47 protein-coding genes (1 of these 47 running past the window's edge) are annotated in these 57,671 nt (G+C 48.1%); 18 read left to right on the top strand and 29 right to left on the bottom strand.

Annotated elements, in window-relative coordinates; translation table 11 throughout:
- The 11 genes from N7386_RS09515 to N7386_RS09465 all read right to left on the bottom strand — a co-directional run.
- Nucleotides 1-3,799, bottom strand: the 5' portion of a protein-coding gene (locus N7386_RS09515) for an NAD-glutamate dehydrogenase (RefSeq protein WP_086904709.1). It extends 1,046 nt beyond the left edge of the window; only the first 3,799 of its 4,845 coding nucleotides appear in the window; it begins with the start codon at nucleotides 3,797-3,799; its stop codon lies off the left edge, out of view.
- Between the two features lie 265 nt (nucleotides 3,800-4,064).
- A complete protein-coding gene (locus tag N7386_RS09510) occupies nucleotides 4,065-6,380 on the bottom strand; it encodes an MMPL family transporter (protein ID WP_086904710.1) in 2,316 nt (771 codons plus the stop codon).
- Nucleotides 6,381-6,411: 31 nt separating this feature from the next.
- Nucleotides 6,412-7,422 (bottom strand): YCF48-related protein, encoded by a 1,011-nt coding sequence (locus N7386_RS09505; protein WP_086904711.1) that lies wholly within the window; start codon nucleotides 7,420-7,422, stop codon nucleotides 6,412-6,414.
- Nucleotides 7,423-7,476: 54 nt separating this feature from the next.
- Nucleotides 7,477-8,841, bottom strand: coding sequence for a DUF1329 domain-containing protein (locus N7386_RS09500; RefSeq protein ID WP_086904712.1), 1,365 nt, complete (start codon nucleotides 8,839-8,841; stop codon nucleotides 7,477-7,479).
- A gap of 12 nt (nucleotides 8,842-8,853) precedes the next feature.
- Entirely contained in the window at nucleotides 8,854-10,899 is a 2,046-nt protein-coding gene (locus N7386_RS09495) for a DUF1302 domain-containing protein (protein WP_086904713.1), read from the bottom strand.
- 335 nt (nucleotides 10,900-11,234) lie between these two features.
- Nucleotides 11,235-11,453, bottom strand: a complete 219-nt coding sequence (locus N7386_RS09490) for a DUF2835 domain-containing protein (RefSeq protein ID WP_011622451.1) — start codon at nucleotides 11,451-11,453, stop codon at nucleotides 11,235-11,237.
- A gap of 307 nt (nucleotides 11,454-11,760) precedes the next feature.
- On the bottom strand, nucleotides 11,761-14,310 hold the full coding sequence (gene pepN, locus N7386_RS09485; protein WP_086903599.1) for an aminopeptidase N: 2,550 nt from the start codon (nucleotides 14,308-14,310) through the stop codon (nucleotides 11,761-11,763).
- Between the two features lie 83 nt (nucleotides 14,311-14,393).
- Nucleotides 14,394-16,445 (bottom strand): carboxy terminal-processing peptidase, encoded by a 2,052-nt coding sequence (prc, locus tag N7386_RS09480; RefSeq protein WP_011622449.1) that lies wholly within the window; start codon nucleotides 16,443-16,445, stop codon nucleotides 14,394-14,396.
- Nucleotides 16,446-16,473: 28 nt separating this feature from the next.
- Nucleotides 16,474-17,115 carry an RNA chaperone ProQ gene (gene proQ, locus N7386_RS09475; RefSeq protein WP_086903598.1) on the bottom strand — a complete coding sequence of 214 codons (642 nt, stop codon included), beginning with the start codon at nucleotides 17,113-17,115 and terminating at the stop codon, nucleotides 16,474-16,476.
- 278 nt (nucleotides 17,116-17,393) lie between these two features.
- The gene (locus tag N7386_RS09470) at nucleotides 17,394-17,852 is read right to left on the bottom strand and encodes a GAF domain-containing protein (RefSeq protein ID WP_011625985.1); all 459 of its coding nucleotides are present in this window, start codon (nucleotides 17,850-17,852) and stop codon (nucleotides 17,394-17,396) included.
- Between the two features lie 15 nt (nucleotides 17,853-17,867).
- Nucleotides 17,868-18,167, bottom strand: coding sequence for a YebG family protein (locus tag N7386_RS09465; RefSeq protein WP_086903597.1), 300 nt, complete (start codon nucleotides 18,165-18,167; stop codon nucleotides 17,868-17,870).
- 205 nt (nucleotides 18,168-18,372) lie between these two features.
- On the opposite strand from N7386_RS09465, the gene N7386_RS09460 reads away from it, so the two are divergent.
- The 3 genes from N7386_RS09460 to N7386_RS09450 are packed head-to-tail and all read left to right on the top strand — an operon-like array spanning nucleotide 18,373 to nucleotide 22,250.
- The gene (locus N7386_RS09460; protein ID WP_086903596.1) at nucleotides 18,373-19,008 is read left to right on the top strand and encodes a paraquat-inducible protein A; all 636 of its coding nucleotides are present in this window, start codon (nucleotides 18,373-18,375) and stop codon (nucleotides 19,006-19,008) included.
- A 1-nt stretch (nucleotide 19,009) separates the two neighbouring features.
- Nucleotides 19,010-19,627 (top strand): paraquat-inducible protein A, encoded by a 618-nt coding sequence (locus tag N7386_RS09455; protein WP_011622444.1) that lies wholly within the window; start codon nucleotides 19,010-19,012, stop codon nucleotides 19,625-19,627.
- Entirely contained in the window at nucleotides 19,614-22,250 is a 2,637-nt protein-coding gene (locus N7386_RS09450; RefSeq protein WP_086903595.1) for an MlaD family protein, read from the top strand. The genes N7386_RS09455 and N7386_RS09450 overlap by 14 nt, the downstream gene beginning before the upstream one ends.
- Before the next feature lie 178 nt (nucleotides 22,251-22,428).
- Here the strand turns inward: N7386_RS09450 and N7386_RS09445 are convergent, their stop codons facing one another.
- Nucleotides 22,429-23,655 (bottom strand): spore maturation protein, encoded by a 1,227-nt coding sequence (locus N7386_RS09445; protein ID WP_086903594.1) that lies wholly within the window; start codon nucleotides 23,653-23,655, stop codon nucleotides 22,429-22,431.
- Between the two features lie 146 nt (nucleotides 23,656-23,801).
- Between N7386_RS09445 and rsmF the strand changes: the two genes are divergently transcribed.
- Nucleotides 23,802-25,247, top strand: a complete 1,446-nt coding sequence (gene rsmF / locus N7386_RS09440) for a 16S rRNA (cytosine(1407)-C(5))-methyltransferase RsmF (protein ID WP_126513294.1) — start codon at nucleotides 23,802-23,804, stop codon at nucleotides 25,245-25,247.
- Nucleotides 25,248-25,563: 316 nt separating this feature from the next.
- On the opposite strand, the gene N7386_RS09435 is transcribed toward rsmF, so the two are convergent.
- The 9 genes from N7386_RS09435 to apbC all read right to left on the bottom strand — a co-directional run bounded on the left by N7386_RS09435 (nucleotide 25,564) and on the right by apbC (nucleotide 32,658).
- Nucleotides 25,564-26,352, bottom strand: a complete 789-nt coding sequence (locus N7386_RS09435) for a YchF/TatD family DNA exonuclease (RefSeq protein WP_086903593.1) — start codon at nucleotides 26,350-26,352, stop codon at nucleotides 25,564-25,566.
- A gap of 198 nt (nucleotides 26,353-26,550) precedes the next feature.
- Nucleotides 26,551-26,877, bottom strand: coding sequence for a PilZ domain-containing protein (locus tag N7386_RS09430; protein WP_011622439.1), 327 nt, complete (start codon nucleotides 26,875-26,877; stop codon nucleotides 26,551-26,553).
- A 6-nt stretch (nucleotides 26,878-26,883) separates the two neighbouring features.
- The gene (gene holB, locus N7386_RS09425; RefSeq protein ID WP_126513014.1) at nucleotides 26,884-27,840 is read right to left on the bottom strand and encodes a DNA polymerase III subunit delta'; all 957 of its coding nucleotides are present in this window, start codon (nucleotides 27,838-27,840) and stop codon (nucleotides 26,884-26,886) included.
- Nucleotides 27,834-28,463, bottom strand: a complete 630-nt coding sequence (gene tmk / locus N7386_RS09420) for a dTMP kinase (protein ID WP_011622437.1) — start codon at nucleotides 28,461-28,463, stop codon at nucleotides 27,834-27,836. The genes holB and tmk overlap by 7 nt, the downstream gene beginning before the upstream one ends.
- Entirely contained in the window at nucleotides 28,460-29,470 is a 1,011-nt protein-coding gene (mltG, locus tag N7386_RS09415) for an endolytic transglycosylase MltG (protein WP_011622436.1), read from the bottom strand. The genes tmk and mltG overlap by 4 nt, the downstream gene beginning before the upstream one ends.
- The gene (pabC, locus tag N7386_RS09410) at nucleotides 29,467-30,276 is read right to left on the bottom strand and encodes an aminodeoxychorismate lyase (RefSeq protein ID WP_279768135.1); all 810 of its coding nucleotides are present in this window, start codon (nucleotides 30,274-30,276) and stop codon (nucleotides 29,467-29,469) included. The genes mltG and pabC overlap by 4 nt, the downstream gene beginning before the upstream one ends.
- A gap of 5 nt (nucleotides 30,277-30,281) precedes the next feature.
- The gene (dcd, locus tag N7386_RS09405; RefSeq protein ID WP_055648412.1) at nucleotides 30,282-30,863 is read right to left on the bottom strand and encodes a dCTP deaminase; all 582 of its coding nucleotides are present in this window, start codon (nucleotides 30,861-30,863) and stop codon (nucleotides 30,282-30,284) included.
- 29 nt (nucleotides 30,864-30,892) lie between these two features.
- Nucleotides 30,893-31,531 (bottom strand): uridine kinase, encoded by a 639-nt coding sequence (udk, locus tag N7386_RS09400; RefSeq protein WP_011072566.1) that lies wholly within the window; start codon nucleotides 31,529-31,531, stop codon nucleotides 30,893-30,895.
- Between the two features lie 11 nt (nucleotides 31,532-31,542).
- A complete protein-coding gene (gene apbC / locus N7386_RS09395; protein WP_126513012.1) occupies nucleotides 31,543-32,658 on the bottom strand; it encodes an iron-sulfur cluster carrier protein ApbC in 1,116 nt (371 codons plus the stop codon).
- A gap of 160 nt (nucleotides 32,659-32,818) precedes the next feature.
- Between apbC and metG the strand changes: the two genes are divergently transcribed.
- Nucleotides 32,819-34,849, top strand: coding sequence for a methionine--tRNA ligase (gene metG / locus N7386_RS09390; RefSeq protein WP_126513011.1), 2,031 nt, complete (start codon nucleotides 32,819-32,821; stop codon nucleotides 34,847-34,849).
- Between the two features lie 302 nt (nucleotides 34,850-35,151).
- Nucleotides 35,152-36,108, top strand: a complete 957-nt coding sequence (locus N7386_RS09385) for an AEC family transporter (RefSeq protein ID WP_126513010.1) — start codon at nucleotides 35,152-35,154, stop codon at nucleotides 36,106-36,108.
- 94 nt (nucleotides 36,109-36,202) lie between these two features.
- On the opposite strand, the gene N7386_RS09380 is transcribed toward N7386_RS09385, so the two are convergent.
- Together N7386_RS09380 and N7386_RS09375 are read right to left on the bottom strand one after the other, a co-directional pair.
- Nucleotides 36,203-36,955, bottom strand: a complete 753-nt coding sequence (locus tag N7386_RS09380; RefSeq protein ID WP_126513009.1) for a Nif3-like dinuclear metal center hexameric protein — start codon at nucleotides 36,953-36,955, stop codon at nucleotides 36,203-36,205.
- Between the two features lie 60 nt (nucleotides 36,956-37,015).
- On the bottom strand, nucleotides 37,016-37,486 hold the full coding sequence (locus N7386_RS09375; RefSeq protein WP_037419247.1) for a glycine zipper 2TM domain-containing protein: 471 nt from the start codon (nucleotides 37,484-37,486) through the stop codon (nucleotides 37,016-37,018).
- Nucleotides 37,487-37,540: 54 nt separating this feature from the next.
- Between N7386_RS09375 and aat the strand changes: the two genes are divergently transcribed.
- The 3 genes from aat (at nucleotide 37,541) to infA (ending at nucleotide 39,258) form a co-directional block, all read left to right on the top strand.
- Nucleotides 37,541-38,251 carry a leucyl/phenylalanyl-tRNA--protein transferase gene (gene aat / locus N7386_RS09370; protein WP_126513008.1) on the top strand — a complete coding sequence of 237 codons (711 nt, stop codon included), beginning with the start codon at nucleotides 37,541-37,543 and terminating at the stop codon, nucleotides 38,249-38,251.
- The gene (locus N7386_RS09365) at nucleotides 38,241-38,957 is read left to right on the top strand and encodes an arginyltransferase (RefSeq protein ID WP_126513007.1); all 717 of its coding nucleotides are present in this window, start codon (nucleotides 38,241-38,243) and stop codon (nucleotides 38,955-38,957) included. Before aat ends, N7386_RS09365 begins: the two co-directional genes overlap by 11 nt.
- Before the next feature lie 82 nt (nucleotides 38,958-39,039).
- Nucleotides 39,040-39,258: a translation initiation factor IF-1 gene (infA, locus tag N7386_RS09360; protein WP_006081934.1), complete on the top strand. Its 219-nt coding sequence runs from the start codon at nucleotides 39,040-39,042 to the stop codon at nucleotides 39,256-39,258.
- Between the two features lie 106 nt (nucleotides 39,259-39,364).
- Here infA and clpA read toward each other — a convergent pair whose 3' ends face one another.
- On the bottom strand, nucleotides 39,365-41,632 hold the full coding sequence (gene clpA, locus N7386_RS09355; protein ID WP_126513006.1) for an ATP-dependent Clp protease ATP-binding subunit ClpA: 2,268 nt from the start codon (nucleotides 41,630-41,632) through the stop codon (nucleotides 39,365-39,367).
- A 42-nt stretch (nucleotides 41,633-41,674) separates the two neighbouring features.
- Nucleotides 41,675-41,983, bottom strand: a complete 309-nt coding sequence (gene clpS, locus N7386_RS09350; protein WP_011622425.1) for an ATP-dependent Clp protease adapter ClpS — start codon at nucleotides 41,981-41,983, stop codon at nucleotides 41,675-41,677.
- Between the two features lie 193 nt (nucleotides 41,984-42,176).
- Here clpS and cspD point away from each other — a divergent pair, with 193 nt between their 5' ends.
- Nucleotides 42,177-42,383, top strand: coding sequence for a cold shock domain-containing protein CspD (gene cspD, locus N7386_RS09345; protein ID WP_011072576.1), 207 nt, complete (start codon nucleotides 42,177-42,179; stop codon nucleotides 42,381-42,383).
- A gap of 237 nt (nucleotides 42,384-42,620) precedes the next feature.
- On the opposite strand, the gene N7386_RS09340 is transcribed toward cspD, so the two are convergent.
- Together N7386_RS09340 and N7386_RS09335 are read right to left on the bottom strand one after the other, a co-directional pair.
- Nucleotides 42,621-44,846 (bottom strand): NADP-dependent isocitrate dehydrogenase, encoded by a 2,226-nt coding sequence (locus N7386_RS09340; RefSeq protein ID WP_126513005.1) that lies wholly within the window; start codon nucleotides 44,844-44,846, stop codon nucleotides 42,621-42,623.
- Nucleotides 44,847-44,880: 34 nt separating this feature from the next.
- The gene (locus N7386_RS09335) at nucleotides 44,881-45,018 is read right to left on the bottom strand and encodes a hypothetical protein (RefSeq protein ID WP_164717942.1); all 138 of its coding nucleotides are present in this window, start codon (nucleotides 45,016-45,018) and stop codon (nucleotides 44,881-44,883) included.
- A 178-nt stretch (nucleotides 45,019-45,196) separates the two neighbouring features.
- Between N7386_RS09335 and N7386_RS09330 the strand changes: the two genes are divergently transcribed.
- The 6 genes from N7386_RS09330 (at nucleotide 45,197) to N7386_RS09305 (ending at nucleotide 51,179) form a co-directional block, all read left to right on the top strand.
- Complete coding sequence (locus tag N7386_RS09330; protein WP_164717941.1) at nucleotides 45,197-45,994, top strand: rRNA large subunit pseudouridine synthase E; 798 nt, start codon at nucleotides 45,197-45,199, stop codon at nucleotides 45,992-45,994.
- A 70-nt stretch (nucleotides 45,995-46,064) separates the two neighbouring features.
- Nucleotides 46,065-46,556, top strand: a complete 492-nt coding sequence (locus N7386_RS09325; protein WP_086903583.1) for an NUDIX hydrolase — start codon at nucleotides 46,065-46,067, stop codon at nucleotides 46,554-46,556.
- A 221-nt stretch (nucleotides 46,557-46,777) separates the two neighbouring features.
- The gene (mnmA, locus tag N7386_RS09320) at nucleotides 46,778-47,896 is read left to right on the top strand and encodes a tRNA 2-thiouridine(34) synthase MnmA (protein WP_055648406.1); all 1,119 of its coding nucleotides are present in this window, start codon (nucleotides 46,778-46,780) and stop codon (nucleotides 47,894-47,896) included.
- A gap of 3 nt (nucleotides 47,897-47,899) precedes the next feature.
- Nucleotides 47,900-48,517 (top strand): high frequency lysogenization protein HflD, encoded by a 618-nt coding sequence (gene hflD / locus N7386_RS09315; protein ID WP_055648405.1) that lies wholly within the window; start codon nucleotides 47,900-47,902, stop codon nucleotides 48,515-48,517.
- A gap of 29 nt (nucleotides 48,518-48,546) precedes the next feature.
- Nucleotides 48,547-49,917 carry an adenylosuccinate lyase gene (purB, locus tag N7386_RS09310; protein ID WP_055648404.1) on the top strand — a complete coding sequence of 457 codons (1,371 nt, stop codon included), beginning with the start codon at nucleotides 48,547-48,549 and terminating at the stop codon, nucleotides 49,915-49,917.
- Between the two features lie 122 nt (nucleotides 49,918-50,039).
- Nucleotides 50,040-51,179 (top strand): cupin domain-containing protein, encoded by a 1,140-nt coding sequence (locus N7386_RS09305; RefSeq protein ID WP_086903582.1) that lies wholly within the window; start codon nucleotides 50,040-50,042, stop codon nucleotides 51,177-51,179.
- 98 nt (nucleotides 51,180-51,277) lie between these two features.
- Here the strand turns inward: N7386_RS09305 and N7386_RS09300 are convergent, their stop codons facing one another.
- Nucleotides 51,278-51,736, bottom strand: coding sequence for a DUF4826 family protein (locus tag N7386_RS09300; protein WP_023265484.1), 459 nt, complete (start codon nucleotides 51,734-51,736; stop codon nucleotides 51,278-51,280).
- Nucleotides 51,737-52,015: 279 nt separating this feature from the next.
- On the opposite strand from N7386_RS09300, the gene N7386_RS09295 reads away from it, so the two are divergent.
- Both N7386_RS09295 and N7386_RS09290 read left to right on the top strand, forming a co-directional pair.
- Complete coding sequence (locus N7386_RS09295) at nucleotides 52,016-53,050, top strand: Glu/Leu/Phe/Val dehydrogenase dimerization domain-containing protein (RefSeq protein WP_011716761.1); 1,035 nt, start codon at nucleotides 52,016-52,018, stop codon at nucleotides 53,048-53,050.
- 194 nt (nucleotides 53,051-53,244) lie between these two features.
- Nucleotides 53,245-53,592, top strand: a complete 348-nt coding sequence (locus N7386_RS09290; RefSeq protein WP_011622377.1) for a hypothetical protein — start codon at nucleotides 53,245-53,247, stop codon at nucleotides 53,590-53,592.
- A 62-nt stretch (nucleotides 53,593-53,654) separates the two neighbouring features.
- Here the strand turns inward: N7386_RS09290 and N7386_RS09285 are convergent, their stop codons facing one another.
- Complete coding sequence (locus N7386_RS09285; RefSeq protein WP_126513004.1) at nucleotides 53,655-57,443, bottom strand: S8 family serine peptidase; 3,789 nt, start codon at nucleotides 57,441-57,443, stop codon at nucleotides 53,655-53,657.
- Between the last annotated feature and the right edge of the window lie 228 nt (nucleotides 57,444-57,671).

Raw genomic sequence — 57,671 nt, 5'->3', positions numbered from 1 at the left:
CATTGGCTAAACGTTCTGCCAGCTCTTCTTCCGATGGTAAGAATTCTAAGGCGCGGTCTAACTTGCCTTCTTTTTCCAGATACTGGATAAAGCGAATTTGCTCTTTTAACTGCTCAGCACCGCGGACTTGGGTGACCGAAATCGTACGGGTTTGATCTTTACAATCCTGCAGTACGATTTGGCCAACTTCTTCAGTCATCTCTTCCAGTAAACGGTTACGTTGCTTGAGTGTCAGTTCACCCTCAGCGACTAACGCGTTTAATAGAATTTTGATGTTAACTTCGTTGTCAGAACAGTCCACACCACCTACGTTATCCACGAAGTCAGTGTTGATACGACCGCCGTTTGCCGCGTATTCAATACGACCTAACTGAGTACAACCTAAGTTACCACCCTCGCCCACGATCTTGGCGCGCAGTTCGCGACCATTGACACGCAGCGCATCGTTAGCGCGGTCGCCTACTTCTGCATGGGTTTCGCGTGATGACTTAACATAAGTACCGATACCACCGTTCCAAATCAGATCCACTGGCATTTTCAGCAGTTCTTTCATCAGCTCAGTCGGAGTCATCGACGTCTTTTCCGTTTCCAGCATTTGCTTCATTTCAGCAGACAATGGAATGGACTTAGATGAACGCAGGAAGATACCGCCGCCCTTAGAAATCAGCTTGCTGTTGTAGTCTTCCCAGGTTGAACGTGGCAGCGCGAATAAACGGGCACGTTCTTCATAGCTGGCAGCTGTATCTGGATTCGGGTCGATAAAGATATGCATGTGGTTGAATGCAGCCACAAGTTTTGTGTGCTTAGACAACAACATACCGTTACCAAATACGTCACCCGCCATGTCACCAATACCTAAACAGGTAAAGTCTGTGGTTTGACAATCGATACCCACTTCGCGGAAGTGACGTTTAACCGATTCCCAACCACCTCTGGCCGTGATACCCATTTTCTTATGGTCGTAACCGTTACTACCACCCGATGCGAACGCATCGCCTAACCAGAAGTTATATTCTTGAGAAATGGCGTTAGCGATGTCAGAGAAGGTGGCAGTCCCTTTGTCTGCCGCGACCACTAAATATGGATCATCTTCATCGTGACGGACCACATCTACCGGGTGAACGATTTCACCGTTAACGATGTTATCTGTGATATCGAGCAGCGCACGGATAAAGATGCGGTAACATTCTTGACCTTCGGTGAAGAAGGCTTCGCGGCCACCTTCAGTAGGCAGTTGTTTACAAACGAAACCACCTTTCGCGCCCACAGGCACAATTACGGTGTTCTTCACTTGTTGTGCTTTTACTAAGCCAAGCACTTCAGTACGGAAGTCTTCACGGCGGTCAGACCAACGCAGACCACCACGAGCCACTTTACCGTAGCGTAAATGCACACCTTCAACCCGTGGCGAATAAACGAAAATTTCGAATTTCGGCAACGGACGCGGCATTTCAGGAATTAACGAAGGCATGAATTTAAACGAGATATAACTCTTAGATTCGCCTTTGGCATCCAGTTGGTAGAAGTTAGTACGCAGCGTGGCGTTAATCAAATCGAGGTAACGACGGATAATACGGTCATCGTCTAGGCTCGATACTTCGTCTAAACGTAGGTTGATCTGCTCCATAAACTTGCCCAGAGTACGGGTCTTCAGTTTTGGATTGAACTTACGAATAAACATTTTCACCAACAAATCAGCGATTTGTGGGTAACGGCCGAAGGTTTCTTCGATGTAAGCTTGGCTGAATGTCGCATCGATTTGACGCATGTACTTAGCGTAAGCACGCAGTACTGACACTTCACGGCCTGTTAAACCTGACGCCAGAATGATGCGGTTAAAACCGTCATCTTCTAGTTTCTTTTGCCACACTTGAGAGAGTGCAGTTTGGAATCTGTCTTGGCTGTCGGCAATATTGTCGGTATTAGTGACTTTAACCGTCATTAAGAAGTCTAAGATCCAGAAGGTAGAACCGTCTGAGGTCGTCACTTCATAGGGACGCTCGTTGATCACGCGCAGACCAAAGTTTTCCAGCATCGGCAGCACGTCAGAAAGATGGATTGGCTCATCTTTATGGAATAGTTTTAAACGCACTTTGTTGTCGTTCAACGCTGCTTCCTGCGGTTGATAGAACAACATGCCTAACTTGTGTTCGTCATCCAGTGCTTCAAGCTGTTGCATATCCACAACGGCAGAGCTTGGTAATACGTCTTCTTTATAGCTTTGTTCGAAGGCGTTAGCGTAACGCTTCATCAGATGAGTACCGGCTTCTTCACCTAAGGCGGTGTTTAGCGCGGTATTTAACTTATCTTCCCACGAGCGTGCCGCTTCAATTAAATTGTTTTCAATGGCAGCCACATCTACATCCATATTATTGTTATCAACTTTGACAATGTAGTGAGTACGGGCCAGGGTTGACTCGGAGAAATACGTCGTAAACTCTACATCTTCTTTGCTGTTGAAATGCTGAGCCAGAATACGTTGAGTATCTTGGCGAAGTTTAGTGTTGTAACGATCTTTTGAAACGTACACTAAACAGGATAAGAAACGACCGAAACCATCTTTGCGAACAAAGAGTTTCAGTTTGTCCCTGTCTTGCATCTCGAGCACACCGTGCGCCGTGTGTGCTAAATCATCAACATTGGCTTGGATTAGCTCATCGCGCGGCAGGTTTTCGAGAATGTTCAGCAGGGCTTTATAGTCGTGAGAACGTGGCGTTAAACCTGAACGGTCTAATACGCGCTGGACTTTTTCGTTCAGCAGCGGGATCTCACGTGGGCTGCGGTTATACACATTTGAGGCGTACAAACCGATGAATCTATCTTCACCGACCACATTGCCTTTCTTGTCAAAGCGTTTGATACCGATATAGTCCACATAAGCAGGACGGTGCACGCGGCTCTTGGCGCTGCTCTTGGTCAGGATCAGTAAACTGTGGTCTAAGGCTTCTTTACGGGCACTGTCAGAGAAGCTTGATAATAATAAACCTTGCTCTGGCTGAGTCTTATGGTGCTTATTCATTAAGCCTAAACTAGAGGCCATATTTGGCACTAGTTCGACGTCGCCTTCAACGCGTTTTAAATCGTATTGACGGTAACCCAGTAAGGTAAAGTGATGATTATTAAGATAAGTTAAGAAGTTAATCGCTTCTTCTAACTCTTGCTTCTCACCGGGGAATGGACGCTTAGGTAAATCTTTAATGGTCTCACTCAGCTTAGCTGACATCGCGCTCCAGTCGTTGACTGATGCAGCCACATCACCCAGCACAGATTGGATTTCGCGCTCAAGGGCTTTGATATCCACACTGCTGCTTTGACGGTCGATTTCAATCAGGAAAACGGCAACGTGTTCAGTGCTGTCAGGGCTTTGATTCAGGTAAGTGACTTTAGTTACATCCTGGGCTGAACGCTCAATCGCCAGCGGAGTGTGTAACATCATGTGAGCCGTAATACCCATACGATTCAATGCCATACCAACTGAATCTACCAGGAATGGCATGTCAGGTTGGATAACTTCAATGATCGAATGAGTTGATTGCCAGCCGTGTTTTGACTGACTTGGATTGAATACTCTGAGGTGAGTCTCCCCTTTCGGGGTTTTGTTTAGTGCATTCCATAAACTGAGAACCGCACCATACAGGTCGCTGTCGTTACGCGCATTGAGGTCGTCTTTCGACATGTGGGCATAAAGGCAGGTCGCGAACTGTTCAACTTGCTTGGCTTGTGAATTAGGGACTTTAGCGTGAATTAAACTGACTACATTTTCAAGTAGTACTGAAGGCATTGCATCTTTCAAGGCCATGTTGCTGTTTCCTTAAGCGTCTATGGCAGCGCTTTTTTTCATTATTTGGATGCTTCGGCTTAACGATCTCAGAAAATTAGTGTGATCCAGATCGTCGCGCGAAGTTTATTACTAAATCCTCTGTATTTCGAGGAAAATTTTAGTGGTACATCCTCTGTAAATCCAGCCAGAGCGTAAAGATGTGATAACAGGTGAGCAAAAAATCAAAAAAACAGCGTTTATATTCAAAGACAATGGGGAGTCAAAAACTCCCCATTGTTTGTAACTACTTAGCCTGCCGCCAGAATACCGCTGCCAGTGCTGGCAGGATAATTATGGCGCCCAACATATTTACCACAAACATGAAGGTGAGCAGGATCCCCATGTCCATTTGGAACTTAAGCGCCGAGAAAAACCAAGTGCTCACCCCAATCGCCAACGTCAGTCCTGTGAAAATCACCGCACTGCCCCGCTCGACTAACGCTTCATAGTAGGCTTGTTGTACTGGCATCCCATTCGACAACTTAGATGACATGGTCGACAGGATATAAATACCGTAGTCAACACCGATACCCACACCGAGGGCGATAACGGGTAAAGTACTGACTGCTAAGCCAATATTGAGTTGAGTCATCAGCGCCTGTGCCAGCGTGGAGACCACGTAAAGCGGAATAATCACCGCGACTGTCGCTTTTAATGACTTAAAGCTGATAAGACAAAGCACAAATACCGCGCCATACACATAAATCATCATAGGTAATTGGGCTTCCGCCACCGCTTCGTTGGTCGCCGCCATCACCCCAACAGGACCAGATGCTAGCTTAAATTGCAGCTTGTCATTGTCCATTTTGGCCGCGACCGCTTTCACCTTAGCGACAACAGTTTCAATGGTTTCAGCCTTATGATCCTGCATAAATAGATACACAGGCATCACTGAGCAATCACCATTTAACAAGCCCGATGTCGTAGGGATCTGGCCAATCGCCTGTACTAAACTGGCGGTCGTACGGGGCAGTACTTCCCATCTTGGGTTGCCTTCGTTAAAGCCCGCATTCACTTTTTTCGCCACCGAGGCCAAGCTAACTGTCGATTCAACACCAGGGGTATTACGCACTAACCATTCAAACTCATCAATTTGCGTCAGCATATCGTGGTAAGTACAGGCCTCTGGGCTCGCTTCCACAATCACAGTCATCACATCGGTGGTGATAGAAAAGTGATCGGTAATAAAGAAGGTGTCCAAGTTGTAGCGAGAATCTTGGTGTAAAGCCGGCGCGCCGCCCTGCAGATCGCCAATTTTCATCTGATTCGCCTGTTGCAGACCTGCAAAATACAAGGCAATGGTCGCCGCAATCACTACCACTGCGTATTTCGGCGTAGCAAATTTGGCAAGGTAGCGCCAAATTGCCTCGGCCCGCACTTCATCCGAGGTCGGCACGCCCTGTGGTGCAACCTTGAGTTCAGTGAAAGAAATCACTAAAGGCAGAAGGATAAGGTTAGTGAAAATAATCACGCCCACACCGAGGGAGGCCGAAATGGCCAGCTCACGGATGATACCGATATCAATGGATAACAGTGTGATGAAACCAACCGTATCAGAAAGCAGCGCCACCCCACCAGGTACCAATAAACTGCGAAACGCAGAAGCCGAGGCCGCCTTAGTGGTTTGTCCGTCCATCACGCGGCGTCTGACCGCGTTGATCATCTGCACCCCGTGACTCACCCCGATGGCAAAGACGAGGAATGGCACCAGAATTGACATAGGATCTAAGCCAAAACCAATGACCGTCAGTAAACCCAGCTGCCAGATCACCGCCGTTAAGCTACAGACTAATGGCAATAAGGTCAGGATAAGTGACTTGGAAAACAGGTAAACCATTACTGCCGTAATCAAAATGGCAATCACGAAGAACAGCAATACGCCTTTGGCGCCATCGGCCACATCACCCGCCATCTTAGCAAAACCGATAATATGGATTTTCACCTTATCGGTTTCATACTTACCGCGAAGCTCCTTCTCCAGCTGAGCGGCAAAGGCGATGGTATCTAAGGGCTTACCCGTTTGTGGATCAAAGTCCATCAATTGAGCCGATACCATAGCGGCACTATAATCGTTGGCGATCAAGCGTCCCACAATGCCTGCTTTTTCAATGTTATCGCGCACCGTGTTTAAGCCCGCTTCGGTGGTCGTGAAATCGGCGGGGATCACAGGGCCCCCCGCAAAACCATCTTCCACGACTTCGGTAAAACGGGTCGAAGGTGAAAATAAAGATTTCACCTGTGAGCGGTCAACACCTGGAATAAAAAACAGCTGATCGTGAACGTTTTTCAGGGTGTCGAAAAAGTTAGGGTTAAAAATATTGCCGCTGGTATCTTCCACCGCCACCATAATGCTATTCGCGCCACCAAAATCTTTTTGATGTTTGAGGTAGGTTTGCATATAGCTATGATTAAGCGGAATATTTTTAATGAATGCCGCATCCATTTTTAATTGGCTAGCTTGGTATCCCAAAAAAACCGTCAGCAAAATAAAAATGCTCACCACCCAAGCACGGTTGCGGAATAAAAATGACTCAAATCCGTTGACCAGTTTTTCTAACATCTTATCGGCCCTGTTATTGTTGTTTTATAATTTATGGCTTAAGTGTAAGTAGCCCTTGGCTACCCGATAACCACACATTCCCTTGGTTATCTTTGGCAATCGAAACTAAGTTTTCCCCCTGGCGGCGAGTGACAATACTCGCACTATCATCCTGATTTAGCTGGATAACGACGCCGGCATTCCCCACAAGGTACAAGCTAGTATCTGAGCTCACCAAGGCGCCATTGATGGATGACTGCACAGGCATTTCAATCTCATCCCATTGGCCAAGGCTCAAATCTGCTTTAAACACGTGCCCCCTCAATCCCATTACGTAAACCGCATCCTGCAATTGAATGGCATTGAACATAGAGCCGTCGTAATCAAACCCGGTACGGGTAAAGGTTTGGCCCTTATCGGCCGATACCGCCACAAGCCCAAGCTCTCCGACTAATAACAAACGACCATCATTGAGCACGATCATTCGATTAAAATGCGGCAGTAACGAGGCGCGCTCGGTCAAATAAGCGGCTTGGTCGCTATTCTTTAACTCAGCCAAATAGGACACGTCTTCTTCGGCCAGCAACTCTTCGTGGAATTCTTCCGCCCAGGTCTTGCCGCCATCATGGGTTCGATAAAACAGTCCATAAGCCCCAATGGCCATGCCGTCCTGCTCATTGAGAAACAGCACATCGAGGAAGGGTTTTTCAATTTCGCTCGACTGCATTTGTAACGACCATGTCTGGCCGCCATCTTGGGTGTGCAAAATAGTGGCATCGTGCCCCACTGCCCAACCGAGTTTTTCATTTAAAAAGAACACTTTTGTCAGCTGCGCCGAGGTTGGTGTCGGCACTTGTTGCCAGGTGTCATTCAGCACGAGCACATGCCCACGCTCGCCCACGGCGACTAAACGCTGCCCCGCATGGGCAATATCTAACACTAAAGAAGATGCCGCTAAGGGCTGAATTTGCGGGAAAGTCTCAGACACCGCAGAAAATGAAGGGGAAGAAAATAAACAACCAACACTGATTGCAGCGGCGCATTGAAGGATGCGAAACGACATACAAACTTCCTTAACTAATGAGGGGCGCTTAGCGCCCCTTTAAACCGTGGCCGATTAACGGATACCTTCGCGACGTAGCGCGTCTGGGGTGAAGTTCGCTTCACTCAACTTGGCATCGAAGTTATACATTCCACTCTGGTTGTCTAACCCCATGGCCAAATAACGACGGGACTGCAGATCGTGGAACACTTCTAAGGTATCCCACTGTGTGGGGACTTCGTAGTAGTTCAAGCCGTGGGCAACCGCCACACGGTAGAGTTCATCACGGTTGTCATACAGATCGGCAATCGATACTTGCCATGAGTCTTCGTCAAGATACATCACACGCGTCTTGTAGATGTGGCGCATACCGTCTTTCAAGGTCGCCTTCACTTCCCATACGCGGTGTTTTTCCCAACGGACAAACTCAGGATTGATATGGCCGGGTTTTAAAATTTGGTCATATTTCAGCTTATCTGAGTGCAATTTGTAGTCGTTGTAAGGAATATAGATTTCCTTCTTGCCCACAAGCTCCCAGTTATAACGCACGGGAGAACCGTTAAACATGTCGAAATCGTCTGTGGTGCGCAGACCATCGGATACTGTACCCGGTGTATCAAAGGCAACGTTTGGTGCTTTACGTACGCGGCGCTGACCTGTGTTATAGGTCCATGCTTGGCGTGGCAGCGCCTCTTGGTCCATAGTTTCTTTCACTAACAGCGCAGTACCAGCCAAACGAGCAGGCTGAGTCACCACTTGTTTAAAGTAGAACAGCGTGTTGCTGGCCTTTAACTGATCAAGGGTAATTTCAGGGCGAGAATACTCGAAACGAATTTCCTCAGCGGTTTCCACTAAGGTGTAGCTGCCATCGGCCGTCGGTGCCGCTTGGCTACGTGAGGTTTCCACATCCACACCACGGAAGCGCAGGATATGGTTCCAAATCGCTTCTAAGCCATTGGCAGGGATAGGGAATGGAATACCAATCGATGCCCCCGCAATACCATTACCCTGTGCAACTAATTCAGCGCGAGTGGCGTTGGCTTTTGTCGCATCATAGACAAATTGTGGCACTGATGCGCTGCGGCGCGTTTTGTACACATTCATCTTGTAAGTGTCGGGGTAAAGCTCAAACAGTTTCATTTGACCTGGGGTCAAGAAATCCTTGTATTGGGCTTTATTCGCATTGGTAATAGTGAATTCAATTTTATCCTCAGGGAAAGGATCGGGGTGATGCATTCCCTTGGTATATCCAGCAACTGGCTTAGTAATACCGCCATCCCAAGCGGGAATAGAGCCATCGGCATTGCCGGCTTTTTCTGCGCCTAATGGCGTTAATTCGTTACCTAATTTAGCGGCCTCGGCTTCAGATACCTTTGCCATCGCTACAGGTGCTACAAGGGCCATCATCACGGCACTTGCCAATATCGACAGTTTCTTCATTGTTATAGTCCTTTAGATCGAATACTTGATATTGAAAGAAATATAATCACGATCTGACATCGCGTTGGTTGTTCCTACACCGCCAAAGAAGTTGTTGTAGGATAAGTCTGCGCCCCAACGATTTTGGTATTCAAAATTCAGACCCAAGGCCACTGACTTACGTCCTTCGGTAAAGAGGAACATAGGATCAGGCGTAATACCGTCGACATCGTGTGAGAAAATCAACCGAGGAGACATGTTCACGCCCGCAAACAAGTTGTTAAAGTCCGCTTTAGCCACCAGACGGTATCCCCAAGCAAAATCCGTTGGGAATGGGTTGGTTTCTGGACCATTATGCAGCGCTTGGATGATGCCAGGCATATCGGGATTACCGCCAGAACGTGCAGTACCAGGGCCATTGAGACGCAGTTCATCAAAACCTGGCATATCGTGGATCCATACCCCACCGACTTCGGCCAACATCGTCAAGTTATCCAATCCCAAGGTAGGACCGAATAAGTGAGTGAAAGTGACTTGCGCTTGAGTGGTATCGAGGCGGATAAAACCGTCAACGGTTTCGCCAGGTTGTACGCCATCAATTTGAGAAATGCCGTCGAAGTCGGGGCGAATGCCCGCGTTGGCTAACTGTTGTGGCATACCCGCAAACAGCAGTTCTACGTCATCGATTTGCAGCGGTTCGTCTTGGCGGTGAGCGATTTCAGCACCGACTGAGGTATCGCCCAATGAGGTGTTAAAGCTGAAGCCATAGAGTTTAATGTCTTCAGGGTAAACAATTTGCGCCTTAGAGAAGCTCTTTAAGCTGAGCAGCAATTCGCGGTTAATATCTCCCGCGTTTTGACCCAGTACCGCAAGATCTGACAACAGAGCGCCAGTGCTAAAGTCGGCAGCAGTACCGCTGATCAGCGGACGACGGCTGTGGTAGTTCATAAAGTAGAAACCAAACTCGGTATCGCCTAACTCAGGGGCGTAATAACCTAGCTTGATACCATATTGGCCACTGTTGCTTGGCGCTTGCTCATCTTGCACTAACGTCACTTTCGTTGGATAAGCTAAGGCCATAGCAGCCAACTGATCCGTCGTAGGTTGACCACTGGCGATCATCCCTGCCAGTTTCTGATATTCCTGCGTTAAGAAGTCTAAATTGATGTCTGGGTTGGCGTTGAAGCCTAACTGTGCGTTCTGGTTATAACCACCGTAACCGGCGAAATCGTTAGTCGCAAAAATTGAACCAGGGGTTGGGATCCAAACGGGTTCCCAATCATATTGATAGAATCCTTCTACCGATAGGTTTTCGGTGATCCCCAATGAGGCCCACACCATACCCTGAGGACGGAAGGCTTCTTTGAGTTCCGCGCCTGGCGCGTTCAGGATGTTCAAATCGACTGGGTTGATTTCACCAATACCGTGGGCGATCAGCGTACTTTCCCCCCAAGAAACCACTTGGTTACCCACACGGATAGACAGCGGGTTGGCACCATCGTTTAAATCAAAATTCGCGTAGACGAAGGCATCCAGCAGACGGATGTCCTTACATTGCACTTCAGAAGCCTTACTGTCGCGGCAAGGATCGTATTCTTTCCCTGTTAACGGGTCATTGAAGTCGTAGTTACCATCGTTTAGCTTACGATCGTAAAAATACATACCACGAACGAATAGACCATAGTTCTCATACTTAAGGGATAACTCGTGTAATCCTTTAACGATTTCGGATGTAGTATCACCTTGAGAATAAAGTAAATTACTCAAATCGTTGTTGCTAGAATAAGAACCAGGTTGTGCCCAAATCTCAGCAGAAGTATATTTAGTTTTGGTACTGTCAAACGCTGTGTAGTTTGACCAATCAAACTGTGGCTGGTTTACCTTACCAATTTGTCCATCCCAATCGCGCTCCCCTACACGCCAACTGGCACCAGCAGTCCAAGTCGAGTCAAAAGTCCCTTGTATCTCCCCCCAATCGAACGCAACCGCATTAACATTCGACACCATCAATAAACTCAATGCCGACGCCACCCCCAAAGCAAGCGCCGACTTGTTAAAACTTTTTTTAACAATTTTCATTTTAGCTCTCCGTACCCTGCTGGATTCTTTGTTTTTGGAATTACAACCAACATCTTGTTAGCTCACAGGTAACATCATTGTTACAGCAATTAATCCCCATGAGCAAGGAACAGTTAGAGAAAATTTTCTAAAGAATTAAGCACGTAGACACATTTATGTCATCTACTACAGGGATGGAATTTAAATTAGAAAAGCAGAAGATTGAAAAGCGTGGGGGAAACTATGCAAAAAACTTTATATTTCATTAACATAATCACAAAGAAAATATCATACTTCCGTGATTGTAATTAGTCGACCGTTTAAAGTAATTACTCTAAGTAAAAATCAATAATTTATTAGGCTAACTGCTCTAGCGACACAAATTGCCCTTTATCATCGAGCACCAGTTTGAACTGTCCATGAATACCGTTATCGGTTAAAAAACGCCTAAAATGTCGGCCATTAATCCACAGGATCCGCCCCTGACGCTCACGCACTTCAACCTTATCGGCAATGCCTTGATAGTAAGGTAAAAACTCTCGATAACTTAGATTTAGCTTAAAATACAATTCCATATTAAAACTCAAATAATCGGCATAAAACTGGTAGTGGGAATTTACGACGGGCCAATTACAGCTGTTGGACCAACAAACAGCATGTCGTAGAAACAGAGCTATTGCCTTGAATTATCGGCCTCACAGGGACAAAGAACACTCTACTCCCCTCGTCAAAAGGCCATCATATTCAATAGTATAAAGCGTCATACCTTAGATTTAACTTAACTCGTTAAATAGTATAACTAGGGTACATGGCCTTCATGACTCTAACAGCTCAATTACTGCTTGGAAGAATGAGGGCAGCATAATGCTGCCCTCTTCATAGCTACTGTGCTAATGCCTTAGATACTTTCTCGAATAAATCTTTCGACAGTTCAGGCAGCGCCAACAATCGCGTTAAACAAGCCTTGATCTTGACTTGGCGCGCCTCATCAAACTTACTAAATTGGATGAGTGGCGTCACCATACGCGCCGCAACCTGCGGGTTGAGTTTATTTAAGCTGATAAGACATTCAGTTAAAAACTCGTAACCTTTGCCATCGGCGCGGTGGAATTGATAAATATTTCCGGCAGCAAAGCTGCCAATCAGTGAACGCACGCGGTTAGGATTGCTCATGCTAAAGCTCGCGTGTTGTTGTAATTGACGCAAACTATCAATCACCCCTTCCACATCATGGGTAGCCTGCAGCATGAACCATTTGTCCATCACCAGCGGCGTATCGCGCCAGCGGGCTTCAAACATTGCCATCAAATGTTCGCGGCAAGGTAGCGAACCGACATTCGCCGCACTTAATGCGCCAAGTGAGTCGGTCATATTGGTAGCCTTATCAAACTGCTCAACCACAAAGCTTTCGGCCTCGCTACTGACTCGGCTCAACCAGTTAAGACATTGGTTTTTCAGCGCTCGCGCTTTTGTGCAATCACGGTTTACCAATGAGCGATACAGCGCCGTTAACTCATCTTCACAATAGGCGGCAAGCTCTGTGAGCACAAATTCACGGGCTAGGGCTAAGGCATCTAAATCGACCGTGTCGGTTTGCTCAATCAACGCTGAGGCCGATGGTATAGCTAACATTTCCGCCATCAGCGCCTGATCTAACTGCTCATCGAGTAAGGCGCCTTTAAAGCTGTCCTTCACTCGCTCGTCTAATGTCATGGTGTGATGTTGCTGCAAATGCGCCACATTTTGCCAAATCGCTTGACTCACGAGCGCCACCGACGCCTCCCAACGCGCCACTTCACTCGAGGCAAAGCGCATCAAATGTACAAGCTGATCGATTTCAAAGGGATAATGCAATTTAACCGGTGCAGAGAAATCCTGTAGTAAGGATGCCACGGGTTTATGGCGCATACCTTCAAATGTAAATACTTGCTCTGCTTGAGTAAAATCAAGCACTTGATTTACCAGTGACAGCCCTTTCTCATCTAACAGCTCTAAGCTAAAGGGGATATGCAAAGGTGAAGCACAACCAGCTAAGGTTTGTTTGAGGGTTAACTGGTAAGTCCCAGCCTCAGCGTCAAAACTGTCGCTTGCGGTGACAAGTGGCGTGCCCGCTTGGCTATACCAGAGACGGTATTGCGTTAGATCGATTCCACTGGCATCTTCCATCGCCGCGACAAAATCATCGCAAGTCACGGCTTGGCCATCGTGGCGTTTGAAGTATAACTTCATCCCCGCTTGGAAATGGGCTTCACCCAACAGGGTGTGCATCATGCGAATAACTTCAGCGCCCTTGTTATACACAGTAACAGTATAAAAATTATTCATCTCAATCACAGACTCGGGGCGGATCGGATGCGCCATGGGGCCTGAGTCTTCAGCGAACTGCTGGTTTTTGATGACTTTAATCGCGTGAATTCGGTTCACAGCACGAGAGCCTAAATCCGAACTAAACTCTTGATCGCGAAACACTGTCAAGCCTTCCTTGAGGCTTAATTGGAACCAGTCACGGCAAGTCACGCGGTTACCCGTCCAGTTATGGAAGTACTCATGGCCGACCACAGATTCAATACCGTGGTAATCATCGTCGGTTGCGGTCAAGGTATCTGCCAACACATACTTGGTGTTGAAGATATTTAAGCCTTTGTTTTCCATCGCCCCCATATTGAAAAAGTCGACCGCGACTATCATGTAGATATCTAAGTCGTATTCTAGGTCAAAACGAGATTCATCCCAGGCCATAGACTTTTTCAGGGACGCCATTGCATGGTGCGCTTTTTGTAAATTACCTTTATCGACAAACACTTGCAGTACCACTTTGCGATGACTGCGGGTGATAAACTCATCCTGCAGCAGATCGAAATCACCAGCGACTAGGGCAAACAGATAGGCGGGTTTTGGGAAAGGATCTTGCCAGCGCACGTAATGGCGGCCACCATCGAGCTCGCCTTTCTCAATCAAGTTACCGTTGCTGAGCAGGAACGGAAACGCCAGTTTATCGGCTTCGATTCGCACTGTGTATTTGGCTAACACGTCGGGGCGGTCGAGAAAATACGTGATACGTCTAAAGCCTTCCGCTTCGCACTGAGTACAGTAGGCGCCGTCGGACATATAGAGACCTTCGAGGCTTGAGTTAGCCTCGGGATCGAGTTGGGTGATGATGGTCAACTCAAATTCATTCAGCGATGTCTCGATGGACAACTGCCCTTCACTCGCGTGATACGTCGCCGCTTGTCCATCAATGCCCACACTCACTAAGGTCAAACTTTCACCATCGAGCACTAAGGGATTGGTGTGGGAAGAAGTACGTTTGACTTTGCTAACGGCTTTAACCAGGGTGTTTTTACCATCGAGATTAACATCTAAATCAATGGTTTCGATCGTGAACTGGGGAGCTTGATAATCTTTAAGGTATTTTGCTTGTGCTTGTGTCATGTCGTTCCCTTTAACACTGTTCTAAATAAGAAAAACGCGCCATAAGCGCGTTTTAAGATACGGTAAACAGGCGCAATAACCGCCTATTTAGTGCCAGCGTTAGCCAGCTTTTTTGCATCCGCCATATCTAAGGTGATATAGGCCGTTTCGTCTAAGAAGGCATCCGGTGCTTCAATGTCGTCTTTGTCTTTAATGTCTTCCATCGATTTAACCGCGGCTAAACCATGGGCAACACGACGCTCGTTGGTTCTATCGAGTACTTTCTTCTCATCGGCTTCACGCGAGGCAATGCGCTCACTTTCAACTAAGGAGACAGTTTTCTCTTTATGATGCTTTTTAAAGTCGGCAATATCTTGATTGATATAGTTAAACTCAACATTGTTCTGAATACGGGCAAGGTGCTTTTTATCTAAACTCGCCACCAACTCAGGGGTGATGTCGTTTAGGGTGCCGTATTGCGCCATTGGCACTTTGTCCCAAGGTAAAGCATTCTTCTCTTCCGCTTCACCGTATTCACCCGGCTCTAACGCACTTGGGTAAGCAATGTTAGGGGTTACGCCTTTGAGCTGAGTGCTGCCACCGTTGATACGGTAGAACTTTTGAATCGTGTACTGCACGTGGCCAATCGGCTTCTCGTACATATCGTAGATTCGACCAAGGCTCTTATGCTGCTGCACAGTGCCTTTACCAAAGCTTGACTCACCAACAATCAGCGCACGGTCGTAATCTTGCAACGCAGCGGCAAAAATTTCCGAAGCTGATGCACTGTAACGGTCAACCATAATGGTTAACGGACCAGCGTAGGTCGTCTTGCCATCGTTATCACGGTGGGCAGACACTCGACCATCGGCGTCACGCACTTGCACCACTGGGCCCATATCGATAAAGAGTCCCGTCAGTAACACGGCTTCGGTCAACGCACCGCCGCCATTACCACGTAAGTCGATGACGACACCTTCAACCTTGGCTTCGTTTAACTTCACCAATTCTTTTTCGACGTCCTGGGATAAGTTCATATAGAAACCAGGGATTTGAATCACACCCACTTTACGGTTGGCGTATTCACCGTCTTTTGGCTCGATGATCTTTGAGGTCGCGGCACGGTCTTCTAAACGGATTTTGTCGCGCACTAAGGTTAGATTAAACGGTTTAGCGTTAGAGCCGCCCTTCTTAGGTAAAATCTGTAATACGACTTTACTGCCCTTAGGCCCTTTGATCAGATCGACCACATCGTCTAATCGCCAGCCGATCACATCAACAATCTCACCGCCTTCTTGGCCGACGCCGACGATCTTATCTTCAGGCGACAGTTTTTCACTGCTGGCCGCAGGACCGCCTGCAATCAAACTCTTGATGACAGTGTAATCGTCTTCAAGCTGTAACTGCGCACCAATCCCCTCGAGGCTTAAGTTCATTTCCATTTGGAAACGTTCAGCATTACGGGGCGATAAATAGCTAGTATGTGGCTCGATGCTACGGGAGAACGCATTCATCACCGCTTGGAACACATCTTCGCTATTGGTCTGAGTCAGACGCTTGATGGCGTTGTTATAACGTTTTTGCAGAATATCAACGATTTCAGGCCATTTCTTGCCAGTGAGTTTCAGATTCAGCGCATCGTATTTAACACGTTGACGCCATAATTCGTTGATCTCGGCTTGATCTTTTGGCCAAGCAACATCTTCTCTATCGTATTCGTAGGCATCACCCGGAACGGTGAAGTCCATCTCTTTGTCGAGCAGAGAGAGTGCGTACACAAAACCTTCGTAGCGACGTTTCTGAACCAAATCAAACATCTTATAAGCAGGCTCGAGTTCACCCGAGCTCAGCATATCGTCAAACTGATTAACGTAAGGTTTGAAGCTGTCGACATCGGCTTGCGTCAGCACATTACGACGGTAGTCGAGTTGTTGCAGGTAGCGGTCAAAAATCTGAGCAGAAAACGCATCATCTAATGCAAATCTATGATAGTGGGAACGAGTGTATAAATCCGTCACTCGCTTACTCGCCACTTTATGCTGCGCTTCCTGCTTGAGAGTGGGTAACTCGCTGATTTGAATCGTAGGGGGGACAGCCCAAGCCGAGAATCCGACAAAAACAGTGGCAATGGATGTAGCCAAAGTGAGTTTTCGCATCAACAAGTTACTCCGTTTGATTAAATGATTACAGCAGGATATGTTCCGCTTTCACTTTTACCGTTAAGCCGCTATCTAGCTGAACATGAATGTCCTCTTTGTTAATGTCGGTGATCACGCCGGCTACTGGCGTCATCCCTAACTTAACATTGACACGTTGCTTCTTCGCTAAATCGGTCAATTGCGCTTGAACTAAGTTTACAGCAGGCTCTGCCTTAGGTGCTGCTTTTGCTGGGCGCTCAGTCTTACGTGCTGGCACGGCAACTTTCTTAGGGGCTTTCTTCGCAGGGGCTTTACCCGCAGGCGCCGTTTTTGGCGCTTGAGCTGCACGCTTAGCTTTTGCTTTATCTTGGCTTTCTTTCAACATCGCTTGAGCATGATCGATATGCTCTTGCTCTAACTCACCGCATGGCTGACCATCAAGATCCACACGCTGTGCACCGGCTTTTACCGATTTCAGGTAGCGCCAGCTGCTGGTGTAGCGTCTTAAGGCAACTCGCAGTTGAGTTTTACTGACTTTAGAATCATCAGCCAACCTTTCAGCCAAATCTTGAAACAATCCGATTTTTAATGGCTTAGTTTCACCTTCAGCAATAAAGCACAAAGGAAATGTTTCATACAAATACGCCAAAATTGCGTTGGTGTCGGTCAACTTATCTGTTGATTCCATCATTACTTCCACAGTTAAAAAGGGACATCGAATCCGAGGTGATAAAAATCAGCTTCTTACGAGTCGTTTATCTTGGTTAAGCTCACATATGAGCCAAAGTACAAATTAGCATTCTCGCCGAGTTAACTAAAGTTAAAAAATATAAGTTAACAATTTTTCACGGCTGAACCTATCAGGCTTATTTCGGCTGTGCTCAAAATAAGCCTTATCAGTGCATGCGCTATTATAAGGCGCACGCCACCGATTGCGACTATGAATTATGCGTTATTGTACGCAAATTAAGCAAATAGGCAGTTTTCGAAGCTTTTTACCAATAATTCCAAGCCCTTTTGGTCTTCTTCATCGAAGCGGTCAAAAATAGGACTATCGATATCCAGCACGGCCACAACCTTACCATCGGCGCGCACTGGGATAACAATTTCAGAATTACTGGCTGAATCGCAGGCGATATGACCATCAAATTGATGCACATCGGCGACGCGCTGCGTCTGATTGGTTTGCGCGGCGGTACCGCACACGCCCTTACCCATTGGAATACGGGTACAGGCCACTTTACCTTGGAAAGGACCCAACACCAGCTGTTCGCCACGCATCACGTAAAACCCCACCCAGTTCAGTTCGGTTAGGTTATCGTTTAGCAAAGCAGAAAAGTTAGCCATGGCAGCCACTAAATCATCCTCGCCCTCGAGTAAGGCCAGCGCTTGACGATTCAGTGACTCATAAAATTGCGGTTTCATAGACTTCCTAAAAAATTATTCGGCAGCGTCGTCCTTCTTAGGCGCTTTTTTCGCTACATTTTGTTTTGATGGCGTACTATTAACTTGAACCACGCCTTTAAGCAAGTTTGTCAGCTCATCTTTATTGTTAGCAAAATAGAATGCGAGCTGTTCGCTCACGGTTTCATCAATTCCGAGCTGCGCTTTTTGAATAAATGGAATGAGGTTATCGGCGATGTCGAGCATCTTATCGTAGGCGTCAGCCTCCTTTTTCGATGTAAATGTCATCTTCTCCACCCCTTCTCTTACCACGACAAACTGTGTAATAACTGCCATGACTGCCCTCGCACTGTTTTTATATACAGTAATCAGGATGACATAAAGTGAACTAGTGATGCAAGTGTTCTGATTATTCTGGTACTATGAGTACGCTTTTCGTTGTCGAGATGGGTCAAGCAATGTGCTATCTCACCCTGTAATATGGTTTTATTGCGGATTATTTGCTCTCTCAATGGCTTTGGGGCTAATTTAATATTTTTATATGCATGAAAATACAGCAGAAAACTCTGTAATCCTCTGTCGTTCCTGCGACTTAGCCGTTCGAAAGCGCGCCTTACCTACGGGTGTTAGGGCGTTATGCCCGCGCTGCAGCACCGCACTTTATGACACACCATACTGCTCGGTAAACGGCATGTTAGCGCTGTGTATTACCGCGCTGGTGTTCTATTTCCCCGCCAATTTTTTCCCGGTGCTCGAAATCCACTTTTTGGGTAGCATTCGCACCACTACAGTGTTTCAGGGCGCCTTTGCGGTGTTCGACCAAGGTTATTGGGTCGTGGGATTAGCCGTGCTCGCCGCCGCCGTGATTGGCCCGGGGTTATTGATCCTGTCGATCCTTAGTCAGATTTTGATCGTCAAATGGGGACTGGGCAGTCCGTTTTGGCGCCGCAGCCTCAAACAGTTGTTAAAGCTGCAAGGGCTGCTATCCCAGCTCACCATGCTGGAGATTTATGTGATTAGCTTTTTGGTGTCATCATTTCAGTTATCTGATTTCTCGGATATTTACTTCGGTATGGGCACCTTCTGCTTCACCATGCTTTTTTTAGTCACCCTGTTTTTACAGCGTGAATACGATATTGAGCATATGTGGAGTCTTCTCATGCAGGAGCGACACTAAGATGCAGCAACAGGGAAAAGACTTAGGCCTGTGCCTGTGCAGGGTGTGCCGGCAGCTCAATAGCAGTGACAATAGCCACTGCAGTCGCTGCGAGGCCGAGCTCCATGTCCGTGATCACAGCAGCTTACAAAAAAGTTGGGCGCTGCTGATCACCGCCGCCATTTTGTTGGTTCCCGCCAACCTCTACCCTATTACAATGCTCACCAATCAGGGGCAAGTGCGCCACGATACGATTTTTTCGGGGATTATCCATTTAGTGCATTCGGATATGTTGCCCATCGCCATTATTGTGTTTATTGCCAGTATTTTAGTGCCTTGGGTGAAAATTATCGGTTTGGCCACTTACCTCTGTGCCATCAGTTTTAATCTGCCGATTTCGAAAAAGAAACTCATGGTGGGATTTCATGTGATTGAGTGGATTGGCCGTTGGTCAATGCTCGATTTGTTTGTGATCTCCTTGACGGTTGCCCTCGTCAATATGGGGCAATTACTCGATGCAAAGCCTGCACCTGCGGCCACGGCGTTTGCATTGGTGATTTTACTGACTCAACTTGCCGCAAAAGTTTTAGACACTCGTTTACTCTGGGATCGATTGGAACCTCAAGATGACACAAATTGAATCGCCAAAAGTTGTGAAGAAAAAACTCTTTTCGCCGATTTGGCTGCTCCCGATTGTGGCGCTCGCACTCGGCGCATGGCTGGGCATTAAGAGCATCAAAGAATCGGGCATTGAAATTCAGATCCACTTCCCCAGCGCCACGGGGATCGATGTGGGCAAAACCTTAGTCAAATACCAAGGTCTTACTGTCGGTAAGGTAAAGGACATTGGTATCGATGAAGATCTTAAAGGCGTAAACGTCAAAGTCATGATGGACTATCGCGCTAAGCCTTTCTTAAATAAAGAAACCCTCTTTTGGTTAGTCACCCCAAAAGCGAGCATCACGGGTGTTGAAGGCTTAGATGCGCTGTTTTCGGGTAACTATATCGCGATTCAACCCGGTAAAGGCAATGCCGCCACCTTCTTTGAGGCTGAGCGTCAACCACCACCGATGCAGGTGGGCTCAGAAGGGGTAATGATTGAACTGACGGCCGATAAACTCGGCTCGTTAGACGTGGGTTCACCAGTGTTCTTTCGTCAGATCCCTGTCGGCAGCGTGGTCAGCTATCGTTTAGACGGCAACGCCAGAGTCATTATCAGCGCCTTTATCCAAGAGCAATATGCGCGTTTAGTGAAGAAAAACTCTCACTTTTGGAACGTTTCCGGCGTGAAAGTCGACGCCAGTTTAGCGGGTATTAAAGTCAACACTGAGAGCTTGGCTTCCATTCTGGCGGGCGGCGTGAGTTTCAGCTCTGATGATAAAGCACCTGCGGCACAAAATGGTGACAGTTTTGCCCTCTATGATTCCGAAACCAGCGCCCTTGGTGGAATTGAAGTGAGCCTGACCATGAACGATGGCAACGCGATTGATAAAGGCACTCGCATTGTGTATCGCGGCATCACCATTGGTACTCTGCAGAGCAAACAACTCACCGCAACCGGCGTGACTGCGGTGGCAAAATTTGAGCCTGAATACGCCAACCTGTTAACCAGTGACGGACTGTTTTGGCTTGAAGGCGCGGATATTTCGCTCTCTGGGATCAAAAACCCCGAGCGTTTACTCACGGGAAGCGTGATTAATTTCTTACCCGGCACCAATGCCAATACGGCGCTGCCAAGCAGTTTTGCCCTGGAAGAATCGGCGCCCGATCTATTGAAGGCCAAAAAACGTCAGCTTACTATCACCTCAACTGAAAACATGGGCCTCACCGCAGGTGCGGAAGTGCGTTACAAGCAGCTGCCTATCGGTCAGGTGCTGGCGGTGAAATTAACCAAAGATCTGTCGGCCGTTGAATATCAACTCGAGCTGCAGCCTGAGTTTGCCAGCTTAGTTCGCAGTGACAGCTATTTTATCCCCGAGTCGGCGCTGAGTATCGATGCCTCACTCGATGGGGTGTCGGTGAAAACCCGCGATATGGCGACCCTCACCAAAGGGGCCGTGAGTCTTATCCCAGGAATCAGCGACACACCGCTTGCGGCAAATACTCGCCTGTCACTCTTTAGCTCAATGGATGAAGCAAAACAGTTTTTTGCTCGGCAGCAACGTCTGTACTTTACCCTTACCAGCGTAGATGGCGCCGATGTCAGCCAAGGCTCACCGATTTACTATAAAAAAATGCAAATCGGCAGTGTGGAGTCAGTCAACTGGCAGAGCAAAACCGAAGACTTTGCGATTAAAATCGCTATCGATAAGCAGTTCCAACCCTTAGTGCAAAAACCTAAAGTGTTTTGGCGTAATAGTGCCGTGGATGTCAGCGCCAGTCTTGCGGGTATTGATGTCGCCGTCGCGCCACTCCAGGGCGCGTTAAAAGGCAGCATCAGCTTAGGTTTGTTAGATAGTTCAACGACTGAGCCTAATGCGACACTTAAACTATACGAAAGCAAACAGCTCGCCTTAGCGCAGGCTCAAGCCATCAAACTCACCTTACCCGCCTCAGCGAAATTGGCAGCCAAAGCCGCCATTCGTTACCAAGGCCATCAGGTGGGTGAAGTGACACAAGTGAAGCTCAATGCCGACTTAGCCACTCTCACGGCCACCGCCTATCTTTACGGCGACTATGCCGAGCACTTCAGCCGCAGTGATACTGAGTATCATATGGTTGATGCGCAAATCTCCTTAGCGGGGATCAAATCGCCAGAAACCTTAATCACTGGGCCTTATATTGGTGTGTTACCGGGTAAGAGCAACCAAAAGGCGAGTCAATTCCAGGCTAAATTGGTTGAGAGCAGCTATGCCAACGTGGCCGAAGATGCGCTTAAGTTTACCTTAGAAGATAGCAACCTTGGCTCGATGAAAGTCGGCACGCCCATCTTCTTCCGTGGCATTAAAGTCGGCCAAATCGATGGTTATAGCCTGTCGTCTCAAGGCAACAGCGTGCTAATGCAAGCACATATTGAGCCGCAGTACAGTCACTTAGTGAATCAGAGCAGCCAGTTCTGGGACGCTTCGGGCATCAAAGTCGATGTGGGAATTTTCTCTGGTGCACAAATTGAAGCCGGTTCGCTCGAAACCCTATTAGCGGGCGGGATTAATGTCGCGACTAAGGAAACGACGCAAGCAGGTAATCGCTTAAACCAAGGCACTGTGATCCCGTTGCAACACAAAGCCCAGAGCGAATGGCAGGAATGGGCTCCAGCCCAGTAGCTAAAGCCCTGAAGCGAGGCACTGCTACGCCGATGCTCTTTACCAGCAAGATAACAAGGTAAAAGCACTCGGTATCATTTAATAATCAGGCGCATTAGAGCGGATCTAATGCGCCTGATTTTACCTGCTAAAAGCGACTGTTTGCATCGCTATCAATCACCCTTTCGCCATCTCATCCTTAGCCATAGAACCAATAACAGACCGCAATCGCGGCGCAGATCCCTGCAAAATCGGCCGTTAAACCACAGGCGAGCGCATGACGCCCGTGACGGATCCCAACAGAGCCAAAGTAAACTGCCAGCACATAGAAAGTTGTTTCAGTACTCCCTTGGAAAATCGCCGCCAAGCGCCCCGCAAAGGAGTCCACACCATGGTGCGCCATGGTTTCGAGCATCATAGCCCGCGCGCCCGAACCGCTAAAAGGCTTCATTAATGCGGTTGGCATTGCATCGACAAAACGAGTATCAAACCCGAAAAGACTCACGCCACTGGCAATCAGTTGCAGCAGGTAATCCAAGGCGCCCGACGCCCTGAGTAAGCCAATCGCCAGCAGCATGGCTAGAAGATACGGGATCAGTTGAATCGATTGGTTAAACCCCGCCTTGGCGCCTTCGATAAACTCATCATAAATCGCCACTTTTCGCACGCCAGCCACCAGCACAAAACTGAAGACTAACAGTAGCAATACCCCGTTGCCCAAGGCGGTCGACACTGTGCCAATGGCGTCTGCGGTTAAGGTCATCAAATAAAAACCACTGGCGACTAATGCTGACAGCAGCACTGCGCCATATCCGAGCACCACGGCATTGAGCAGTGAAAGCCGCTGCACAACAGCGACGATCAGAAGCCCCGCTAAGGTTGAGGCAGACGTGGCGAGCAGAATGGGTAAAAAAATGTCCGCAGGTGCGGCGGCGCCCTGTTGGGCACGGTACAAAAACACAGTGACAGGAACTAAGGTCACCGAGGAGGTATTGAGCACTAAAAATAGAATTTGTGCATTGGTTGCGACGGTTTTGACCGGATTTAGACTCTGCAAATCCTGCATTGCCTTAAGCCCCAATGGCGTGGCGGCATTATCAAGTCCAAACACGTTGGCCGTTAAGTTCATCGTCATACTGCCAAATGCGGGGTGCCCCTTGGGCACTTCGGGCATTAAGCGGCGCAGCAGCGGCTCAAACACAAAGGCAATCGCCCCAACAACGCCTGCCTTTTCACCAATTCGCATTAATCCCATCCACAGGGACAAAACGCCCACTAAGCCTAAGGCGATTTCAGCGGCGAGTTTAGCGCTGGCAAACATGGCCTCTACCGCGTTGGCAAGCACCTCTATATGCCCATTGAAAAGCTGTACCGCCATCGCCAGCAGCGATGTGAGAAAAAACACTAACCACACCCGATTTAGCACTCTGCCGCTTCCTTATTTTTATCCATGCTTTTTCTTTATGTTGCTGTGATAACCGGTTATTGATGGCAAAAGCCAAGGGAGAAAATCCCAGCCCAGTAAGGGATTATGATATACTTGCCGCAGTTGATACACAGCCTAATCCCGTTATGGTTCAATTAAATCAAAATTTTATCAATACTATTGCCCAAGAACTGCCCGCCCATCTCTCAATGGATGACTTTATCGCGGCCTGTTCGAGACCACTACGCCGCTCGATTCGCGTCAACACCTTAAAGATCAGCAGTGAAGACTTTAAGCAATTAATGCAGCCTAAAGGATGGACCTTTGAGCCTATACCCTGGTGTGAGGATGGTTTCTGGATAAGCTACGATGAAGAAGAGCAGCTCGGCAACGCCCTAGAGCATATTCAGGGATTATTCTATATCCAAGAAGCCAGCTCCATGTTGCCCCCCACTGCGCTATTTACCCCAAATGCGGATTGGCAATGTGTATTAGATTTAGCTTCAGCGCCGGGCTCTAAAACCACGCAAATGGCAGCGTTAATGAATAATCAAGGCTTATTAGTCGCCAATGAATATTCCGCTAGCCGCGTCAAAGTGCTCCATGCCAATGTGCTGCGCATGGGCGCGAGTCACTGCGCCCTGACCCACTTCGATGGACGGGTATTTGGCGAGTATCTGTATGAAAGTTTTGATGCGGTGTTGATTGACGCCCCCTGCGGCGGTGAAGGCACAGTCCGTAAAGATGCGGACGCGTTAAAATCTTGGTCCCTCGATGAGGTGATCGAAATTAGCGAAACCCAAAAAGCGTTAATCGAATCCGCCTTTTTGGCATTAAAACCGGGTGGCAGTCTGGTGTATTCCACTTGCACCCTTAATCGGCACGAAAACCAAGGCGTGTGCGAATATTTACAGCAAACCTATGGCGATGCGGTGCAATTTGAATCCTTAAGCCAACTGTTTGATGGCGCTGAAAAAGCCACTACGCCAGAAGGCTTTTTGCACGTTTGGCCGCAAATTTACGACAGTGAAGGCTTTTTTGTCGCTAAATTGACTAAAACCCGCTCGGTGCCGCGCCTGCAACCTGAGCCTAAATTGCAAAAGAATTTCCCCTTTACGGAGGCAAGTGCCAAACAAGCCAAAGCCATTCAAGCCTATTTTGCCGATGATTTGGGTATCGAACTGCCCGATGATCTCATTATGGTGCGCGACGATGAGTTTTGGCTCTTTCCCCATGAATTTAGAGATTTTATTGGCAAAATGCGCTTTCAGCGGATTGGGGTTAAGCTTGCCGACCACAGTAAACATGGCTTTAAAGTCCGTCATGAAGCCATTATTGCGCTTGCGGGAAAATCACTTACTGCGGCGACAAACGGCGCTAAAGTCGTCGACGTTAGCGATGAGCAAGCGAAAGAGTATTTGATGGGACGAGATATTCCCCTCGATACGGCAAGCAAGGCTCAAGGTGAAGTGATTGTCTGTTATGGCGGCGCGCCCTTAGGCATGGCTAAACATTTAGGCAATAAATTAAAAAACAGCCTGCCCAGAGACTTAGTAAAAGATAAAGTGTTATTGCTACCACCGCAGGCATAATGGTTATAAATCGACCATTTTTTAGCGAGAAATAACCTAAAAAAGGGGATAGAGAAAGTGTCACTCACACTAAACTCAACTACACTGAGTCTATTGTAAAGCGCACTGCATGGCGCTTTCATCTGTAGCGCACGGCTCTTCAACGAGCCATTCCCCTAGGCCCAAACAGTTGGAATCGTTTTGGGCCTTTTTTTATGGGCTTACGCCTAATCGAGTTCAGCTTTTATTTATGGAGCAAACTTCACCGACTAGCACTTTACTCACAACGCGCAAGTTAAGGCTTAGTCTTTGCGGACTCAAGCAAATGCTACACGTCTTATCGGCCGATTAAACGGGCCGCATCTTTAAACAAATTAAAGAAGTTCTCACTGGTGTACTCGGCAAGCTCTTCGTAACGCTCTGCGCGCAGCTCTGCCACAAACTCGGCCACATCACGCACATAGGCAGGTTGATTCTCCTGTCCACGGTGTGGAATAGGCGCAAGATAAGGCGAATCGGTTTCCACCAATAAACGCTCTTTCGGCACTTTACGGATCACGGTTCTTAACTCACCGGCATTTTTAAAGGTCACAATGCCAGAAACGGAAATATAAAAACCTAAATCAATCGCCGCCTTGGCCATTTCCCAGTTTTCCGTAAAGCAATGCAACACGCCACCGACTTTGTCCGCCTGCCCCGCTTTGAGCATGTTGATGGTGTCTTCACGGGCATCACGGGTATGCACAATCAGCGGCTTATTTACTTCAACCGCCAAGGCTATTTGTTGCTCAAAACACTGTTGTTGCAGGGCTTTGGTCTCATCGGCATAAAAATAATCTAAGCCGGTTTCACCAATAGCCACCACTTTTGGATCCATCGCGAAACGGCGAATTTGCTCAACATCGAGGCCGTCTTTCACATCCAGCGGATGCACGCCCGAAGACAAAAAAACTTGCTCGAAAGCAGCAACCTTGTCACGCATCGACTCGAATCCCTGCTGGCGCACATTGACACAGAGCATATAGTCGACACCGCGCGCCTTAGCGTTAGCGAGGATGAGTTCTAAGGTTTGTTGATCGGGCGCCGCTTTCAGGCGATCGAGATGGCAATGTGAATCGATAAGCACAACAATTTCCAAACAGAGAAACAAAAAAGGAGCACAAGGATACTCAGCGATGGGATCGAGGTCAAATTCCGCTAAGGCTCAGCACTAAATCACCTGAGATCGGGATAAGTAGAGCCGCTGAATAGGCATCTTTCGGCACTCGCTACCCCGAGTTCAGGTTAAATACTCAGTGTAGGCCCTAGCTAAGCACAATAGAAATTACATAGTGCAGGTTAAGTCGCCCGAAGCGAGCTCTCGGGATAACAGTTTTTCGATATGGTGTTTATGGCTGTCGGGATCAGAAACGATTTTAATCCCAATCCCCACGGGACGTCCGCCAGATGCACCCAGCGGATTAATCCACACAACCACGCCACGGAACTCGTTGGAGGTGGTCGCACCGGGTAAACGATAGGCTATGGTTAACGTCTCACCGAGGTAATGGGTTTCCCCGGTGGCGACAAACAGCCCTGCCGGTTTGATAAACGGCATATAGGCGCGGTAAAGCTGATGTAAGGTATCAAAATTTACGACAAGATCGACCATGGCATGTTACTTATTTGTTATTTCTCTATATTCTAAGACATAACTTTGACACAAGCCTAAATAATTGACACTCGGCATTGCACTTAAGCTATGACACATTCCCATGATTTTCGCCGCCAAGTTCCCTATTTGCGCTTGCACAAACGCATCTTGGTCGCCGTACTTCAATAAAATTTGTCTCAGGAGTAAGTATAAAACCTTAAGAGCATCAATGATTTGTTGTTCACTTATCGTTAACAAACTAGCACACAGATGGCCTGACGACAAACTTTGCGCCCAATCTTTGCGAAAACCTAACAAAGTTTGATAGCGACTCGGCTGTTTCCCATCTGTTTGCAAACTTTCGGCCAACTTTAATGGGCCGCCAACCACACTTAAACACCAAGTCACATCCTCTTGGATCTGACAGTGCTGAATTAACCAGTTTTTGATCAACATCTTAGACGGCGCCACAAAGGGAAGTCGTTGGCAGCGACTGCTGATCGTTGCCATTAAACGCGCGGGCGTATCGGAATGTAATAGCAGTAAAGTGTCTTTGCCCGGCTCTTCGAGTGTCTTGAGTAACGCATTGGCGGAAGCTGAGTTCAAGCGCTCGCAGTGGTGAATGATGGCGACACGTCGACCGCTCTGCTGGGCGGTTGCACTCAGGCGAGTACACAACTCGCGAATTTGGTCGACTTTAATTTGATGACCATCGGCCTCAATTTGATAAAAATCAGGGTGGTTACCCGCATCAAATAACTGGCAAGACTTACAAAAACCGCATCCGCCAGTGGGAGTGGGTTGTGAGCACATGGCGGCGCGCGCCATAAACACACTCAAGAGTTCACCACCATAGGCGGAATCGATACCCACGAGTTGCGCGTGGGGGACTTTTTGGGTTTGTAACTGGGTTAAAAACGCCTGCCTTGGCGCATCGAGCCAAGGCAGGGTTAATACATCAAATCCGCTTTGCGTTACCATGCCATCGCCTGTAACACGGCCAGAATATCTTTATGCACTTCGGCCATGGTTTGGCTGGCATCGATGACGACAATCTGCTCATCTTCGCTGGCAAGTTTGAGGTAAGTTGCACGCGCCCGTTCAAAAAAGTCGATGGCTTGTTGCTCGATTCTATCAAGCTCGCCCCGCTTTGCTGCGCGCTGCAATCCAAGCTTAGGATCAAGGTCAAGATAGAGGGTTAAATCGGGTTTAAAGCCTTTGAGCGTCGCGTTACTCACGGCTTCGACTAAGGGCATTAAGCCGCGTCCACCACCTTGGTAAGCTAAGGACGACAAATTATGCCTATCCCCTAACACCCACTTGCCTTCTGCCAGTGCAGGTTTGATCACATTGGCGACGAGCTGAGCTCTAGCGGCGTAGATCAATAAACATTCGGACTCATCACACAGAGGATCGCTTGGGTCGGCAATTTTCACTAAGTCACGAATACGCTCGGCCAGCGGCGTACCGCCTGGCTCGCGGGTGCAAACAGGTGCGAGGCCAGTATGCTTTTCAATAAAATCGCGAATAAGGGCAATCGCACTCGATTTGCCTGCGCCTTCCAGTCCTTCAACAACGATGAATTTGGCGGATGCTTGGGTCATTTTTTCTTTCTCTGATAAATATCGACGGCGCGATTATGCTCTTCCAAGGTGGTCGAAAACACATGGGTGCCATCGTTGCGCGACACAAAATACAAATAACTGACCTTGGCAGGCTTAGACACCGCCTGCAATGATGCCTTACTCGGCGCAGCAATCGGCGTTGGCGGTAAACCGAAAATCCGGTAAGTGTTAAAAGGGGTCTCTTCGACGAGATCTTTACGGGTAATATTGCCTTTAAATCTGTCACCCATGCCATAAATGACCGTGGGATCGGTTTGCAGCTTCATCCCCAGATTGAGGCGATTGATAAAGACGCCGGCGATTTGATCGCGCTCGAAGGCTTGGCCTGTTTCTTTCTCAACAATCGATGCCAAGATCAGCATCTGGTAGGGCGATTTGAGTGGTAAACCGGGCACACGCTCCGCCCATGCTTTGGCAAGCTCCTGCTCCATCATCTTATAACTTTGGGTGAGCAGCGTCTTAGCATCGCTATCGGCAGTGTAATGGTAAGTATCCGGGAAGAATTTACCTTCGGGCAGCGCCGAATCGTCGCCCTGCTCCATCAATACCGCACTAAAAACTTCGGGAGACAACTGTAAGTGCGGCGCACTCGCGAGTTGTTGTTCCCACTCGGCAATGGTTTTGCCTTCAACTAAGGTCAGGCTGAAGGTTTTCACCTTACCATTTACTAAGTCATTGAGTAAGTCGGCAATCGACTGCGAAGGAGACATCTCATAAAGACCAGTACGGATCTTCGCCAGCTCTGGGCGCAATCTCAGTAACCATTTGAGTTTCCATTTGTCTTGGATAACACCATCGGTTTCTAACTGCTGGGCCAACTGGTGCACGCTGGTGCCACGGGCAATGGTTAATTCTTTGGCTTCGGTTAGGACTAAGGGGGTTTGGCTGTAATCAATAATCGTTCGATAGCCCCAATAACCAACCAAACAAGCTAAGGTCAGCAAGGTCAACAAAGTAGAACTTGCGATCAGAATGATTTTTTTCATAGTGAGAGTGAAAGTGTTTGTCTAAGATCTGCTGTCAAAGGAGAAGGAGTAAAAGTGTGCGAGTCAATCGCCAGCACATCCACTACGCCTAAGACGCTGTTAGTGATAAATGCCGAGTCAAACTCCACTAAACGCTCGGCGCCAAACGGCAAACATTCGATATTCATCTGCTGTGCAAGTAAGGCTAACATAACTTGCTCGCGCATCACACCCGCGACGCCGCAGCGTTCCAACGACGGGGTCATCACTTGATTGCCTTTGACAAAAAAGATATTCGCCATCGAAGACTCTATCACCTGCCCAATGCAATCCAGCACCAACCAATCATCAAAACCTTGGGCTAAGGGCTGGGATTTGATCAACACTTGCTCGAGGCGATTAAGGTGCTTTATGCCCGCCAATAAAGGTTGATGACCTAATTGGACCGCTGATGTCGCAAGGCGAATGCCCTGTTGCTGCCACAAAGCATATTGGGCAGGAATAGGATGAACAGAGACGACTTCAGTGACTTGAACCTGCTCCGGCGGCGCATACCCACGGCCACCCACGCCCCGAGTGAGCATCAATTTAATACAGTGCTGTGGGTATTGCTTGGCGAGAGTATCGAGTTGTTGGCTTAGGGCTTGACTCATTTGCCAGTCAAACCCTAGCCGAGCAGCGCCTGCCGTAAGACGGGCTTGGTGCTGCTCAAAAAACAAAATGCCATGCGCATCGGTTCGCATCGTGGCAAATAGGCCATCACCATAGGCAAGCCCTCTGTCCATGGGAGCAATGCTTGCCTGTGATACCCCATTAACCCAAATCAAGGGTATTAGTCCTGACTGATACGGCTGGCGACCGCATCTTGCTGATCTTTATATTTCGCGTTTTTACGCTTGTTGTAAGGACGCGCCACTGGGCCACTTAACCGTTCAAAGTTTAATGCACCAATAGTCATCCGTGGACGCAGCGCCAAAGGCAACTTACCACTGTTATAAAACTCGAGCACGATTTTACCCTGCCAACCCGGATCAATTCGGTGCGCAGTGACGTGCACCATCAGGCCTAAACGCGCCAGTGAAGAGCGGCCATCGAGCCAACCGACGATATCAGCTGGCAGTGTCACGCTTTCATAGGTCACGGCAAGCGCCAATTCACCGGGATGGAGGAAGAAGGCTTCGCCGTCAGGGATTTCGATGATTTCGCTCATCACCCGATCAAGCGCCGCCTGCACTTCCGTACTCGGACCACTCAGGTCGATAAAAGGCGCGGTATGATCTTTAAAGACGCGAAATTGCCCCCCTAATCGCACATCGACACTCACACCAGAAATCGCATCGTTGCTTGGGCGAGGTTCAATCACAATCGTGCCGTTATCAAGGGCCTGTTCAATTTCGATATCGGTTAAGCGCATCTTGCCTTTTACTCCCTGAGTTTTAGTCGTTATTTTGCCAGTAGATGTTGAATACGAGTCTTCAAAATATCGGTCGCGATACGGTTTTTACCACCACGAGGCACGATAATATCAGCGTATTGTTTTGAAGGTTCAATAAATTGCAGGAACATAGGACGCACTGTCTTCTTGTACTGTGAAATCACCGATTCCATTGTACGGCCACGCTCGGCCACATCGCGGGTTAAGCGGCGCAGGAAGCAAATGTCCAGCGGCGTATCCATAAACACGCTCGCATCCATCAATTCACGCAATTTAGGGTCTGTTAACAGCAGGATGCCTTCTAAAATGATCACTTTTTTCGGCGTCATTTTTACGGTTTCGGCCATACGCGTATGTTCGGTATAGCTATAGCAAGGAATATCAACAGCTTCGCCAGACTTTAGCAACTGCAAGTGCGTGCATAGCAGCTGATGGTCTAACGCTTTGGGATGGTCGTAGTTTGTTAACACACGCTCATCCATGGATAAATGACTCTGATCGCGGTAGTACGCGTCTTCGTTAATTACCCCAATCTGATCTGTGCCTAAATCGCGGCGAAGTTCGTCAAAAATCGTCTTGGCAATTAAACTCTTGCCCGATGCTGACGCGCCAGCAATTGCAATAATGACACACTGCTGAGAATTCATACCCTTAAACCTTACTCGTCATCTGATACGCTAATAGAAACTGTTTTTTGGCTCTGTTTGAGAGCCAATTCGGCGCCCACTTTACGGGCAATTTCCCGATAAAGTGCCGCCACTTCACTGTCAGGCTCGGCCACAACCGTCGGCGCACCCACATCCATGGCTTCACGGATATTGATGTGCAGCGGTAAGGCGCCTAACAATGGAACTTGATAACGCTCGGCCATTTTACTGCCACCGTGCGTACCAAATGGGTGTTCTTTATGACCACAGTCGGGGCATAAATGGAAACTCATATTCTCAACAATCCCGAGGACGGGGATATTCACCTTCTGGAACATGGTGATGCCTTTCTTGGCATCGGCCAGAGCGATGTCCTGCGGGGTAGTCACGATCACAGCGCCGCTGACAGGCACTTTTTGTGACAGGGTCAATTGAATATCACCCGTCCCCGGTGGCATGTCGACCACCAGATAATCGAGTTCAGGCCACTGGGTTTCATTCAGCAGCTGCGCAAGCGCGCCCGCCGCCATAGGACCACGCCATACTGCGGCTTCATCACCACTTAACATAAAACCAATTGATTGAGCGGCAATGCCATGGGCACTGGCGGCGCTCATGTGTTTACCATCAAGGGAAACGGGTCTGAAGTTGGGGATCCCGAGCATTAATGGGACGGAAGGACCATAAATATCGGCATCTAAAATACCGACCTGGGCACCTTCTGCAGCCAGAGCTAAGGCAAGGTTAACCGCCGTGGTCGATTTACCCACACCGCCTTTGCCAGACGCGACGGCAATTACTTGCTTCACATTGGCAATCGGTGCAATAGAGGCTATCGCCGAATACACTTTTGGTTGGAAATCGATTTCACACTCAACTTCGTCGATGGCATCCAGCACCGCGAGTTTGTTGGTGATGGCCATGACAGTATCACGATATTGCGTCATGCAAGGGTATGGATAGACTAAGCCAAGCTGCAAACGCTTACCTTCAATCGCCAATTTATTCACGCATCCTGCGCTCACTAACCCCTTCGCTAAATACGGGTCGATATATGCATCGAGAATGGCCAGAACGGGCCCGAGAAGATCGTCACTTAAACGATAATCAGTTTGAGTTGAAGACAAAAGAATTACCCCCACCAATAAATTTGCCCAAGTGTACCAGATAATGACAAAAACATTAGCGCAGATTTAACCCAATCGACTCAGGTTTTGATGAAAATCATCCTGTAATCGGTTAGTATCTCTACCATTATTTTTGGCCCACCACGATATTTGAGACAAGATGGCAACTTCACAACGTAAAATTCTCGTGACCAGCGCACTTCCCTACGCGAACGGACCGATTCATTTAGGTCACATGCTGGAATACATCCAGACGGATATCTGGTCGCGTTATCAAAAGCTTCGTGGACATGAGTGCCACTATATTTGTGCCGATGACGCCCACGGCACACCGATTATGCTCAAGGCGCAACAATTAGGCATGGCGCCAGAAGAAATGATCGCGCAAGTCAACAAAGAGCATCAGCAGGATTTCGCCGATTTTAATATCGCCTTCGATAATTATCACAGCACCCACAGTGAAGAAAACCGCGTGTTGGCGAGCGATATTTACTTAAAACTGCGCGCTAATGGCTATATCAAGAGCAAGAGCATTTCGCAATTATTTGACCCTGAAAAGTCGATGTTCCTGCCAGACCGCTTCGTAAAAGGCACCTGCCCTAAGTGTAAATCACCGGATCAATACGGCGATAACTGCGATGCCTGCGGCGCAACTTACAGCCCAACTGAGTTGATTAACCCTAAGTCGGCCGTCTCTGGTGCGACACCTGTAATGAAGGACACCGAGCACTTCTTCTTCGACTTACCCGCTTTCGAAGACATGCTCAAAGAGTGGACTCGCTCGGGTGCACTGCAAACCGAAATGGCCAACAAACTCGATGAATGGTTCGAACAGGGTCTGCAGCAATGGGACATCACCCGCGATGCGCCTTACTTTGGTTTTGAGATACCAGATGCTCCGGGAAAATACTTCTACGTATGGTTAGATGCGCCTATTGGCTACATGGGCTCATTCAAAAACCTCTGTGACAAACGCCCAGAGCTGAGCTTTGACGAATTTTGGGCTAAGGATTCTAAGGCCGAGGTTTACCACTTTATCGGTAAAGACATCGTTTACTTCCACAGCCTGTTCTGGCCCGCCATGCTCCATGGCTCGGGCTACCGTCAACCTAACAGCGTCTACGCCCACGGTTATGTGACAGTGAACGGCGCTAAGATGTCTAAATCTAAGGGTACCTTTATTAAGGCGCGCACCTATTTAGACCACTTAGATCCTGAATACTTACGCTACTACTACGCCGCCAAGCTGAGCAGCCGTATCGACGATCTCGACCTGAATTTAGAAGACTTCGTTCAGCGCGTAAACTCAGACTTAGTGGGTAAGCTGGTGAATCTCGCGTCTCGCACTGCAGGCTTTATCACTAAGCGTTTCGATGGCAAGTTGGCCAAGATTGCCGACACTACGCTCACCGATGCGTTTTTAGCTAAGCAAGAGCAAATCGCCGAGTTTTATGAAACCCGCGAATACGGTAAAGCGATGCGCGAAATCATGGCGCTAGCCGATATCGCCAACGGTTTTGTCGCCGATGCGGCGCCTTGGCAGTTAGTGAAGCAAGACGATCAACAGGAAGCCGCGCACCAAGTGTGCTCGAACGCCCTGAACCTGTTCCGTATTCTGGTCACTTACTTAAAACCTGTGTTGCCACGTTTAGCGCTGGATGTTGAAGCCTTCTTCCAACAGACCTTAACTTGGGATAGCTTAGGCCAAGATATGGCGGGACACGAAATTGCACCATTCAAAGCCATGATGCAACGTGTTGAATTAGACAAGGTTAACGCTATGGTTGCCGACTCTAAAGAAAACCTGCAAGCCACGAGCGAGCCTGAAGCGCCTAAGGGCCCATTGGCGAGCGATCCGATTAGCGAGACCATTAACTATGAAGATTTCGCTAAAATCGATCTGCGTATTGCGCGTATCGTTAAAGCCGAGCATGTGGCTGAAGCAGACAAACTGTTAAAACTGCAATTGGATATCGGCGGCGAAACCCGTCAGGTATTTGCCGGCATTAAATCGGCCTACTCGCCTGAGGATCTCGAAGGTAAGTTGACTGTGATGGTCGCCAACCTTGCGCCACGTAAGATGCGTTTTGGCATGTCAGAAGGCATGGTACTGGCAGCAGGCCCTGGTGGTAGCGATTTGTGGATTCTAGAACCCCATGAAGGCGCACAACCTGGCATGCGTGTGAAGTAAAACACAAAGCACGACTCAAGCTACTGCTACACCGACATAAGGCCGCATTAAATGCGGCCTTATTTGTTGGTAAAAACATCCCTTTACGTTTTTTCAGCGAGCCTAGCCGAATGCGCTCTCGACAAGCGGCTCACTGTGGGACACTATCGCGCCTGTGGCTAAGCGTTAATTGCGAGGCCGCAATCACTAAGCTGTCCTGGCTGAGCTGTAATCGTTGTTGGAATCGCTGTTGTAATAGCTGTTGTAATAGCCAAGCCGCACTGTGTCGCGGCAACGCACTATGGAATTTTCGAGGAGAAGTTATGGGCAATATCATTGAGCAGTTGTTGTTTTCTGCTTCAATAACCGGTCCCATCTGTTTAATGTTAGCCTTAGGCGTGATGCTTAAACGCACCAAAGTGATTGATGAACACTTTATTGATGTCGCCTCTAAGCTGGTTTTTAATGTCACCCTGCCCGCGCTGTTGTTTCTCAGCATCATTAGCTCGCACCACGATCTTGCCGCCAGTGCGCCGTTAATCGGTTATGGCTTAGTAGCCAACTTACTGTTTTTTATTCTCTCGACCTACGCGACGAAACGATTTTTCCCTGAGCCAAAGGATCAGGGCGTCATAATTCAAGGGGGATTTAGAGCCAATACCGCCATTATCGGCCTAGCCTATGTCTCTAATGCCTATGGCGAATCGGGCGTTGCTTTAGCGGCCGTTTATGTGGCATCCATGACACTGCTCTACAATATCCAAGCCGTGATTTGCTTAAGTCCGCGGGGAGAAGAATCGAGCCGCCGCGCCTTTGCGGTGATCATTAAAACCATCACCAAAAATCCGCTGATCATTGCCATTATGCTCGGCATGCTGTTTTATCTGCTGGCGATCCCGGTTCCTAAAATGGTTCTAGACGCTGGACAATACTTTGCCAATATGACGCTCCCCTTAGCACTACTGTGCACTGGCGGCTCACTGGATATTGGCTCGCTCAGACATGAAAAGTATTCCACTTGGTTCTCGACCGCCTTAAAACTGATCTTTGCGCCACTGTTCATCACCCTAGGAGCCTTGATACTTGGCTATCGCGGTGTGGAATTAGCCTTAGTGTTTTTGATGAGCGCCGCGCCCACAGCAGCCGCAAGTTATGTGATGGCGCGGGCCATGGGAGGAAATGCCACGCTTGCGGCCAATATTATCGCCTTAACCACCGTTTGCTCGCTGCTCACCTGCACCTTAGGCATTTTTATCCTGTCGACCCTAGGGCTTATTTAAACTTAGGACTGATTTGAACTTAAGGTTGATTTACATAAGACAAAGGCGAGCATGGCTCGCCTTTCATTTACAAAATGTCGATAAAGCAAGATTGTTAAACAGGGTTAGCGATATCTACAAAATGGTGTACCAAATTAAATTCGCGAGCGAGATGACGCCCCAGCGCCTCAATACCAAAACGCTCAGTTGCATGGTGACCCGCTGCATAATAGTGAATACCCTGCTCCACCGCGCTGTGGAACGTCCGCTCGGACACTTCGCCACTGATAAACGCATCAACCCCAAGGCTTGCAGCAATATCGATATAATCCTGAGCGCCACCAGTACACCAAGCTAAGTGCTGGATTTCATCCGAACTTTCACCAATATGCAGTGGCGTTCTGCCAAGTACATCACCTAAGGTCGCGGCAAATTCACTGGCACTAACAGGTAAATCCAGTTTGCCACGCCACACGAGCCCCTGCGCCACATCTTCAACCGCTTCGGCATCGAGGATCCCAAGTTTGCGGCCGAGTGTGGCATTGTTGCCCAACATAGGGTGAGCATCTAAGGGCAAGTGATAGCCAAACAGGTTGATATCATGGGCGAGTAAGGCTTTGATCCGCCGCTGCTTCATGCCGGTGATCACCTCAGGCTCACTCTTCCAGAAAAAACCATGGTGAACCAAAATAGCATCGGCTTTGAGGCGAATCGCTTCATCGATTAACGCTTGGCAAGCAGTCACACCTGTCACTATGGTGCGGATATCTGCTTTACCTTCAACCTGCAAACCATTGGGGGCGTAATCTTTAAAGGCCGATATCCGCAAAAAATCGGCTAAATATTGGGTTAGTTCTGTCCGTGTCATTCCATCACCGTTTACACTTTTTTATTGATTATAGGCAGTTACGCTTAAGTTCGTACTGTATCACATGGCTAAATCAACGCGAACCCCACCTTGCAGGTACACCACACGTACCCTATCTCCTGCATTGAACACCATGCCAGGATCATAATCTTGGATCACCATGACTTGCGTGCCGTCTTCCTGAGTGATCATCAGCTCCACGAGCTTGAGCGATTGCACCGTTGTGCCACTACCATAACGATTGCCAACCCCAGCACCAATTAAGGCGCCTAATATTGTCGCAATATCTTGGCCAGAGCCACCACCAAATTGATGGCCGATAACACCACCCGCTAATGCGCCACCGAAAGTTTTCCAACCTTGGTTTCGGTCTTCAATTAATTGGGTTTCGGTGATATTGCGTACTGAGTTGATATCGCCATAGAGGACTTTTTCGACCGGCACCGCCTGATTACGATCGTAACCTGCTTGCACCGGAGAAATCACTAAAGCACAAATAAACATAAAGCTCGCTAGTGTAGGTTTCCACATATCCGAATTTCCGCTAACTTAGTATAAGGGTCTATTACTGAATCATACGCAATTGTGAACTCACTGTCTTTTCTGAATCACGAATTTGAAGCTTTTCCTTCACCCGAACTCGCCCTCACCGATCCAAACGGCTTATTGGCGATAGGCGGTGACCTACGCCCAGAGCGTTTGTTGACCGCCTATTATCATGGCATTTTCCCTTGGTTTAACGCCGAGGATCCTATTTTATGGTGGTCACCCGATCCCCGCGCCATTTTTATTCCAGGCCAAGTGAATATCAGCACCAGTTTACGTAAATATTTAAAAAAACAGCCTTGGCGCTATACCATCAATCATGCCTTTACCGATGTGATGGCGGGTTGTGCTCAACCTCGGCGTAAACAATCTGGCACTTGGATAACCCATGAAATTCAAATGGCCTACCGTGAGCTACACCATAATGGCCATGCCCACTCAATCGAAGTTTGGCACGGTGAGCGATTAATCGGTGGGCTTTATGGTCTCGCCATCGGCCAAGTGTTTTGTGGCGAATCCATGTTCCACCGCGAAACCAATGCGTCAAAGACGGCCATGGCGGTGTTGCAACAACACTTAATAAAAATGAATTTTAAACTTATTGATGCACAGGTAATGAATCCCCACCTTGAGAGCTTAGGGGCAAAACCCGTTAAACGTGCGAACTTTATACAACTCTTAACCCAGTTTAGGGATAATACGGTCCATCCTGCAGCTTGGATACCAAGTGAGGTCACACTTGAACTCTAACGCGAGTAACACCCCAATCGCCATTGGGATCAGCCAAATTTTCCCCTGCAGTTACCTCGATGGTCAGCAGGAGCAACTGTTAGTCATTCAGGAGGAAACCCTCGACCCAATACTATTTGAGCGGCTACTCGCCATAGGTTTTCGCCGCAGTGGCAGCGCCATTTATAAACCCCGTTGCCCCCGTTGCAGTGCCTGTCAGCCGATTCGGTTACCAATTAAAGAATTTACACCGTCTAAACGGCAAAAGCGCACCCTAGCCCATAACCGTGATTTAACTTGGCGCATCACCTCAGAACATACCGAGGCTCAATATGCCCTGTATGAAAAATACATCCGTGAGCGCCACTTCGATGGCCCAATGTTTCCGCCAAGCAAAACCCAATATGAACAATTTTTATTCTGTCATTGGCTGCCCCCCACGTTTATTGAAGTCTATGATGGCAATAGACTTGTGGCTGTAGCAGTGACAGACACTCTGTCCAATAGTTTGTCAGCCATTTACAGCTACTTTGACCCCGATGAAGAACGCCGCTCCCTTGGCGTATTGTTGATCTTACTCCAGTGCAGATTGGCTAAAATGCAGGGTAAAGATTTTCTTTATCTGGGATATCAAATTGATGCAAATCGGAAAATGTCCTACAAACGCTTATACCGCCCTTATCAGATTTTAACCCCCCAAGGCTGGGAGTATTCCCAAGTTTGCTAGGCACATCCCCTTTACAGCAAGGTGAATTTGCGGCATGATACGCCCGTTTTTTATATTCGAAGGCTAATGGGATAAATAATTAATGGCGAAAGAAGATAACATTGAAATGCAAGGCACTATCCTTGAAACCTTGCCAAACACAATGTTTCGCGTAGAGCTTGAAAATGGTCATGTGGTGATAGCCCACATTTCAGGCAAAATGCGCAAAAACTACATCCGGATCCTGACTGGTGACAAAGTAACAGTTCAGTTGACCCCTTATGATCTGACCAAAGGTCGTATTGTCTTCCGCGCACGCTAATATTCCCCTTTAGTTGAAAAACCCGGCGAGGCCGGGTTTTTTTGTTGGCGTGAGATTAGAAAAATGGCTGCAATTGCAGCCATTTTTATTGGGTTTTCACGAGAGATTAAGCCTTAGTGGTACTTTTCTCATGGCGTTCGGTGTGGATCACGATTTCACCGTCTTTGGCATCAACATGAGCAACACCGCCATGTTCCAGTTCACCGAAGAGAATAGCATCCGCTAATGGACGTTTAATAAGCTCTGTCACCACGCGGGCCATTGGCCGTGCGCCCATGCTCTTATCATAGCCTTTCTCGGCGAGTAGGGTTCTGGCCTCATCACTGACTTCAAGTAACACATGTTTCGCATCAAGTTGTGCTTGTAATTCCACCAAGAATTTATCAACCACCTTGGCTATGATAGTCATATCTAAATGATTGAACCAAATGATGGAATCTAAGCGGTTGCGAAACTCTGGCGAGAATACTCGATTGATTTCCGATAAGGCATCTTGGGTATGATCCTGCTGAGTAAAGCCAATAGACTTACGGATCGTTTCCTGAACCCCTGCGTTTGTCGTCATCACTAAGGTGACATGTCTAAAGTCAGCTTTACGGCCATTGTTATCCGTCAACGTGCCGTGATCCATTACCTGTAGCAGCAAATTGTAAACATCTGGATGTGCTTTTTCGATTTCATCGAGCAACACCACGCAATGGGGATTTTTAATTACAGCATCGGTGAGTAAACCACCTTGGTCGTATCCTACGTATCCAGGAGGAGCACCAATCAAACGAGAAACCGTATGACTTTCCATGTACTCCGACATATCGAAACGCACCAGCTTCATTCCTAGGCAACTAGCTAACTGATTGGTCACTTCTGTCTTACCCACCCCGGTTGGGCCTGCAAACAAAAAGCTACCAACAGGTTTTTTATCTGTACCTAAACCACTGCGCGATAATCGAATCGCCGAGCTTAAGGATTCAATCGCCTTGTCTTGACCAAAGACCACCATCTTGAGATTGCGCTCAAGGTTACGCAGTAAATCTTTGTCGCTGGCGGAGACTGATTTTTCTGGGATCCGAGCAATCTTCGCCACAATGGTTTCAATCTCGGCCTGACCGATGGTTTTCTTACGTTTGCTCTGTGGCAACATAGCCATGCGCGCACCCGCCTCATCGATCACATCGATGGCTTTATCGGGTAAATGCCGGTCATTAATGTGTTTTGCCGACAGCTCTGCCGCGCTGTTAATCGCCGCTTGGGTGTAACGCACGCCGTGATATTCTTCGTATTTAGACTTTAAACCCATCAGAATTTTAGTGGTTTCAGCCACTGAAGGTTCATTAATATCGACCTTTTGGAAACGACGCGCCAGTGCACGATCTTTCTCAAAAATACTCTGATATTCTTGGAACGTGGTTGAGCCCATGCAACGCAAATTACCGCTCGATAATAACGGCTTTAGCAGGTTAGAGGCATCCATCACCCCACCCGATGCGGCGCCTGCACCAATAATGGTATGAATTTCATCGATAAATAAAATGGCGTGTTTATCGGCGCTGAGTTCCTTAAGCAGACTCTTGAAACGTTTTTCAAAATCGCCACGGTATTTGGTGCCTGCGAGCAAGGAGCCTAAGTCGAGGGAGTACACAGTCGCCTGCGCCATCACCTCTGGCACTTGATTATTGACGATTCGATAAGCCAAACCTTCAGCAATCGCAGTTTTACCCACGCCCGCTTCACCCACCAACAATGGATTATTTTTACGGCGACGACATAAAGTCTGGATGGCGCGTTCGATTTCTTGATCACGACCAATCAGCGGATCTATCACCCCTTGTTTTGCCAGTTGATTTAAATTACTGGCAAACTGTGACAACATGCTACGTTCTTCGTTCGCTTCGCTTTGATCTTCGATGCGTTCTTGATCTTGATGAGCGTCGCTGTCCTCATTTTTTGAAAAACCATGGGAAATATAATTCACCACATCTAAACGGCTGATGTCGCTGCGACGCAGCAGATAAACAGCTTGGGACTCCTGCTCACTAAAAATGGCCACCAGCACATTAGCACCAGTGACTTCATTGCGGCCCGAGGACTGCACATGGAAAACGGCGCGTTGCAGTACCCGCTGAAACCCGAGTGTTGGTTGGGTTTCTTTATCATCATCCATATCCGCAATGATTGGGGTGGTTTGTTGGATAAAGCTTGCTACTTCATCTCTCAGTTTATCTAAATTCGCTCCACAGGCGATTAGCGCTTCTTGAGCCGCAGGATTGTCTATCAGAGCCAATAACAGATGTTCAACCGTCATATACTCGTGACGTGCCTCTCTGGCTTGCTGAAACGCCAGATTTAAGGTGACTTCCAGATCTTTGTTCAGCATAAGCACCCCCAAAATTAACAACTGACAACAGAGTAAGCGCTGTTAAGCCTTCTCTAACGAACACAGTAACGGATGTTGGTTTTGTCTTGCAAATTGATTTACTTGTATCACCTTAGTTTCTGCAATGCCGTAGGGGAAAATCCCGCAGATACCCTTTCCCTGGTGATGAATAGTCAACATGATATCTGTGGCTTCCTGCTCATTCTTGCGAAAGAAGATTTGTAGCACTTCGATCACAAAATCCATTGGCGTGTAATCGTCATTATTAAGGATCACCTTATACATCGAAGGTGGCATTAACTCAGATTCCACACGTTCTTCGACGTGCTCTATGTTTCCTGTCTTACCCATTTTTTAATACTAGCCTCTCGTGTTGTCCTCTTCCAATTGCTATCTTCAAATTAATCAGTTGTTACCTCTTTGTTAATTTCAGCTTGACTTCCGCTTTTACTCCTTACATTCTGTAGCTCAGACGGTGAAACACTCCCGTCTATACAGGTTTTACTATCTTACTGGTAAGTAGACAACAGAAGGAAGTGGAAGTATGGCAAGCGGAACTGTTAAATGGTTCAACAACGCCAAAGGATTCGGGTTTATTTGCCCTGATCAAGGTGGCGAGGACGTTTTTGCACACTATTCTACCATTGAAATGGAAGGCTATAGAACTCTAAAAGCAGGCCAACCGGTTCAATTTGAAGTAGAACAAGGTCCAAAAGGAATGCACGCTTCAGCCATTTCACCAACAAAATAATGTATGGTGAGGCCAATGATCTAAAAGGCAGGGATTAATCCCTGCCTTTTTATTTTGAGTAGAATAACTACACGTCATGTCTCATTTTGTGAGCATAGGTGTACCGGAGCGAATACATTTTCATCTCGAAACGTTAACTCGCTCTGGTTAATTTACAACTTACTCCTAAATTTAGTGCAATAAAAAGGCCTGCAATGCAGGCCTTTTCATTATTAATGCTAAGTTAACGATAAATCGTTAAGCAATTAATAGCTTATTCAGTGTCTCGCTTGGGCGCATGGCTTTTTCAGCTTTTGCGGCGTCTAAACGATAGTAACCGCCTAAATCCACTGGTGCACCTTGCGCATTGTTGAGTTCAGCCACAATCACTTGCTCATTGGCGCTTAAAGCGTGCGCTAATGGAATAAAGTGAGCTTGTAACTGCTCGTCTTTGGTTTGAGCGGCTAATGCTTGTGCCCAGTACATCGCCAGATAGAAATGGCTACCACGGTTATCCAGCTCTCCAACGCGTCTTGATGGCGACTTGTTGCTATCTAAGAACTGACCAATGGCTTGATCTAAGGTATCCGCCAGTACTTGCGCTTTAGGGTTACCCACAGTTTGGCTTAAATGCTCTAAAGAAGCCGCTAATGCCAGGAATTCACCTAGAGAGTCCCAACGTAAGTGACCTTCTTTTTCAACCTGTTGTACGTGTTTAGGCGCACTACCGCCCGCACCCGTTTCGAACAAGCCGCCACCATTCATTAATGGCACGATAGATAGCATCTTAGCACTGGTACCCAGTTCGAGGATTGGGAACAAGTCAGTCAAATAGTCACGCAGTACGTTACCAGTAACTGAAATGGTGTCTTTACCTTCTTTGATGCGCGCTAAAGAGAAACGTGTTGCTTCTTCTGGCGACATGATGCTGATGTCTAAACCGCTGGTATCATGCTCAGGCAGATATTGCTTCACTTTAACAATCAATTGCGCATCGTGGGCACGATTTGCATCTAACCAGAATACCGCAGGAGTATTGCTTAAACGTGCGCGGCGTACGGCTAATTTCACCCAGTCGCGAATTGGGGCATCTTTAACTTGGCACATTCTCCAAATATCGCCCGCTTCGACGTTGTGGCTCATTAACACTTTGCCACTGGCATCAATCACGTTTACTACGCCATCCGCTGGGATTTCGAAGGTTTTATCGTGGCTACCGTATTCTTCGGCTTTTTGCGCCATCAGACCAACGTTTGGCACGCTACCCATAGTGCTTGGATCGAAGGCACCGTGTTCTTTACAGAAAGCGATAGTTTCTTGATACACACCCGCGTAGCAACGGTCTGGGATCAGCGCTTTAGTGTCGTGCAACTTGCCATCAGGGCCCCACATTTGGCCTGATGAACGAATAGCAGCAGGCATAGAAGCATCGATAATGATGTCGCTTGGTACGTGTAAGTTGGTGATACCTTTGTCAGAATCTACCATCGCCAGCGCTGGGCGCTCAGCATAAACGGCGGCGATATCCGCTTCAATCTGTGCGCGGACATCGGCAGGTAAGCCAGCGATTTTGGCGTATACATCGCCAAAGCCGTTGTTCACATCAACGCCTAACTCAGCAAATAATGACGCATGTTTATCAAACACAGGTTTGAAGAACACTTTTACTGCGTGACCAAACATAATGGGATCAGACACTTTCATCATGGTGGCTTTAAGGTGCAGTGATAACAACACGTTTTCAGCCTTGGCATTGGCGATTTCACGCTCAAAGAAGCTCACTAAGGCTTTTTTGCTCATCACTGACGCGTCGATGATCTCACCAGCTAGCAGTTTCAGGCCAGATTTCAATACCACTTCTTGACCGTCTTTTTGCGACAGTACGATGTTAACTGTGTCTGCGTTAGCCAGCGTCACTGACTGCTCGCTACCGTAGAAGTCACCTTCGCTCATGTGAGCAACATGTGATTGAGACTCTTTGGTCCACTTACCCATTGAGTGTGGGTTTTTCTTCGCGAAGTTTTTCACTGACAGCGGCGCGCGGCGATCAGAGTTACCTTCACGCAGCACTGGGTTTACCGCACTGCCTTTGATCTTGTCGTAACGGGCTTTGATAGACTTTTCTTCGTCAGTCTTTGGCTCGTCAGGATAATTTGGAATGTCGTAACCTTTCTGTTGCAGCTCTAAAATACAAGCTTTTAACTGCGGGATTGAGGCACTGATGTTCGGCAGTTTAATGATGTTAGCTTCAGGTTGGTTCGCTAATTCACCCAGCTCAGCTAAGTGATCGCCAATCTTTTGCGCGTCAGTCAGTTTTTCAGGGAAATTAGCAATCACACGGCCCGATAAAGAAATATCACGGGTTTCAACCGCAACACCCGCCGCATCGGTAAAGGTTTTGATGATAGGTAACAGAGAAAGCGTTGCTAGCGCTGGTGCTTCATCGGTTTCGGTATAAATAATTGTTGGTGAGTTATCTTTCATGTTACATCCTACATTATTGTAAAATTTAATATTTTTATAATAATTTTATATCATGACGAACAAACATTGGCACGGCGGAATTCTCTATCGAGGCAATCGTGAACGCCTCTGCTACCTCAAAACCCGCGGCAACATCCTCTTTGCGTTCGCCAACGTGGGTAAATTGACTCATTAATACCTAACAAACATTTAGGCGTAGATCACATTTTCAGGCCGACATCATAGAGCATTCGCAGTAATATTCAAATTCCACTAACGGCGAATGCCAAGTACACTGTGTACAGATTATTGATACACGTCCTCAAACTTTTAAGTTCGGTCGTCAGCTTACAGCGACTATTAGCCACAGCATGAACAAAAACAGCACGCCAGCAACCGCATCCAGCCCACGCGCCAGCGGCAAACGCCCCGCTACAGGGCGCGCCAATCCGGCGGATAACCGCAATAGCGCCAAGAAACCCCATACCTTCGCCAAAAATGCCAAGCCAAGTTTACAGCAAGGGGCAAACGCTAAACGAAACAATGCAGAGCGTAGCGGCGCCAAACCTCGCTCGCAGCAGCGCTCTTCGGCTACGCGCACAAAACCCCAAGGCGAGCCGATGATCGTCTTATTTAATAAGCCGTTCGATGTCCTATGCCAATTTACCGATGAACAAGGCCGCAAGACCTTAAAGGATTACATCCCTATTCCGGGTGTGTATGCCGCAGGGCGATTGGATCGCGACAGTGAAGGCTTGTTACTCCTCACCAACGACGGTCAACTTCAGGCCAAACTGACTGAGCCGAAAAAGAAAACCTTTAAAACCTATTGGGTGCAAGTCGAGGGAGAGCCCACGGAAGCAGATTTAGCGAAACTGCGCCAAGGGGTTGAATTAAAAGATGGTATGACACTCCCCGCTAAGGTCAGCATCATGCCAGCGCCGAATGTTTGGCTGCGTAATCCGCCGATCCGTGAGCGAAAAAACATCCCTACCACTTGGCTGGAAATTCAAATCCATGAAGGACGCAATCGCCAAGTTCGGCGGATGACGGCCCATATTGGTTTTCCGACCTTAAGACTCATTCGTTATAAAATAGGTCAATGGAGTCTAGATGATTTAGCCACGGGTGAGCATAAATGCATCCAAGTGACTCAAAAGGCAGAATGATTTAACAACACTGCGAATGCAATAAACAGGATGTCACAGTGCCCAAGCAACAGATAAAAAGGTGATTAGCGTGGCAGAAAAACTCAGATACAAACCCAATGTGACTGTGGCCTGTATTATCCACGCGCCTACCGAAGATAAGTATCTGTTAGTGGAAGAGTGGATCGATGGCGAGCAGCGCTTTAACCAGCCCGCCGGCCATTTAGAAGCGAATGAGAGTCTGATCCAAGCCTGTAAACGTGAAGTGCTCGAAGAAACTGGGCTGGATCTCGAACCCCAAGGCTTAGTGGGGATTTATCAGTTTAGTGCCAGTGAAACCCTTGCTTTTGTGCGCTTTACCTTTTTCGTACAAGTCGATGCACTGCTCCCCCCTCAGCCACAGGATGCGGATATCGATGCTGCCCATTGGCTGAGCTTTGAGCAAATCGAAGCCAAAATGGAGCAGCTTCGTAGCCCATTGGTGCTCGATTGCCTTAGGGATTACCGCCATCAGCAGCAACAGGGGCAAACCTACTCCCTCGAATTACTCAATAGTCAGCGTCTAACGGGATGTCAAAGATAGCCCCAAGCGACAAGGCGTGATAGAATACGCCCCCGCGTAAATTCGCGATTCAACACGGCATTTAAGCGCTGTTTTAGCAAACACCCGCTCGATGAATCGCTCGCTTGTCTGCCATCAAACACAGTCTAAGCGAAGACGCAGATTTTAACGTGAGAGTGGCCCACCAAAGTGAGTCATTCTCGCGGCTAACCGATACATATACTCAATGGTTTTTAGGATCTATGACATCAATCGAACCCACTCATACAGGAAAAAAAGTCATTGTCGGCATGTCCGGCGGTGTTGATTCATCTGTTTCAGCCTATTTGCTTATGCAGCAAGGCTATCAGGTTGAAGGCCTTTTCATGAAGAACTGGGAAGAAGATGACAACGACGAGTATTGCGCGGCCGCTGAAGATTTAAAAGATGCTCAAGCCGTTTGCGACAAGCTTGGGATCAAACTGCACACGGTCAACTTTGCCGCCGAATATTGGGACAATGTGTTCGAGTACTTCCTCGCCGAATATAAGGCGGGTCGTACCCCTAACCCCGATATCATGTGCAACAAAGAAATCAAATTTAAAGCCTTTTTAGACTTTGCCGACGATATCCTCGATGCTGACTACATCGCCATGGGCCATTATGTGCGCCGCCGCGATAATGCCGATGGCACCACGCAAATGCTGCGCGGAGTTGATAACAACAAGGATCAGAGCTACTTCCTGTATACCTTAAGCCATGAACAAGTGGCGCGTAGCCTGTTTCCCGTTGGTGAACTCGAAAAGCACGAAGTGCGTGAAATCGCTAAAAAAATGGGCTTAATTACCCATGATAAGAAGGACAGTACCGGCATTTGCTTTATCGGTGAACGTAAATTCACTGAATTCTTAGGCAATTACTTACCGGCGCAACCTGGCAATATCGAAACCGCCGAAGGCGAAGTCATTGGTAAGCACCAAGGCTTGATGTACCACACCTTAGGCCAACGTAAGGGTCTGGGTATTGGCGGCATGAAAAACAGCAATGACGATCCTTGGTACGTGGTGGATAAAGATTTAAAACGTAATGTGTTAGTGGTTGGCCAAGGTGGGCATCACCCACGTTTGATGTCAAACGGCATGTTCGTCAATCAATTGCATTGGGTCGACCGCAAAGGTCCCGCCGAAGGCAGCCAGATTGTGGTGAAAACCCGTTACCGCCAGCAGGATATCCCCTGCACCCTCACCTATCTTGATGACAATACCCTCAAGGTGGTGTTTGACGAGCCTGTTGCCGCCGTGACGCCTGGCCAATCAGCGGTATTCTACGATGGCGAAGTGTGCCTAGGTGGCGGGATTATCGATCAACTGATCCGAGGATAAGCCGTGAACGAGCAGCTCCATAATCGCACGATGGCCTTTGCAGGAATACTGCAGGCCATTGCGCAAGTTCAGCATTTAGCCCGTCATGGTGAGAGTGACACTGATGAGCTGGCGACCAGTTTAAACACCATTTTAGTGACCAACCCTGAAAGCGTCGCCGATGTCTATCAAGACAAGGCCGCGCTGCACAAAGGTTATAAGTTGGTGTTAAACCAACTGGGCGACAGCAGTCAAAAAGATGTGGAAATCACCCGCTATCTGGTCGGTATTTTGGCGCTTGAACGTAAATTAACCCGTTCTAACAGCGGCTTAGCCATGCTTGCCGAACGTATTAATCAAGTGAATCGCCAGCTACATCATTTTGCGATCACCGACGAGCAAGTCATTGCCAATCTGGCCAGTATTTATAGCGACATTATCAGTAATCTTGGACCTAAGATTCAGATCTCAGGTAATCCGCTGTGCCTGCAACGTCCAATAGTACAACACAAAATTCGCGCCCTGCTGCTCGCAGCCATGCGCAGCGCAGTGTTATGGCGACAACTGGGCGGTAAACGTCGACACTTAGTCTTCGCCCGTAAAGCCATCATAGACACAGCCAAGAAAAGTCTTACCCTATAATAAAATAAGTTTTCATCAAGGAGCTTCACATGGATCTTTCCGCACTAACTGCTATCTCTCCGGTAGACGGCCGTTACGGTAGTAAAACAGCGTCATTGCGAGGGATTTTCAGCGAGTTCGGTCTTACTAAGTACCGTGTTCAAGTTGAAATCAACTGGTTAAAATTACTCGCCGATTGCCCAGAAATCACCGAAGTGCCGCCACTGAGCGAGTCTGCTATCGCGGTGTTAGATGCAATTAAAGACAATTTCAGCGAGCAAGATGCGCTACGCGTGAAAGCCATTGAAAGCACCACCAACCACGACGTAAAAGCGGTTGAATACTTCATCAAAGAAAAAATCGCAGACAACGCCGAACTCGCCGCTGTGGGTGAATTTGTTCACTTCGCCTGTACCTCTGAAGACATCAACAACCTAAGCCACGGCTTAATGTTGACCGAAGCCCGTGAGCAAGTGGTTCTGCCATACTGCAATGAACTGCTCAGCGCCATCAAAAAACTGGCCGTTGAATACCGCTCAGTGCCATTGATGTCACGCACCCACGGTCAACCCGCTTCGCCTTCAACTTTAGGTAAAGAAATGGCCAACGTTGCGGTACGTTTAGAGCGCCAAATCAAGCAAATCGCAGCTGTTGAAGTCATGGGTAAAATTAACGGCGCCGTAGGTAACTACAACGCTCACTTATCTGCTTACCCAGAAGTGAACTGGCATGCATTGTCAGAGCGTTTTGTTACCAGCTTAGGCCTGCACTGGAACGCTTACACCACACAAATCGAGCCACACGATTACATCGCCGAACTGTTTGATGCTATCGCGCGTTTCAACACTATCTTGATTGACTTCGACCGTGACGTTTGGGGTTACATTGCCCTTGGTCACTTCAAGCAACGTACCGTTGCGGGTGAAATTGGTTCATCAACCATGCCACACAAAGTCAACCCAATCGACTTTGAAAACTCTGAAGGTAACCTTGGAATTGCTAACGCACTGATGCAACATTTAGCGTCTAAGCTGCCAGTATCAAGATGGCAACGTGACCTGACCGACTCAACCGTACTGCGTAACTTGGGCGTGGGTATTGCCCACTCGCTGATCGCCTACCAAGCCACCTTAAAAGGCATCAGCAAGTTACAAGTGAACGAAGAGCATTTACGTGCCGAACTCGACCAAAACTGGGAAGTCCTAGCCGAGCCAGTACAAACCGTTATGCGTCGCTATGGTATTGAAAAGCCTTACGAGAAGTTAAAAGAACTGACTCGAGGCAAGCGTATCGATGCCCAGCAATTAGCAGCATTCATCGACGGTTTAGCCCTGCCTGAAGAAGTGAAAGCAGAGCTGAAGAAGATGACGCCAGCCAACTACATTGGCCGTGCTGAAGCCTTCGTCGACGAGCTTAACTAATATTTTTAGCTCAGCGGAGTTTGCTAAGTCGCAATAGCAAACATGCGCGAGCTGATATTGTTTATCAGCCATAAATAAGGATTAAGGCGGTTACATTCGATGTAGTCGCCTTTTTTGACACTATGTATACACTCAATCTCGATATCGCCCAGTTCCTCAAGGAACACTGGCAACAAAAACCTGTAGTTATCAAGGGTGCCTTCCCTAACTTTGAAGATCCGATCAGCGCCGATGAGCTTGCCGGCCTTGCCTGTGAAGAAGAAATCACCTCGCGCATCGTGGTCACTCAAAAAGATAACTGGGAAGTGATCCAAGGCCCGTTCGAGGATTACGACAATTACGGTGAAACCCACTGGCAATTACTGGTGCAAGCCGTAAACCATTGGTATCCGGACTCTCAGCCATTAGTGGAAGCGTTTCGTTTTCTGCCCGACTGGCGATTCGATGATTTGATGGTGTCATTCGCAACGCCAAGTGGCGGTGTCGGTCCACACGTTGATAACTACGATGTGTTTATCATCCAAGGTGAAGGCGAGCGCCGTTGGACTGTGGGTGCTAATACGCCGCAACAACGCCGTGGCGGTAACCCGAACTCGCCACTGGTGGAAGACTTCGAGCCTATCATCGACGTGGTATTAGAGAAAGGCGACGTGCTATATATTCCGCCTGGCTACCCACACTGCGGTGAAACCTTAACCTTAGCCTTAAGCTATTCAATTGGTTACCGCGCGCCGAGCCAACAAGAACTCGCCAGTGAAGTTGCCGATTACCTGCTCGACAATAACTTAGGTCAGCAGCGTTTTACCTCTGCAACTGAGCCTGCGAATCCTGGCGTGATCAGTCAAGATCATCAACTCGGGATCATGTCGCTGTTAAGCCAGCTCGCCCAAGATCCAACCAGCTACCAAGTGGTGCTGGGTAAACTGTTGAGCCAAAACCGTTTTGAACTGGATATTTGTGAGGGTGAAGAAGCCTATAACGCCGACGATCTGCAGGATGCGTTCGAGCAAGGCGCTGGCGTTAATCGTATCGGCGGCTTAAAAGTGCTGCGTTTAGAAAACGACACTCAATCCCGCTTATTCATCAATGGCGAAATTTATGAGCTACCCAATACACCAGAAGCCGTGTTAACTCAATTAAGCGACCATGTTAGCTTTGATCGCGACAGCGCCATGGCACTGTGTGAATATGCCGAAGTGCAAGCGCTACTGCTCCAGCTTATCAATCAAGGCTTATATTATTTAAGTGATGATGAAGCTTAAGCCTTAGCGCACTACTGCGTTAGGTCGACAGATTAGCGTCACCTAAAACAATAAAGGCACTCTACTGAGTGCCTTTAATTTTTTACCATTACACAAGATTAAGCATTGGTATTCCAAAGCTTTTCGTCATTGTGCATCCGATACAGGCTCTCAGCACGTGAGACTAATAATTGCGCAAATTTTGCCTGCGTCGCATCGCGTTGAACCGCGCCTGAACGGATTAAATTTTCGGCCTGCATCTGCCACATCATAGAGAAATGACGAATCGCATCACGCGCCGTTTTCGCGACTTTGACATCGACGAAATCCGACGGTAAATCGCCAGACATCACCCAATAGGTTTTGGCCGAAGGACGCTTAGATTCCATTTTCCAAATCGCTAAATAAGGCGCCAGATAACGGCTCTCGTCGGCTAACACTTTACTTGGGATCACCCCTTTTTCCGCTAAAAAACGGTTCGCCTTTTGGAATTGAGTTCTGACCCACTCTTGGCGCATTTTCTCCATTTCTTCTGGAGAGATTGTTGGTTGAGCCTGGTCGACAGCTTGTTCAGTCATACTTCCGTCCTATCTTATTGTTATTACGCGGCTTTCATTCTTGGGACAGCACGCGAATCGTTCTAATGTCTGAGATTATCCCAGTAAAAACTGGTTTCACACTAAAAACCTTACGTTTACGTAAAGTGGAAAGCTAGATTGCCACAAATAATCTATTTATTCGGTCATTATGCATGGTTGAGAGTATCGCTAAATGCTATGGTTCTGCAATAAATATAACGAGCTGTCGATGGGAAGTGATTCCATCGACGTTTTATTGTGTATAGCGGAGAACTTCACGTGGCTGTATTTAATCATGTATCCTTTGATGAGCATGAACAGGTCGTATTCTGTCATGATAAAGAGAGTGGCTTAAAAGCCATCGTTGCCATCCATAACACCAATTTAGGTCCTGCTGTGGGTGGTTGCCGGATGTGGAACTACCAATCCGACGATGAAGCCCTGACAGACGTATTACGCCTCTCCCGCGGTATGACGTACAAAAACGCCCTTGCTGGTTTAACCATGGGCGGTGGTAAGTCAGTGATTATTGCCGATCCTAAGCGCCCTGATCGCGAAGCCCTCTTCCGTGCGTTTGGCCGTTTTATCAATAGCCTAGGTGGACGTTACTATTCAGCCGAAGACGTAGGTACCACAACAGCGGATATCATGATCGCTCATCAAGAAACCCCATACATGGCGGGTCTTGAAGGCAAGAGCGGCGATCCATCGCCCTTTACAGCATTAGGCACCTATTTAGGCATCAAAGCTGCCGTTAAACACAAACTGGGTTTAGACAGCTTAAAAGGCCTTAAGATTGCCGTTCAAGGTGTGGGCCATGTAGGTTACTACCTGTGTAAACACCTGCATGAAGAAGGTGCTGAGCTTATCGTCACCGATATTCACCAAGCTTCACTCGACAAAGTGGCTACCGACTTTGGTGCTATCGTCGTTGCCCCACAGGATATCTATGCCCAAGACGTTGATGTCTATGCGCCATGTGCATTAGGTGCCACCCTAAACGATGTCACTCTGCCACAGCTTAAAGCTAAGATTGTTGCCGGTTGTGCCAACAACCAATTAGCCGAAGTCCGCCATGGCGAGCAGCTAAAAGAAATGGGCATTCTGTATGCTCCAGACTATGTGATTAACGCTGGCGGTATCATCAACGTCTCATTTGAAAAAGACTATGACGCGGCAAAATCAGAAGCTAAGGTCAGAGAAATCTACAACACTCTGCTGAAGATTTTCACTAAAGCCGATGCTGAAAACCGTACTACTGCTGCGGTTGCTGACGAAATGGCCCGTGCCATTTATCAAGCAGCAAAAGCATAATCATGCTGTAGGCGGACAACAGCGCGTTGTCCGCCTCTACCACTTCCCTCACTTCGCTTATCCAGCTAAAAAATAAATTCCTCTCAATACCAATCAGATACCAAAACGCCACGTAAAATTCACTTTTCTGTAGTGGAAAAGCCTATGTGCCTCTGCTTGAATTAATCACTCGTCTGTCAGTGAAGGGATTGCATATGGTCAGTTTTAAGTACGAGTTAAATCAGGACTCGGTTGAGCTACAGGCCAGTGATTGGTTTGGAATTGAACGGGTGTTCGTGAATGGGCAAATGGTGTCGCGCAAGTTTAACTTTGGCCCTAACAGTATACATAAAGTGCAGCTCAATGATGGCCATCAATGCAGTTTCAAGTTGTTTATCGACCCTCAAACCGATGAGTTGACTTGCCGAATTTATAAACACAATCAACTTATTACCAGTTTAAAACAAGGCAAAAATAATTTGCTGCAATGCCAGCGACTGTTGCAACAGGGATTATTGCTCGGCTCAAGTCTAGTGCTACTCATGCTCCTCCTGCCATTGTAATTGCCAAATAAAAACCGCCACTAGCGTGGCTAGTCGCGGTTTTACTGGCTCACAAAAGCGTGTTACTTCAACATATACACCCGCATCATGGTTTGTTTCGCTTCGCTACTACCATCACTCATCTGCACACGTAAGTGAACAAAATTACCAGCTGTGGAATCGTTCGGGATTGTGGCAACCCACTCACCGTTAACCCATTTCACTTCTGCGGTTTTCCAAGCGCTTTCGGCAAATTTGGCCGATACAGGGCAATAAATCGATACCGAAATCGCCGCAAGCGAACATTCCTGACCATAACCGTATTGCAGCGTGACATCGGATAAATCCACCTGCGACGCACCATCCATCACAGCTGAGAGTTTCACTTCGACAGGTACACCTGCAGCCAAGGTATTATCTATCGCCACTGGAATGTCGAGCTTAGGAGTCAGCACCGCTTGGCGGCCCTGTTTACTCGAGTCTGTGCTGAATTGATAAATCCCTTGATAGAAGGAACCAAGATTGTCCTTCACCGGTGAGCTACTGCCCACACCACGGGCGTAAGATCGCACTTCTAACTCCACTTGCGCATTGGTATCGGGAAGCGTAAACACTCCACTGTCTAAGTAAGTGCTCTGGCCATTCACTTTGAGTCCGTAGAGCGACTGTGAATTATACCCGCCCGTACCATCATGCCCTGCCGCATCGCCAAACCGCACAATGCTTAAGTCGATAGTGTTAGTATCACGATTGGCAATGGCGCCACCATTGGTGAGCAAACTCCCCGCCTTGGGGCCTTTTAGCCAAGAAGTGGTCTCAACCGTGCCTTCGGTCATCATTCTTGGACCATCAAAATAGCCGCCGTCCGTCGATAACTGAATACCGGGCATCACAATGTTAGTCCACATGTTTTTGCTGGTTGCCGTGTAGTACTCGTCGCGTACCACGGGCGTCATCACCATTTGTGAGCTACCGGTTGAGTAAAACTCTCCGGTGCTGTTGGTCATCGCCATCATATCGGTCCAAATGGGGCGCTGATCATTTTGCGAATGATAGCTGGCACGAATGCGCTGCATTTTTTGCTCTTGCAACACTACTTGCCCACCATTGATACGCCCGTCGGTGATATGGTTAATGGAGTAGGCATAAGGCGTTCGCTCCGCAGCCGTACCTGACCAACTGACGATATTGTTACCCGCTTCAATCTGAGCTAACAGGGCTTCACCCTGCTCCGAACTGATCCCAACAGCGGGGATACGTGGCGTGCCAGAAATCGTCCCCTTATAACGACCATGTTGACCAGGACGATAGAAGATAACCCCAATCGCCCCGTTTTTAAGGGCATTCGCCACCATGTAAGATGTCAGATAATTAGGGTTGCCAATCAACGCAATACGGCCCGTTAAGTCAAACTGAGTCCAGTCGGTGCTGTAACCCGCGTCGCCAACGGGCACGACTTCTGCACTGCCTTTACCATCAAAGGATAAGGCTAAGCCCTGCTTGTTATAATCGAGCACTTCGCCATTTTGCATGGTGAGCACGGTTTCGGGAGCAAAGGCGCGCGTGGTGACAAACGAGCGGAACCTATCATCATGTCCCTGCGACCAAGTGTAGATGTCTTTCACATAATCAGGCGCTAACTCCATCGCGGCTAATTTCGCCACTTTGTTATCATCCAGCGCATAGGTAAAGCCAAACGCATAGCCTTGGGGTGCCAAAGGTTTGCTCGCCTTGAACTCGAGTTTTTCGGCATTGCGGGCGTCGAACTCAATCTGGGTATCTTGGCTCACTTTACGATCCAGCACCGCCATTTGGGTCGCCGACTCCACTAACCCAGAGGTTGTTGAGTCATTATCGTAGGTCATGATGTTCGCAACGATAGTGTAATTGCCCTCAGGAACAGAGAGACTTGCCTGACCATTTCTGAGCGTAACGGCTTGTCCCCAATCATCTTCTTCGTTCATTAAGTAGACTTTCGACGGAGAAGAAGCGGCTTTGCCACGCATATCGGTGACACTGAAGCTCAGATTGACTTGCGGCGGTTGGATCCAAAATGAAATCGGCACAGTGATGCGCTCATTCGATTTGCCTGTAGTGGTGCCTTCAATTCGCCCAGTGATAGTGCCATAGGCGCCACTGCGCAGTGCCACACTCGAGTCAATCCACACAGGGATTTCAGCACTTCCATTGGCTGGCACGTTAATGCTGTTGACGCTAAGCCCCGCTAGGGTTGCTGGCATGCGCGTCTTACCGTCCTCACCTATCAAGCTCATTTTCAGCTTAAGGCTGATATCCTTGTCGGATAAATTGCGTAGACTAATGGTTTTTTCTGTCACGCCAATATCCTGATCATAGGCAAAGGAGCCGAGCTCCATATTCGGCGGCGCGATAATGCTTTGTCCTACAGCGCGATTAACATCCATAGGACCTGCGCCTTGTTCTAGCACATGGGCATCGGTCGGAACCACAGAGGAAGTCAGCACTTCTTTCACTTGGCGGGGTGTCAGTTCGGGTCTAGCTTGCATCACAATGGCCGCGCCGCCAGACACATGGGGCGCCGACATGGATGTTCCCGACAGGGCGCGATAAGCCGTCGCCCCAAATCCTCCCGAGGCCGCAGAGACGACATCCACACCTTGGGATGCGATATCGGGTTTCGCAGAATGGCCATCAGGTGAAGGGCCACGGGATGAGAAAGATGCGGTGTGATTATCGCGGTCAACGGCTCCCACGGTTAACGCACTCGGGGCACATCCTGGGATCCCCACGGTCTCACGGGTAAAACTATTGCCCGCAGAAACCACGAACAACGCCTTATCACTCAAAGCTTCAACCATGTCGACAAGTGGTCCTGTACAACTGGTGCCACTGCCGCCTAATGACATACTAACCACATCGGCGCCTTGAGCCACGGCCCATTGCATGCCACTCAAGATCCCACTTGTCGAGCCTGAACCTGAGTTTGTCAGTACCTTGCCCACCAGCAATTTGGCACCAGGCGCCATACCCGCCCAGCGACCATTAGATTCCACCCCCGTCCCCGCGATAGTGGCTGCAGTGTGTGTACCATGGCCGTTAAGATCATCGACGCCATTGCTGGAATAGGTAAAGTCTTTGCTCTGCACAACTTGGCCCGCCAAGTCGCCATGCTGAACATCGTAGCCAGTATCAAGCACGGCCACGGTGACACCTTGGCCATTAAATGCCTTGGCTAAATTGCCATATGCACCGGTTAACGGCACGGTTGGGGTTAGGTTTGCCAACGCATTTATCCCGTTAGTCGTATCCTTATGGGCATGCACAACCGCATCTAACCATACCGACTTCACCGCATCATCGGTACTTAAGGTTTCCCATACTTTGGCGGCTTGTTGTTTGCTGATCCCAAAAGCAGCGCTGTCGATAAGTTCAATCTCATCGGTTAAGGTAGCCCCTTCAATGGGATTAGGCACAGCAGAACCCGCTAGGGTGCCATCACGGTATTCGATAATAACCGGCAATTTATCGGTGGAGGCATCATCATAACCCGCCGCATGGAGCTTAGAGATGTTAAACAGCTCGATGTCGACAGTATGGGACTCTACCCATTTTTGCGCCTTTGGAGTGATAAGATATTGACCATTCTGATTTTGGAAGAGACTGGTGATCACCTCAGCACCGTTTTCGCCGAGCAGGCGGATACCGCTGAGTGAGCCATCGGCCCGAGCAACGGCCGTGACCACCTCGCCAGTAATCAAGGTAAATTGTACGGCGCCAGATTGCGCTTCCATCAGCGCAACATTATCTTCAGCCAAGGTTGAATAACTGAGGGTAAAACCCATTGCCACCAGGCAAGTCGCTGCAATACGACTGCGCTTAAAAAGTTGTTTCATTTCATATTCCCTGAAAAATCACCTTATGATTGCTCAAATAAATTTAAGCAACGTTTGTTATCTTGGAAGGCTTGCTTCCAACACAACAAGATGACGTTTCACGAAACATTCTTGCAACAATCCTCGGGTAGCAATTTGTACTGCCAAGCTAAAATAGCAATGCCCAGAGTATGGCTTGAGGCCATTACGCTGGGGAAAGGTAGAGTATGAAAATTGTAGGAAAGACGA

It is taken from the genome of Shewanella sp. GD04112, from assembly GCF_029835735.1.
Lineage (GTDB): Bacteria > Pseudomonadota > Gammaproteobacteria > Enterobacterales > Shewanellaceae > Shewanella.
The sequence above is the reverse complement of the archived record's forward strand: the minus strand, read 5'-3'. Positions and strand labels throughout refer to the sequence as shown.

Bases quoted from the DNA above. Each gene is read 5' to 3' on its own strand.
- purB (WP_055648404.1), top strand. From the start codon at position 48,547: ATGGATCTTTCCGCACTAACTGCTATCTCTCCGGTAGACGGCCGTTAC.
- metG (WP_126513011.1), top strand. From the start codon at position 32,819: ATGGCAACTTCACAACGTAAAATTCTCGTGACCAGCGCACTTCCCTAC.
- proQ (WP_086903598.1), bottom strand. From the start codon at position 17,115: ATGGAATCAACAGATAAGTTGACCGACACCAACGCAATTTTGGCGTAT.
- N7386_RS09305 (WP_086903582.1), top strand. From the start codon at position 50,040: ATGTATACACTCAATCTCGATATCGCCCAGTTCCTCAAGGAACACTGG.
- tmk (WP_011622437.1), bottom strand. From the start codon at position 28,463: ATGACCCAAGCATCCGCCAAATTCATCGTTGTTGAAGGACTGGAAGGC.
- holB (WP_126513014.1), bottom strand. From the start codon at position 27,840: ATGGTAACGCAAAGCGGATTTGATGTATTAACCCTGCCTTGGCTCGAT.
- pepN (WP_086903599.1), bottom strand. From the start codon at position 14,310: ATGACACAAGCACAAGCAAAATACCTTAAAGATTATCAAGCTCCCCAG.
- N7386_RS09450 (WP_086903595.1), top strand. From the start codon at position 19,614: ATGACACAAATTGAATCGCCAAAAGTTGTGAAGAAAAAACTCTTTTCG.
- clpS (WP_011622425.1), bottom strand. From the start codon at position 41,983: ATGGGTAAGACAGGAAACATAGAGCACGTCGAAGAACGTGTGGAATCT.
- N7386_RS09460 (WP_086903596.1), top strand. From the start codon at position 18,373: ATGCATGAAAATACAGCAGAAAACTCTGTAATCCTCTGTCGTTCCTGC.
- N7386_RS09385 (WP_126513010.1), top strand. From the start codon at position 35,152: ATGGGCAATATCATTGAGCAGTTGTTGTTTTCTGCTTCAATAACCGGT.
- cspD (WP_011072576.1), top strand. From the start codon at position 42,177: ATGGCAAGCGGAACTGTTAAATGGTTCAACAACGCCAAAGGATTCGGG.
- N7386_RS09330 (WP_164717941.1), top strand. From the start codon at position 45,197: ATGAACAAAAACAGCACGCCAGCAACCGCATCCAGCCCACGCGCCAGC.
- dcd (WP_055648412.1), bottom strand. From the start codon at position 30,863: ATGCGCTTAACCGATATCGAAATTGAACAGGCCCTTGATAACGGCACG.
- N7386_RS09340 (WP_126513005.1), bottom strand. From the start codon at position 44,846: ATGAAAGATAACTCACCAACAATTATTTATACCGAAACCGATGAAGCA.
- prc (WP_011622449.1), bottom strand. From the start codon at position 16,445: ATGCGAAAACTCACTTTGGCTACATCCATTGCCACTGTTTTTGTCGGA.
- N7386_RS09470 (WP_011625985.1), bottom strand. From the start codon at position 17,852: ATGAAACCGCAATTTTATGAGTCACTGAATCGTCAAGCGCTGGCCTTA.
- infA (WP_006081934.1), top strand. From the start codon at position 39,040: ATGGCGAAAGAAGATAACATTGAAATGCAAGGCACTATCCTTGAAACC.
- N7386_RS09430 (WP_011622439.1), bottom strand. From the start codon at position 26,877: ATGGTCGATCTTGTCGTAAATTTTGATACCTTACATCAGCTTTACCGC.
- N7386_RS09495 (WP_086904713.1), bottom strand. From the start codon at position 10,899: ATGAAAATTGTTAAAAAAAGTTTTAACAAGTCGGCGCTTGCTTTGGGG.
- N7386_RS09335 (WP_164717942.1), bottom strand. From the start codon at position 45,018: ATGAGTCAATTTACCCACGTTGGCGAACGCAAAGAGGATGTTGCCGCG.
- udk (WP_011072566.1), bottom strand. From the start codon at position 31,531: ATGAATTCTCAGCAGTGTGTCATTATTGCAATTGCTGGCGCGTCAGCA.
- N7386_RS09380 (WP_126513009.1), bottom strand. From the start codon at position 36,955: ATGACACGGACAGAACTAACCCAATATTTAGCCGATTTTTTGCGGATA.
- N7386_RS09505 (WP_086904711.1), bottom strand. From the start codon at position 7,422: ATGTCGTTTCGCATCCTTCAATGCGCCGCTGCAATCAGTGTTGGTTGT.
- N7386_RS09290 (WP_011622377.1), top strand. From the start codon at position 53,245: ATGGTCAGTTTTAAGTACGAGTTAAATCAGGACTCGGTTGAGCTACAG.
- N7386_RS09465 (WP_086903597.1), bottom strand. From the start codon at position 18,167: ATGGCAGTTATTACACAGTTTGTCGTGGTAAGAGAAGGGGTGGAGAAG.
- N7386_RS09510 (WP_086904710.1), bottom strand. From the start codon at position 6,380: ATGTTAGAAAAACTGGTCAACGGATTTGAGTCATTTTTATTCCGCAAC.
- N7386_RS09375 (WP_037419247.1), bottom strand. From the start codon at position 37,486: ATGTGGAAACCTACACTAGCGAGCTTTATGTTTATTTGTGCTTTAGTG.
- N7386_RS09500 (WP_086904712.1), bottom strand. From the start codon at position 8,841: ATGAAGAAACTGTCGATATTGGCAAGTGCCGTGATGATGGCCCTTGTA.
- mnmA (WP_055648406.1), top strand. From the start codon at position 46,778: ATGACATCAATCGAACCCACTCATACAGGAAAAAAAGTCATTGTCGGC.
- N7386_RS09455 (WP_011622444.1), top strand. From the start codon at position 19,010: ATGCAGCAACAGGGAAAAGACTTAGGCCTGTGCCTGTGCAGGGTGTGC.
- rsmF (WP_126513294.1), top strand. From the start codon at position 23,802: ATGGTTCAATTAAATCAAAATTTTATCAATACTATTGCCCAAGAACTG.
- mltG (WP_011622436.1), bottom strand. From the start codon at position 29,470: ATGAAAAAAATCATTCTGATCGCAAGTTCTACTTTGTTGACCTTGCTG.
- N7386_RS09300 (WP_023265484.1), bottom strand. From the start codon at position 51,736: ATGACTGAACAAGCTGTCGACCAGGCTCAACCAACAATCTCTCCAGAA.
- N7386_RS09490 (WP_011622451.1), bottom strand. From the start codon at position 11,453: ATGGAATTGTATTTTAAGCTAAATCTAAGTTATCGAGAGTTTTTACCT.
- clpA (WP_126513006.1), bottom strand. From the start codon at position 41,632: ATGCTGAACAAAGATCTGGAAGTCACCTTAAATCTGGCGTTTCAGCAA.
- N7386_RS09285 (WP_126513004.1), bottom strand. From the start codon at position 57,443: ATGAAACAACTTTTTAAGCGCAGTCGTATTGCAGCGACTTGCCTGGTG.